Raw genomic sequence first — 57,671 nt, forward strand, 5'->3', positions numbered from 1 at the left:
AGCTAATGTGAAGTTCGTTTCCAACTTTCACATGATCATGCCAAAAGGTTGAACCACCTTTTGATTGTTCACTACGACGAATCGCAATGCTGTAACTATTTGTTACGAGCGGATCCGTCGTTAGTGAATAAGAACGCTCAATAACCTCTTTATCTTTCTGAATGATCGTTGTTATGTGTGAACCCCCACTAAATTTCGGTAGGGAGTTCTCTTCAGTAGGAATCAAAGTGAATTTTTTAATAAATGGCGTTTCTTCTACAATTTCAGAAACCTCCACCTTAATTGCTTCCGTACTCATGTGTGCCTCCTTCCTAGCAATTACAAAGCCGCATTCATTCTCTTCAAGTAATTCGTTATCAATTCTTTATATGTTGAAAAGCCCTTATACTCTGCCATGTATTCAGGTAGATCAAGCAGTACCTTTTCAAATCGTTCTGACCATTCTTTGTTTTTCACTAACTCTTTCATTGAAATTAAGTCCGTATGAATGCTAAATAGAATTCCATTGCTTAGTGGCAATCTAGTAAGACGTTGATCTTCTACTCGCAAATGAACCATGTCTCCTACATTTTCAGGAGTGAGTTCAAATTTCTTCTTTCCCCATTCATCAAACGTTTCAGGAAAGGTTTCTAGTATGGGATCTAATGTAATCGTCCAATTGTATCTCGTAAATGGTCTCCCTACTTCCATTCGCAGCAGAAAGTTCCGAACTTTCGCAGCCAACCCACTCTCAGCAAAGTGGGGAACCGGTGAGTGAAATTCTAAGTAGGACATTCCCAAATCAAAGGCAATAGACCAGTTTGCAGGGAAACAGAGCTGTCCAGCATCCATGTAAAGATCTCCGTCTCGTTGTCCCAAATAAATTAAATCCTCCTGCACATGTCTCCCTATAAAGTCTAAAGGCTCACATGCCAGACTTTTATCATCTCCTAAAATAAATGTTTCCTTCTCTTCTAATAAATGATTAAAAAACGTTATATGATCTCCTCTTTTTTTGAAGCTGAAATAGTTCGGGTATACAGAAACGAGTTCATTCATTAGCAACTCTAGAATTTCCCACTGCGCTTCCATCGAATGCTGAAAGGATTGAAAAGCTAGACTTGGCCTCTCAAGTAAGAGCTTTCTCTTTTTTGAAATTTCTTCATGATAATCAGGGGTAATTTCAATAACCTTTCCCGCTGTTAATGCTCTTGCATTATTTGAATATCGATAAGAATCTTCTTGAAATGGAAAAGGAAACCTTTCAATTAATGGTACTTGTGGAATCGTAGCTTCGATAGACCGTGCCGTTGATTCAGACATTTGTTTTTCCTCCCTACTTTTTAGTCAATTGATTGTTAAATAACTAGATAACCTAAATATGCATCTATTCGACTGGAGTAATGGTTCGAAACATTCAAAGTACTTTGACACTGTTCACACATGATTTCATTTATCTGCTCATACATGTGATTTAGCTTTGAGCACTTGATACAATAGACGTTTTTTTCCTTTTCACCATATCCGATCCCATATAGATCTTCGTTCGTGAAACCTTGATTCAAGGCTGCCCTTTTTAGCTTATTAACCATTTTCCAGCTACCAAAGATGAAGAGCTTTGTTCCGATCTTCTGATTAGCCAAAAGAATATTTATTTCATTTTTCCAAAACATCGTTATATACGTATTTGACTCTATTTCTTTCAACCTGTTTGTTACTAGATGTGATAAGATGGGTTGTTTATTTGTAAATAACTGAAATGGAATGTTTTGTTCAATCGTTGCCTCCAGTAATTCAATTGAATCACTCATGTATTGTTCTTCTACAAATAGCAGAATTTTTTGACAGGGAGATAGCATATGAGTTACATCAATTGGATCTTTCACCTTATACATTTATAAACCACCCTTTCGTTTTTCTCTAAATCTATCTTAGACAGAAAACGACCAATTGTCCGCTCTTGTATTCTAAATAGTGGGATAACTTTATTTTTATCGTTATAAGATCTTCCATGTTGCGAAGAATATAAACCTTTTCATTGACATTGAACCTCACTATGCAACATAGTTGTTACGAATCGGTCGACTGATTTTATCAAGCGCGTTTTAGTTACGCTAGCAATCTCCGTTTCACCTTCTTCATTTAGAGAAACCTGTACATTCTGAACGAATACACCCTTTTCAATATGTGTTGCCCCTAATACAGAAAGAATTGGTTTAAGAGAATATTCTAACATTAATAGATGTGATCGGGTCCCCCCTATAGCAAGAGGAAGGATTCCCTTATCCTTCAACCCGTTTTCCGGTAATAAGTCAAGAAAAGTCTTTAATACACCACTAAAGGATGCCTTATAAATAGGCGTACCTATAACAATAGCTTCGGCTTCTTCAATAAGCATATTCGCTTCTTTTATTGCGGGAGCATCCCATTTCGCATGTAATAGTTCCTCGGAGGGTAACTCGCATACTTGTACGACAGACACCTCCATTTCAGCTTTTTCTAGTAACTGCTTCGTATACTTTAACAAACTATTCAATCTCGAAAACGAGGTTGGACTTCCAGAAATAATAACGATTTTATTCACTTTCATCTCTCCCCTTCTATTTGCTAGATTTAGCATGACAAAATGGAAATCCATTGCCCATTTCATTTTCACAGCATTTGAGAAAGATGTATTAATATTAGACATATTTTCTACGTACTTTTATTTGATTTAGATCTTCTATCAAATAAATTTTTTACTAGAATGAGATAAATCCTCACAGAAAAACACTGCCTTATCCCAATATTTGTTATTTCTTAATTTATTAATGTTTTTATTCATGCAAAAATAAAGGTGTAACAAAATAATCTATGAGGTGATGTACATGAGTGAACAAACTTTTGCAAAAGTGGATTACACCTATTTAAGCCAAGAACCAGGAATTCAATTGATTAAAGCTGGGACGTACGCCCAAAAAGAATTAAATGAAGTATTAGGGATTCCCGGATTAAAAAGTCAAATCATTGATGTGCCAATTTGCTCAAAGGAAAACGCCCTTTCTATGGGTTACTTTTCTATGCAACCTTCTGAGGACTTTCTCTTTACCTATACATACCTTGAGGTTAAGGTAGTCCTAAACGGTCAAATCATTGTATCAGATGATAAGGGAGTCAAATATGTTGCGGAAGCAGGAGATGTCTTAATTTTCACACCAGATACGGATGTGACGTTCCATAAAGAGAGCAATGGAAATGCAATTTATACTGGCCACCGTCTGCCAGAGCCAGATTTCATGTGATGTTTTAAGGTAACCATAATGATTTAGTGACTCCGCTTAATGTATTCGAGGTTGTCCAAAAGGCCATACCTTTATGGACAACCTCGATGTTTTTTTTAGAATAACCCAAAAAGATCTTTCAAGTTTGAAAGATCTTTTCTTTTTCAGGCAAGCCATTTTATTCGTTGCTCACTGAGAGTAACTCTTTTCGACTAAGGAATTGAATAGTAATGCTTGTAGGCAAGACTACATAATTTTTCATAAACAACCAAACGGTTCCGTGACTCCGGTTATGATTCGGAACGATCATAGTTCCAGATATGTTCGTTTCGTTCAAGTTTACACTTACTTTATATGTGCCCGGCAAAGGCAGAAATACATCTTGATCCATATTTACATTGAGCTTTAGTTTATTTTGTTTTTTCTGGTAGGCAGATATATTAGCTACGACCTTATAGTACTCACCTAAAAAAGATGGAATACAATTGACCTCACCTTTCATCAATAATTGTCGAATGTATGTTGAGCTTATTTTATGATTATTTTCTTCCATTTTATTTACTGTTGTAATTTCAAACTCTCCTTTGCTATCAAGAACAAGTTGTTGCATATCCCCTTTTCCCCGATATCCATAGGAAAAATCAAACCCGGCTACCGCATGTTTACAGTTTGTTCCTTTTACGTAATCATCGACGAAGTCAGAATGAGATAATCTCGCAAACTCCTTATCAAAATGAATTATATATAATTTTGATACGCCAATGTGCTCGAATATTTGTTGTTTCTTAGGCATAGGCGTCAAATATTTCGTAATGACGTTAGAAGATTGAATAACTGTGCTAGGATGCGGATAAAAAGTCATAACGGCAAATTCTAATCCTGCCTTTACGGCAAGATGTTTCGTCGTTTCTAGGATTTTTTGATGCCCTATATGCACTCCATCAAAGAAACCTAGTGCTAATGCACAACCCTTTCCTTCGGTAAAAGCTGGTTTGTCTGGATATTTGATATGTACAATTTCCAAGACAACAACACCTCTCTTTTTTTTCAAAAAATAGAGAATAAATGCCGCTAGGAGTTTCCTTATTAAACTCCTAACGAACCATTTACCTCCTTGCGAGAAGCCCATTTTAGTAATTGAAATTATTCAAACCATGGAACTTCAATCAATGTACGTCCGATCCATTCTCTTAATATCTCATTCGTTGGCCCCATTAACGCACCAGCCCGACCATCTCGCAAATACTTCTCCACTTGACCTGTTAAATAGCCTCTTCCACCAGAAACTTGCAATGCTTGGTTCGTAACTTGAATGACCATATCAGCCGAATGAGTTTTTAATTCCCATAATGGGTAAAGACAATCTGATAGATCCTTTCCATTTGCTTTACAGTTGTCTAACGCTTCAGCCACTCGAATTAACATGTTTCTTGCACTATCTATCGAGATCTGAGCTTTTGCTAATTCGTGGCGAATAACTTGATAGCCAGTAACCGAAGAACCTGTGTCTGCATGTACTTTCTTTTTCGCACCGTCAATCGCTGCATTTAACGCGCCTTGTGCAACACCGATCCAACAAGCCGATGTCCCTAGTAAAAACAATGGATCTACGACGTTATCATTATAGTAATTCATTCCCCCCTCATCCCCAACTAGGTTCTCGCTAGGGACAAATACATTCTCAAATTTCATCGGACCGCTAGAATTTCCTCGTAGTCCCATGGCCGAAAACGGATAATGTGTTACTCCTTCTGTTCCATTTTCAACAAGTAAAAACATTAGTTTATCTTCTTTCGTACTCTCTGGATAATTAGTACATACAATATACCAATCTGCTTCACCTGCACTTGTTACAAACGATTTATCTGCATTTAGAAGATAGCCATTTCCATAACGCGGTGCACTACTCACTAAATTCCAAAAATGCCCCCCTGTAGCTGGTTCACTAAATGCAAGCCCCCCCACATCTCCTCTTAACACGCCAGGGACCAATCGATTTTTCTGTTCTTCACTTCCTGCAGAAAAAAGCACATGAACTGCAGCTGTATGCATCACCCAGCACATCGTTGATGATGCACAATATTGGGCAAAACTTTCTGCCAAAACGGCAAATCCTTTAAAGCCTCTTTCTAGTCCTCCATATTCGATAGGTAACGTAACAGCACCAAATCCGGCTTCTGCCATTGCTTTAAGACTCTCACGTGGATAGATGCTGTTTTGGTCTGAATTCGAGGAGCCTGCTAGCAAGACTGATTTTCCTAATTCGTGAGCTTGTTCTTTTAATTCTTGAAATCCATCTGGACAAGTCCACCAGCTCGGGATCTTCATAATTCCTTCATCGACGACTAATTGATTGGACATATTCTCCACTTCCTTTATATAATTTTTTAACTTAAAGAGATATATTGTTTTGTCAATGCACTTACTTTCGTAGAAGGGGTTAACATATGAATAGCTTCTTGAAAGGTGGTTGTACGATAAGTCTCTTTTACAGCTCCACCTTCCTTTAATTGTTGCCTTTTTTGTAGTAACTCATCTTTTATGTCTAAAGATACATCTGATTCTATTAACGACTTAAGTACATATTTCTCTGCCATCTCACAGCTAGTAATGTTAATGTTGGCACCTTTCACTCTGCCTGAACTGGAATAGACATAGGCTGAGATGATTCTATTTTTTGCGCTAGTCATCGTTTCAGGTAAAAAAACAGGATTCACACAAAGGGGCATCTCTTCGACTAGCAATCGAGTAATTCCTCTGTCATTCACCGCTTGGAGAATTTGTTCAGGTTCGTCTTCTACAACAACCTCTTTATGAGGCGGCCAAATGTCTAACCAATAGTGGTTCATTTGTTTTTGTCCTACATGAAAAACAAACATGTCAGGATAGATTCTTATTTGTCCTACCCCATTTTCTAGCTGTGGTCGAAAAAAATCATAAAACCGAGTGATCGTCGATAAAAGAAAAGCACTAGCTCCGATGGCTCCACCAGGCTGTCGAACAATGATTCCAATTCTATCAAATTGATTAAAATGTGGAACAATATCCTCCAATTGGGCTACTTGATGTTTTAGTTTAATTTTGAAATCACTAGACTTTAAATCTTTCGTCGTATGCATGGTCAACCGCTCCATTTCCTTATTTGCAAGATTCCTTCATACCTCTTGCACCTTGAAGATTCTTAAACAGAATCCCATTTCTTACAGATCGATCATCACTCCACCCCTTCCTTTACAATCTAAACTTCTTATTTACATCATTACAAAGTTTTTCATATGAAACAAACAAAATTAACCAAATATTGGGAAAGTACGGATAAGTTTGTCACTAATTCTCACCTAACAACTTTTCTACGAAAAAAGAAAGTTCGTCTTTTAGACGAACCCCCTCTTACATTACAGATTGACTCACTTCCTCTAATTCCTTCTGTGCAGATGGCGCTGATGCAGTTAAATTTAATAAAAGAATACCAGCAATAATGAGCAAAATACCAGCTAATCCAGTTACATTCAATTTTTCCTTATATAACAATACTCCAATAAGTGTTACTCCCGCTGTCCCAACACCCGCCCAGGTAGCATAAGCAATATTTAAAGGAATGGTCTTAAACGACAAAGCTAGAAAATACAATGCACCCCCAAAACCGATTACACCCCCAACCGCAGGAAGGAGCTTCGTAAAACCTTGAGATGCTTTAAGCATAGTCGTGCCGATTATCTCTGATAGAATACCGATTGCTAAATAAATGTAAGCCATTTGTCACTACCCTTCACTTTTGTTTTCATTTTTCTATTAATCACACACGAGTAAACCATCCAAGCTCTTCAGAGATTTCACAAGCTGATTTTGTTGTTAATTTGATGATCTCGTTTAAACGTGTTCCTACAAACCTACCTTCTGGACCGGCAACACTGATCGAACCAACAACTTCATCCTCCCAAGAAAAAATCGGTGCAGCAATACTGACGGTTCCCTCTGTCGTCTCCCCATATGAGATCGCAAATCCTTGTTCTTTGATGATGGTTAGTTGCTCTTTTAATTCCTCCACATTAGGGATATACCCTTTTGTAACTAACTCTTCAATTATTTGATTTTGGGACACTGGTTTTAGGAAAGCCAATATTACTTTTTTCGAAGCAGCAACACATAAAGGTCTTCTCATCCCAATAGGCTCAACAATTTTTAACAAATGTGGTGAATCAATGCAATCAATAAAAATCCCATCACAGCCCTCTTGAACCGTTAAGTACACACTTTCCTTTGTATCAGATGACAATTGTTCCATAATCGGCAATGCAGTGTTACGGACAGAAAGATTATCTCTAATTGATAATCCTAGCTCCATTAACGAAAGGCCTAACTTATACCTTTTATTTTGGTTGTCCCTATAAACGAAACCATATTCTGATAAGCAGCTAAGGATTCTGTGAACCGTTTGTATAGGGATATTTAATTCCCTGCTAATTTCAGTAACGCTCCATTCTACTTTTTCTTCAGAAGGCTTGATCTTGTTTAAAATAACGATAGATTTACGAATGACCTCAGACATTGGCAACGCCCTCCTAATGAATCATTAGATTGTTCATTCCTTGCATTAACACAAAAAAGTAGAAAGGTTGATTTTCCGTTAGAATCGGTGTTTATTTAGACTAGAATGGTAGCTCTGATTTAACATGGATTCCCACCTTTCATATTCAAAAATATATTTTAATATTCCCATAATTAAATCCCAAGAAAAACACGTATGTTTTATATAATGAGAAAACTAGCTATTTATAGCGTAGATAATCTACTTAAAGAACAGAAACCCTATTGCATAAATTGTCTTGGTATAGCAAACCCCCGTAACCTGATGATTACGGGGGTTATCATTGATCTTTTTTCACTTCTAGGAAGATTTCTTAGAGGTTCTTTCTAACAGAGTAACCTTGTCCTCTGTGCTCCTCTGGATATGGCGACCCTGGAAACTTTGCAACATCGATACCAATTTTCTCTACCTCTTCAGGAATTCGCAATGCATTCATTTTCTTTAAAACATAGGCAACCGCATTACCTGGAAAAAAACCAATGGCGACCATAACTAATGCTCCGAGCAATTGCCCCAAAAATGTAATGTTAGGACCAACTACATTTGGGAATCCAGAAGCAAAGGTCCCCACTGCAACAACTGAATAAACCCCCTATCACTCCATGTACGGCAATCGCTCCCTAGTCAAACGGCATCACTTTTGCTTTTGCCTAAATTATTTAAACGATTTGCAAGACCAAATGCTTCCGTTCCAGTAGTTGGTTGGCCCCCCATTCTTGATCCGAAGTCTGATCCCATATCATAAGCCGCGCTCCCATGTTCAGTAATATCTAGACCTTCAATTTCAATTTCCTTCGGTACACGAATCGTTCCAAAAACTTTTGCCAAACCAACCGCTAAGACTGTTGCAACACCAACCCATACAAGGATGGCAGCAACACCAACCAATTGAATTCCTAACTGAGTAAAACCGCCACCGTTAAGGAACCCAACATCATATGAGAAAATACCAATTGCTATAGTTCCCCAAATCCCGCAAACTCCGTGGACAGCTACTGCACCAACCGGGTCATCAATTTTCAGTTTTCGATCAATAAATTGAACAGCTTCAATTAAAATTACACCTGCTATTGCACCTACAATAACTGCACTAAGTAATGACATAGAATCTGCACCTGCGGTAATACCAACGAGTCCACCTAAAGCTCCATTTAACGTTAGCGATGCATCGACACGTTTATATTTCATTTGCGAATATCCAGCTGCACCAATGACACCTGCCGAAGCAGCTAAAAGTGTGTTTGTAATTACGATTGGAACTAATTCTGGATCTGCCGCTAGAACACTTCCCCCATTAAATCCAAACCATCCCCACCAAAGAATAAAAACACCTAGAGCACCAAGTGGAATGCTGTGTGCTGGAATCGTGTTCACTTTTCCATTTGTATATTTTCCAACACGTCCCCCTAGAAAAGCAGCGACAACAGCCGCCCCTACGGCACCTGTTAAATGTAGAACAGATGATCCGGCGAAATCAATGAATCCCAACTGACTAAGCCAACCACCACCCCATGTCCAATGTCCAACAACTGGATAGATGAACACAACCATGGCTGCAGTAATAATTAAATAACTTGATAATCGAATCCTCTCAGCTACAGCACCTGAAATAATCGTGGCACATGTCGCTGCAAACACAGCTTGGAATACAAAGAATGACATATCGATATCATTTCCAGCAAGAAAAAATCCGTCTGTCCCGATTAAACCATTTGCTGAAGTTCCAAACATAATTGCATAACCGGCCACAAAATATAAAATCGTTCCTAATGAAATGGTAAGAAAGTTTTTCATTAAAATACTAAGTGCGTTTTTTGATCGTGTGAATCCTATTTCGAGCATCGCAAAACCACCATGCATGAGGAAAACAATAATTGTCGCAATAATAATCCACATACTATCTAACGTAATCGTTGCCACAGGCTCTTCTGCGCTGACAACCGTTGTCATCATCAAAAAAGTGAAAAGCAATAATAAAATTTTTCTTTTCATATAAGCATCTCCTTTTTTGTCTTAATTTATTTAAGTTATACGATTGCAGACAAACCACTTTCCCCAGTACGAATGCGAATCGCTTGTTCTATCGTTGATATAAAAATTTTACCGTCTCCTGCTTCTCCTGTCGTACAGCATTTCTTTATTATTTCAACAAGTGCCTCTACTTTTTCCTCATCTATCACGAGTTCTACTTTCACTTTAGGCAATAACGTAATTTCAAACGTATTCCCTCTAAAAATTCCTTGTTTGCCTTTTTGAACCCCACACCCTCCAACTTCAGAAACCGTTAACCCTTTTATACCGAATGTTTCAATTTCTTCTCTAAGGCGTTGAAAATATTCCGGTCTTATGATAGCCTCGATCTTTTTCATGTTTATCCCTCTTTTCAATTAAGATAGTAATATCCTCCCATAGGAAACTTTCAAAAAAATACTAGATACTATTGCGGTGCGGGAAAATATGAAACGGTATGTAACAAATTCTTCCCGTATATTTTCACACCGCAACCAAAATTGACAGAAAAAGAAAACAATATGATTGTTCCCCCTCCTTTTTTCTACACCACTTACTTAACTAGATTTCATGTTCGCAAAGCGGTTCAATCGTAAAAACGAGATATCGTGAGTTGTTTGTCCGTTTATAGATAAATCACATAAAATGCTCCCTATCACACTTGCAAACTTAAACCCGTGACCTGAAAATCCCCCAGCTACGATGACATGATCATGCTCTGGATGAAAATCAATAATAAAATCATGATCAGGAGTATTTGAAAACATACTGACTGCTCCTTTTACCAATTCTCCTGGGGCATGTGGCATATAATGTTCTAAAAACGTTCGGATATCTCCCTCATCATCGGCATAATACCCAAAATCTCGGTTAACACGGTCTGGATCACAATCATATCCTTGATCCATTCTTCCTAGTTTTAGACCTCCTCCATCAAAGTCTGGAAATCCGTAATAATGACCAATAGAGTCCGTATCAAAAACAAAGCAAGGAAAATCTTCCCCGTACAATCGTTCACCAGAAGGCTTAAACCAACCAATTGTCTTCCTCACAGGGGTAATGGGTAATTCCATAGGTTGTAATAATTTAGGAATCCATGCACCTGCAGTAGTGATTAGTTTTCCTGCTGAAAAGATACCGTTTGGCGTTGTGACATGAACTTCCTTATCTCTAACATCAATTGCAAGAACGGCTTGGTTTTCAAATACATCAGCACCAAACTTCATGGCTTCTTCTTTGTACGTTTGAATGCATGCTTCAGATAATAAAAACCCTGATTCAGGATCGTAACTTCCAATATAATGACTTGGCACTTGAATACCTGGCCAGCGCTCCATCATCTTTTCAGCATCCATCCTCTCATATGGCAAGCTATATTGGATCGAACTATCGATTGCTTCTTTTACAAAACGAGATTCAGAATGCCCAACCGTTAAAGCACCTGTCTTTTTATATAATTCTTTACCTGTTTCCTTTTCTAGTTCGCGCCACAAATTCAAAGATTCTTTTACTAACGGAACATACTTGCCACCATTTCCATATCCTATACGGAGCATTCTCGTGTGACCGTGGTGACTTCCATATTTGTTAGGGATAGCAAATTGGTCAATCATCAACACTTTCTTTCCTTTTTTAGATAAATAGTAGGAAGCAGCAGACCCCATAGAGCCACCTCCTACCACAATAACATCGTAAAATTTACTCAAAACGATTCATCCCCTTAGATTCGTTTAGAAACTTTAATTTTCTTTTAAATATTTCTCAATTTCCCACGAACTAATTTTTTCAAGGTACTCAGCCCATTCTTCTTTTTTCCTCTTAATATACGTATTCATAAAATCTTGACCTAAAGATTCTATTAACACTTCATTTTGCTCTAATTCTGTAATCGCCTCTTGTAACGTAGATGGTAATTTGCCAATTTCATTACCTAACACACTTTCTAATTCTGAATTTTCAGTTATTAATAGATCTGGATCAACCTTGTTTTTCATACCATCTAAGCCCGCTGCTAAAATCGCTGCAGAGGCAAGATACGGATTCGCATGATTGTCCATGGCACGAAATTCAATTCTACCAGCTCCTGGGCAACGAATGAGTTGAGTCCGATTGTTTCCACCATACGAGATAAGATTCGGTGCCCATGTAGCTCCTGAACTTGTCGACATCGCTGTTAAGCGTTTATAGGAATTCACAGTAGGACAAACAATCGCTGTTAGGGCCTTTGCATGTTTTAAAATCCCCCCGATAAAGTGATAGCCTACTTCTGATAGATCATTCCCCTTCGGATCGGCCGTATTCTCAAATAAATTCTGGCTTCCGTTCCATAAACTTAAATGCATATGGCACCCATTCCCTGTTAAATGAGAAAATGGCTTTGGCATAAATGTTGCGACTAAGTTTCTATCTTCCGCCATACTTTTCACCATATACTTAAAAAACATTAATCGATCAGCAGACGTTAACACGTCAGCAAATTGAAAATTCACTTCAAACTGCCCATTTGCATCTTCATGATCGGCTTGAGAAACGTCCCACTTTAACTCTTCCATATAATGAATTAACGTACTAAGAAAATCGTAGTTTCTCATTAACGCTACTTGGTTGTAACAAGGCTTATTAGCTACATCAAACGGATCAGCAGGACTATAGTTTCCCTGTTCGTCTTCCTTTAGAAGCGAAAATTCAGGCTCAACCCCCGTTTTCATTTCATAACCGAGTTTTTTCGCTTTTTCCATCACATTTAATAGAATCGTTCGTGTGCAATAAGACCAAGGAGTTCCATCCTCTGTTAACGTCCCAGCAAACCAAGCTAAGTCTTTTTGCCAAGGCAGAATCGTCATCGATCGTAAATCTGGAATACATAAAATATCTGGATCGGTTGGCCCGTGCCCCAAATCACCGACAGCAAAGCCAGCAAAGCCGGCTCCACTCTCGAGAACAGTAGAAAGTCGTTTGGAAGGGACTAATTTCGCTCTAGACGATCCATTTATATCTGAAAAAGAAGCGAGTAAGAATTGCACATTTTCTGTTTCCATTTTCTGCTTAATTTCCTCTAACATTATCGAATTGCTCGTAACAACACCGTTCATTTCCTTCACCTTCCTAACGATTTCTTTTTTTACTTTGTCACTAATTCCTTTGACTCAGTTGAATGATCATATTTCGCCCAGTAAGGTTTGCGGCTACCCATCCCAACGATCGGAACTCCTGTGATCATAGATGTATTCATTGTCAAAGAGCGTAAATCTGTTGGATCTAGATCTCCAACCTTGCTTTTCCCACATGAACGAGCGAAAATTTGCATTTCCATCGTGATGGAATTGATGTAGTTTTCCGCACGATCGGCCGCTTCTTCTGGATCTAAACGCTTCATTAATTCAGGATCTTGTGTAGCAATTCCAACTGGACATTTCCCTGTATGACAGTGGTGACAAGCAGAGGGAATCGTTCCAAGCTCTTTGTAATCTTCCACATAAAGAGACTTATTACAGTTAAGGGCAACTAGCATGGCGGTTCCAATATAAACGACATCCGCTCCTAGTGCGATGGCTTTTGCTGCATCAGCTCCGTTTGCAATCCCTCCTCCAATGATTAACTTCACTTCGTCTTTCATACCAATTTCATGCAACGCTTCTGCCGCTTCAACGACAGCAGCCACTGTTGGAATTCCTGTATGATCTAATTGGATTTCTGGAGAAGCAGCTGTGCCCCCTTCCATTCCGTCAATAACAATCGCATCAGCTCCTGCTTTTGCAGCTAGTTTCACATCATCATAGACTCTTCCTGCCCCTACTTTAATGAAGATAGGTACTTCGTAATTTGTCGCTATCCGGACTTGGTCAATTTTCACACCTAGGTCATCTGGACCCATCCAGTCAGGATGGCGACAAGGACTTCTTTGGTCAACTCCAAGAGGGAGATCACGCATATTCGCTACTTCTTCGGACACCTTTTGTCCAAGTAATGTACCACCTGTACCTGGTTTCGCTCCTTGGCTTACAACAATTTCAACGGCGTCTGCCCGCTTTAAATCATAAGGATTTAATCCGTAACGACTTGGAAGCAATTGATAGACTAACTTTTCAGAGGCTTCTCGTTCAACCGGATGCATCCCCCCGTCACCAGTACAAGTACTGATGCCAGCGCGTGTTGCTGCGATACCTAACGCCTTTTTGGCATTGGAGTTAATCGCTCCAAAACTCATCCCAGCTACCATTATCGGTGTATCAAGTACAAGTGGACGTTTTACCTTGCCTTCCCCAATTACGACTCTTGTGTCACATTTTTCTCGGTATCCTTCTAATGCAACACGTGAAAGACCAGCTGGGGTGAAGACCAAATCATCAAAAGAGGGTAAATCAAGACGCTTTGTTGCTTGACCTCGGATTCGGTAGCGACCAAGTTCTGCTTTTTCTTGTATTTCTTCTATCTTTTCCGAACTCCACACTTTGCTTTTTCTTATAATATTGTTTTCCATACGCCAAACTCCTTTTTATTAAAGTTATGAAGCATTCCGTTACAAACGATTTTCTTAAATGTCGGAGGAGCCTCCATCCCGTAGTTTTCAAGTAGCGTTTTAATTTCCATATATTCTTCATCAGAAAGCTCAACAATTTCCGTACCATTTCCTAATTCTGCGATCTCACCTGCGACGTAGATCTCGCCAGCGTACATGGAATCCCCTAGTGCTTTTCCTGCATTTCCACAGATAATCATTTTTCCTTTTTGCATCATAAAACCTGTCATGTAACCAACATTTCCACCTACAATTAGCGTTCCACCTTTTAGACCAATTCCTGCTCTAGCACCGACACTTCCTTTGACAACGACTGTACCGCCACGCATCGATGCTGCTGTGGAGGATGCTGCATTCCCTTCTACAATAATCTCACCATGCATAAGATTTTCTCCGATTGCCCAACCAGCATTGCCTTCAACCTTCGCTGTTACATAATCACAGAGACTTACAGCATAATAGCCAACATCGCCTTTATACACCAAGTTGATCGGGTCTGTGATCCCTACACCAAGATTATGACGAGCTTGTGGATTTTCTATAATAACTTCCTTTACACCCTGTTTTGCCGCTATAGCAATTTGCTCATTAATTTCTTGTAACGGTGTAACTTCGCAATCAATAACAACAGCTTCTTTTACAGATTCCATATCATAACCTCCTCTGAGCCAGGCTCAAACACACTTAAATTTTTCCCAAATCCATTTGTAATGGCCATACTTTCCGAAGCGAAGGCAACAAAGTCATCTGTTTCGGCAATGACCATTGGCTTCATACCAAATGGCTCTTTCGCTAAACCAACTTGATTTGGAGTAATCGCAATGTAACTGAACGACCCATCCAGGTCCTCTAATGACTTCTCCATGGCTTCTTTCAAATTTAAACCAGATTTGATTTTATCTACTAAGTAAACAGCAATCACTTCAGAATCATTTCCAGTTATGAATGTATATCCTTGTTTCTCATATTTGCTGCGTAGTTTTATATAATTTGTAATATGTCCGTTATGGATAATCGTTAAATCTTTCCCTGTGTGACAGGACAATGGTTGAGAATGAGAAATATCTACCTTGCTTTCTGTCGCCATTCTTGTATGCCCAATCGCTACTTGACCGTCATAATCTGAAATTTTAAACTGTGCTTCAAGGTTTTCAGCTCCTCCTAAAAATTTCAGTACTTCCAATTGATCACCGTAACTTGCCACAGATACATCGTGATCAATATTATTTATTGCTAGAATCAGTTCAGCTTCGTCCTCTACATCTTTTACGATGGCTCTTACATAACTTCCATGGTCAGAAGCCTGTTCAATCGTCACATACTCAGTTAATAGATTGATAATCTTCTCACCATTTCCTGGTTTGTCGTAGTTCACATCAATGTATAACGTGTTATCTGCTTTTGGATGTAAGAGAGCGACACCAGTTGAATCTGGGCCTCTTCTACATAGACTTTCAAGCATCTTAACTACTATTTCACCAGTCTTTTTCTCATGTACTGAATTTTTGTAAATGAGTCCTCCAATTCCACACATATTCATCCACCTCATCCAAATTTTTTATGATTCTTCTAAGTTTAGTCTAGCACTGACTATTCCCACTTTTCAGTTATTTACCTCATCATGTGAGAAAAAGTTATCTTTATTTGTTAGATTTTCTCTTGTTTTTTCCGTTTTCTTGATATTCCCATGTTCATAGCTACTAATTATATTGTTCGAGCCAACCGAGTTCCTCTGAGACATCACAGGACGCTCTCGTTGTTAATTTAATAAATTCATGCAATCTAGTACCAACAAATCGATGCTCAGGGCCAGCTACACTGATCGAACCGACGACTTCATTTTCCCACGAGAAAATGGGAGCAGCTACACTCACCGTTCCTTCTGTAGTTTCCCCATGAGATATAGCAAACCCTTGGCTCTGAATAATTTCTAATTCTTTTAGTAAATCTTCTTTACTAGAAACGAGCCCCAATTTATCTAATTTATTAATTACCTTCTGCCGTTTTTTCGTCTGAAAAAAAGCAAGAATCACCTTTTTGGATGCAGCAACACATAGTGGTCTTCGCATTCCAATAGGTTCTGTAATTTTTAATAACTGTGGTGAATCAATGCAGTCAATAAAAATTCCATCATGTCCTTCTGGAACCGTTAAGTACACACTTTCTTTTGTTTGAGATGCTAATTTCTCCATAATGGGTAAAGCTGTATTCCGGACAGAGAGATTATCTCTAATGGATAAACCTAATTCCATGATGGATAATCCCAATTTATATTTTTTGGTCTCACGATCTCGAACCACAAATCCTACATCAGTTAAGCAACCTAATAGCCGGTAAACGGTTTGTAAAGGCATATTTAGCTTTCGGCTAATTTCTGTAACACTCCATTCCTCTTTGTCTTCAGTAGGCTTAATAGCCGTTAAAATAGAAATGGTCTTTCTAATCACCTCAGCCAAAATGACCCCTCCCATATCAAATACTATGAATTTTCAGTTATCAATTTTTGGTCTATGGCCAAAAGGGTATTTAAGAAGACATTGGCAACTTTTTCAATATCCTCTATCGTACTAAACTCTTCCGGACAATGACTTTTCCCATCAACACTCGGAACAAAGATCATGCCGCTATTTGTAATAGAGGCCATATGAGTTGCATCATGCCCGGCCATACTCCCTAGCAAAAGAGATTCATATCCTAACTCTTTAGTAACTTTCTCCGTTTGTTCGATCAGAAGCTGAGACATCGGTGCTGGGGCTTGATCAAGTAGAACAGAGCGCTGAAGGCCGATCTTACGCTTCAGTTGAATTTCATTAACTTCATCTTCCCACAGAGAAAGCACTTCTTTGATTTCCTCTTTTGTTTTCCCTCGAATTTCTAGAGTGAAAGAAACTTCTGCCGGTATGATATTGGCTGAGTTAGGAGAAACGTTCATTTTTCCTATCGTTCCAACGACTTCGTTTTCGGGATAACGAGAACAAACTCTTTCTAATGCCAAAACCATTTCAGACGCTGCTGTTAAAGAATCTTTTCGATCTTCCATCAACGTTGTTCCCGCATGATTTGCTTCTCCTAATACGGTCACTTCTTCACGATAGATTCCTGTAATAGCTGTCACTACCCCGACCGGAATGTGCTTATTCAATAACCGTTTCCCTTGTTCAATATGTACTTCTAAGTAAGCTCCAATCTCATTTGGACTTCGCACGGCACTCTCGAACGCGTCCGGGTCTCCTCCTGCACGTGTTAGAGCCTCTGTTAGCACATTTCCATTTGAATCTATTACTTGTTCAATATCTTTTTTTTTCAACCTTCCTGTTATCGCACGACTTCCAAAAGTAGAAAGCCCAAAAGGGTTCGGCTCTTCGGCACTAAACGAAACAAGTTCAAACGGATGGTACGTAGTAATCTTGTTCTCTTCTAAGACTTTCATCACTTCTAGAGCTATTAACACACCAAGAGCCCCGTCATACTGCCCTCCATTTGGGACGGTATCAATATGAGATCCGAACGTAATGGCAGGTAATTGGCTAGCTTTCCCTTCTCTTCTAGCCCAAATATTTGCTGCCTCATCTACTTTTACTTGAAGATTCATGTTGATTAAAGATTCTTTTAACCATTCCCTTGCAGCTAACTCCGCTTTCGTAAAAGTCGTTCGGTCCAAACCTCCTTTTTCGTTCTTCCCGAATGTTGCTAGTTCTTTTATCGTTTTGTGTAACCTCTCTGTATTAATGCGGTAATTGGTCAAATTCATTTAAATGCACGGCTCCTTTCTAACAATGAATGATGATAGTTAGAATCCTCTCACATTTGTTTCCTATTACAAATAAATAATAACCATATTTTGAGAGAAATGAAGTTTTTATGTGATGTAATGTGACAGTGAACTACCACTTTCTAACTTGAAAGATAACTTCAACTTGATTAAAGCAAAAGTAAAAGGCTAACCATTCCCTACCTAATTCTCATCACCGATTTGCTTACTGATTACACAAAAACCCTTTCACAAATAGCTCAACTACTTGGCCTTACTGCACCAGAAATGACTGCACTGATTGGTGGTATGCGTGTTCTAGGTACAAACCACGCTGGTACTGAACACGGCGTATTCACGGATCGTGTAGGCACACTGTCTAACGACTTCTTTGTGAACTTGCTTGACATGGGTGTAGAATGGAAACCTGTGGATGGCGACGTATTTGAAGGTCGCGACCGTAAGTCAGGTGAAGTCGTACGTACAGCAACGAGAGTGGATCTTGTATTCGGATCGAATTCTGTATTACGTGCCATCGCAGAAGTTTATGCTCAAGACGATAACAAAGGGAAATTTGTCAATGACTTTATCGCTGCTTGGGTGAAGGTCATGAACGCAGATCGGTTTGATCTCAAGCTTAAGAAAGCTGAACTAACGAGCAATTAAGTGTAAGGAAAAACCGCCGTCAGTTTAGTGACGGCGGTTTTCTTATGGTAGATTAATAGTAGTCGCACGCTATCTTTCTAGCCAACTTGACTATTATTCTGTCGGAAGTGGAAAATTTCACTGTCGGAACTGGTCCATTTACTGTCCAAACTCCTTATCTTTCTGTCGAAACGACATTTATGAGTGTTGGCACAGTGCTGTTCACCAATTCGAGTCGCCCGCGGAAAGCGAAGTGTATTAATAGACGACTTCCATCATTTGTATTTGTTATTAGTTAATCGAATCATATTCCACGATAATTTCGGCAAAATACCAACTACCTTACCACTTTCCATATATGATTCTCCCTTATTATGTGGTTTTACTTCTTCCTTCCCTAATGTATTGGTTGCCTTTGGATCATCATTCTGTAATACTACATGTTCTTTTACTTCATACCCTTCAAATGAACGAGCATCAATATCCACTTGTAATGTATTTTCCATATGACGGTTTGTCGCAAAAATAACAACTTCATCTTTTTCTTCATTATATACGACAGATGAATCTAAATAAGGGACATCAGTAAAGTCAGTGCTGTCATATTTAGGTGAGTGAATTAATGGCTTAAGTGCCACCCCTCTACCATAAACAGAAGTGTAATAAAAAGGATAGAAAATCGTTTGCTTCCATGCTCCTCCACCATTCTCTGTCATGATTGGAGCAATGACATTAACTAATTGCGCCATTGCTGCAATCTTTATACGATCTGAATGGCGAATCATTGTATTTAACATACTCCCGACAAGAAGAGCATCCTCAAATGTATATACGTCTTCTAATTGAGGCGGTGCAATTGACCACGGTTCTATTTTTTTATCTTGCTCATTGGAATGAAACCAGACATTCCACTCATCAAAACTTAAATTAATGGTTTTCTTACTCCGCTTTTTTGCTTTTATATAATCACAAGTCGAAATAACCGTTTGAATAAAACTTTCCATTTCCATTGGGCTAGCTAGAAAATTGGCTGTATCATTATTTCGATTACCATAATATTTATGCAAAGATATATAATCGCTATATTCATAGGTATGATCTAATGTTATTGCCTCCCACTCTGGGAAGGTAGGCATCCCCGATCCAGAACTTCCACAACTTACCAATTCTATTGTGGGGTCTACTAAACGCATTGCTTTTGCTGTTTCTGCTGCTAGCCGACCATATTCAACGGCCGTCTTTTGCCCAATTTGCCATGGCCCATCCATTTCATTTCCAAGACACCATGTTTTTATATTATGGGGTTTCTCATATCCATGTTGTTTTCGTAGTTCACTCCATGCTGTACCACCAGCATGATTCGTATATTCCACTAGATTTCTAGCAGCATCTATACCTCTAGTTCCTAGGTTAACTGCCATCATTACTTCTGCATTTGCTTTCTTTGCCCAATCTATAAATTCATTGGTCCCAACTTGGTTCGTTTCAATTACACGCCAAGCCAATTCAAGTCTATGTGGGCGTTCCTCTTTTGGGCCAATACCATCTTCCCAATTATAAGCAGACACCATGTTTCCACCAGGATATCTAACAATTGATACTTGTAACTCTTTCACTAAATCAATGACATCTTGTCTGAATCCTTGTTCATCAGCACTTGGATGCCCTGGTTCATAAATCCCACCATAAACAGCACGTCCGAGATGTTCAATAAATGAACCGTAGATGCGCTTATCAATTTTGGAAATTACAAAATCTTTATCGATCACCATTTTTGCCTTCGATAATACTCTGCTCATTTTCCCTCAATCCTTTCTCCAGTACTTGCCACTTCTATTGCTAAGTGAAAAAAATGCGCTGAAAACGGATAACTATTCAGCACATTTTTGTGTTGGTAAGGTCGCTATAATTTTACAGAAACATTCACAAATGTCTCTAGTAAATATTTGTTGATAATCAGTGTTTTCCCTTTTGTCTATGGGATTAATTTCTAAATAAATAAACATAACCCCTCCAATTATTAAAGTTCCTCTATGAAACTATTATAACATCAAAAAACTTAGTTTGTACATCGTACTAACTAAGTTATTGATGTTACCGTCTCTCTTAACGTAAAATACAAAGCCCCCTTGCTCCCCTGTCTGTGGAGACCATAAAAAAATGCCTGCCACTTTGTTTAAGCAATCAAAATGACAAGCACACACCTTTTTTTATTTAGTTAACACGCTTTTTTTACCCAAACGGATACACTCTTGGAGTCTCTTGGTTTGATATCCATTTTACAGTCGTAAACTCTTCAACCGCCCACTCTCCACCGTGTCTCCCTATTCCTGAATTCTTCTCTCCACCGAAAGGAACCATTGGTTCATTATTCACTGATTGATCATTAATATGAATCATTCCCGTTTTAATTTGTTTTGCAACATTAAGCGCTCTATCTGGTGATGATGAGAAAACAGCACCACTTAACCCATATTGAGAATCATTGGCCACTTTAATTGCCTCTTTTTCATCTTTAACAGGAATAATAAGAGCGATAGGACCAAAGATCTCGCTTTGGGCGATTTCCATCGTATTCGATACATCTGATAAGACAAATGGTTCCACAACTTTTCCAACGATCTTCCCTTCAAGAGCAACTGTCGCTCCTTCTTCTATACCTTTATTTAGTAAAGCTTTAATCGTATCAACTTGCTTGTTATTAATTAACGGGCCTATCACCGTATCTGCATCAGACGGATCACTCGCCTTTAATTTAGATGCTTTTTCTACGAATCTGTCTACAAAGTCTTGATACACACTTTCCACAACGATAATTCGGTTTATCGCCATACAAATCTGGCCTTGGTGTAGGAATTTTCCGAAAATAGAAGCTGTGGTTGCTTGTTCAAGATCCGCATCATCAAGAACGATGCATGCATTATTGCCTCCTAATTCAAGAGAAACTTTCTTTAGATTATATCCGGCAATTTCGCCTACTTTTCTTCCTATTTCAGTTGATCCTGTAAATGAAATGATTTCTGGAATCGGATGGTCAATAAACGAATTTCCTATATCTTTACTAGAAGCCACGATGACACTTACTAAACCTTTAGGAACCCCAGCTTCCTCAAATACCTTTGCAAGAAACAGTCCCCCTGTAATAGGAGTATCTAAAGATGGCTTGATCACTACTCCATTTCCTGTTGCGATAGCTGGTGCTAACGAGCGAATCGTCAGGGACAACGGAAAGTTCCACGGAGTAATAATACTAACAACCCCTAAAGGCTCCTTTAATACTACATTTGTTTTTCCAGGAACCACCGAAGGAAAGGTGCGAGTTTCCATTTGAAAAGGAAAGCTAGCTGCTTCATTCACTAACGTAATCGAGGCAGATACTTCACTATTTGCTTTGATTCTTGTTGCTCCTCCTTCTTTTATTAATAAGTCTACGATCTGTTCTCTTCTTTCTTCCATTAATTGTGCCGCTTTTTTAAGAATCTTTTCTTTCTCATATGGATTTGTTTTCGACCATTCTTTTTGTACACGAGCCGCTTCTATGTATGCAGCATGAACATCTTGTTTAGTCGCCATTTTTATTTGCACGAGTTCCTCATCCGTATATGGATTTAAAACAGAAAGGATACTAGTACTTGAACCCTCACTCCATTCACCTGCAATAGGACAACGAGACCATTCAGAGTAATTCACTTAGATACTCACCCCTTTTTAATAGTTGCTGCACCCTTTTCGCTAAATAAGCGTAAGTGCAGCATTGGTTCTAAACTGTCATTTTACTGAAATGTAATTACAGGTTTTATCGCGGTGCCATTTTTAGCATCTTCAGTCGCCTGATTTATTTCTTCTAATTTATAGAAGGAAATTAACTTATCAAATGGTAATTTTCCTTGTTTATATAACTCAATCATTTGTGGAATGAAAACTTGAGGTTGCGAGCTTCCTTCCACAACACCTGTTATCGTACGTTCTTGTCTGATCGTTTTAATATCTAGACTGACTTCGGTTCCAATAGGAGGAACTCCGATTACAGCACATGTTCCTAAAGATGCTAAGCAATCCACAGCCTGGCGTAGAACCTCAGGTCTTCCACTCGTCTCTAAAGAATAATTCGCCCCAAGATTAGTAATTTTTTGAATCTCTACTAAACTATCACTCACAGAAGAATTGTAAGTATAAGTAGCCCCTAGCTCTTGTGCTAGTTTTAGGCGACTATCGTGAATATCAACAGCAATAATAGTCGTACAGCCAACGACTTTCCCAGCCATGATCGCACTTAATCCAACTGATCCACAACCAAATACAACCATGCTCGAACCCGGCTCAGGCTTCAATTTATTGATCACGGCTCCACAACCCGTTTGGATGCCACAGCCAAGGGGCCCTAGTAACTCAATTGGAACATCTTTTGAAACCTTTACGATGTTTCTTTCAGAGGCTATCGCATAATGAGAGAAACTGGACTGACCAAAGAAACTTGAGATGTCCTTATCTCCGATTGACAAACGTTTTGTACCATCGCTCATGTTGCCACCAAAATTCAGGTGAAAAAAGTTTACACATGCATAGGACTGTCCGTTCTGACAATTCTTACACGTTCCACATGAGCTAAAAGTAAGTACAACATGATCCCCAGGTTGAACGCTAGTGACACCTTGACCAACTTTCTCAACAATACCAGATCCTTCATGCCCTAAAACGATAGGGAATGTAACCGGAAATTGTGCATCCCTTACAACCAAATCGGTATGGCATATCCCTGTACCTGCTATTTTCACAAGCACTTCACCACATTTCGGATCACCTATTTGAATGTCTGTAAGGTGAAACGGTTCTCCCTTTGCTAATGTAACAGCCGCTTTTGTTAACATCCTACCACTTCCTTTCTAGAGAGACTGAAATTGGACTAAGGCTTTAATACCCTCTCCCGCATTTCATCCACCAATTTATTTAAATGAGATTGATCACTTTCACCGTTTAAGACTCCCTTTGTTTGTTCTAAAACGTCTTTTAAGAATTGTACAAACATATCATTGTCCTGCTGGAACAACTCGTTCCACAATTCATGCAACTGCACTTTATACATGGTGACATCTTCATGGTTCGCTTCGCGTTTCTCAATTTCATCAATTAACTCGAATACTTCTGTACTCCACATTTCAAAATCAAACATATGGGCCTCCTTTAATCGCTTTCAATTGTTTTTATTCAAAAGAGTTTATAAGCTTTTGATGATGTTGCTCGGCTTCATCCGTCCAAATCCCTTCTTCTTTAAAATATTTGATAGCCCCATCATGATAAGGAGCAGAAGGAACCGGATTGAACATATCCTCTGGCGTTAGACCTTCAAACCAACCAAATATTTTCGTTAATTCCGCGTGTTGTTCCCATAACGTTTTGGTGATGTCATAAACGGCTTCTTCAGATACATGTGTAGAGCTAACTAGTGTCACACCAAACCGATAAATAACCGTATCTTCCTTAATAATTCCTCCGTTAACCACGACCGGTTCAAGAGAAGGAACAAATTCTTGCATTTGTTTTACCAGTTCATCTTTCTTTTGATCTAACTCACCAGGAGTGACATCTGCATAATTTAAAGCTTTTATTCCAATTGCATTATCCATTTCTAGAAATGCCCCTTGTGATGGGTTTCCTGTAAAGACAGCGTCTACTCTTCCCTCTCTCAATGCATCCATTCCGGCATTGTTATCAGCAATTGTAACTAACGTAACGTCATCACTTGTTAAACCAACAGAGGCGAGTTGAGCTTCCAATAAGTATTGAATAATCCATTCTCCGTTGTACCCTGCTGCGATTCGTTTCCCTTTTAAATCACTTAATTTCTCTATACCTGAATCTTTCCTTACTGTGTAACCACTCATATTAAGCCTCCCTACCGAAGCAATTGACCTTACATTCTGATACGCTTCATTAAACATCCCCTCTCCATTAACAGCCCAATAAACATTTGGTTCTTCCGATACGCCAAAATTCACTTGGTTCTCATTTAGTAAAGGTAGCCACTGAGTTGCCCCTACATAAGGACGGACTGTCATATTTACCGAGGAACCATCGCTTACTACACTTGCAATCGCTGACCCAACACTATTAAAAAACAAACCAGAAGGATTCGTGGCAACACTTAGATTAGAGTTATCTGTTTCACCAGTAGTTGAATTGCTTCCTCCACATGCTGTTAAGGCGATTGCACCGACACCAAGTAATAGAGCCATTGTTAACTTTCTTGAAAGAGACCTGGCTATTTTATTCATGATCAACCTACCTACCTTCTTAATTTATTTGCGCTTTATTATTAACAACCAGAGCCTTTTGGTTCGCTTTTCTTTTTACGTACTCTAGTATGAATACGACAGATGCGATAATACACCCAGCTAGATTTAACCCTAATCCTAATTCAGGCAGTAGTATAAAAGACGCTGATAAAATTAATAACACTCGCTTTGGCCAAGTTAAATGATCAAATAAATATCCAGCGACAGCTACTGACAAAATACAGACAGCAAGAGTGGTTAATACTATCGCAGAAAGTACACTCGCTGTATTCACTTCTTGAGACGTACTTAATAAAATACTAGAGTTGTAGACAAATACAAACGGAATGATATACCCCATAATCCCTAACTTCGTTGCTTCAAATCCAATCTTATGTGGACTCTCTTTTGCAATAGGCGCTGCAGCAAAACATGCTAACGCAATAGGTGGGGTAATGTTAGACATCGTTGCAAAGAAGAACACAAAGAAATGAGCTGCAATCGGTGCTACACCTAATTCTACTAATGCTGGTACAACCAACACGGCTACGATTGCATAAGCCGCAACAGCTGGCATCCCCATCCCCAAGACGATACAAACAATCGCACTAGCAACTAACAAGGCAAATAAACCGTATTGCCCGAAGTTGGTTATGACTTGAACAAGATTGAATCCAAGTCCGGTGATGGCAATAACCCCTACAATCAATCCCGCTGCTGCTAAAATGACACCAATTTCTAACATTGTTTTTCCTGTATCTTTAAAAATACCTATGATCCTACGGAAGATATCCCGCCGTATTTGTTTTTGCAAACTTAAAACAATAACCGCTATTCCAGATGCATAGACTCCTGCTGTTGCTGGTGAGCGCCCTTGCACAAATAGGACGTATACTAAAAACACAAAGATAGGTACAATCAACCACGCCTTTTTTAACACTGTCGCTCGATCTGGCAAGTCTTCCCGTGGAATTTTTTTAATATTGTTCTGACCAGCTTTTAAATCTACTTGAATGAATAAAGAAACATAATACATTAGGGCAGGTACAATGGCTGCTAGTATGATGACTTGATAAGATACCCCTAAGTTCTCAGCCATCATAAAAGCGACAATTCCCATAATAGGAGGAGTAAGCGTGCCCCCGGTTGAAGCCACCGATTCAATCGCCGCTGATTGAGAACTGCTATAACCACTTCGCTTCATGAGAGGGATGGTCATGCTGCCTGTTAACAACACATTGGCAACTGGATTTCCTGTAATACTCCCTACCGAAGCAGACCCAACAACAGAAGCTTTGGCAGGACCTCCCCTAAAACGCCCGAATAGAGAAACGGCGATGTCATTAAAGATATCTCCACCTTTTAAATTAAGTAACGTTTGACCAAAAAGAATAAACGCAAAAGCCATCGTGGCCGCTAAATATAAAAGGTCTAACAAACTATTAGCATCTAGATATAAATAGTTTAGTAATTGATCATACGATGTCCCTTGTCCCTTAAATGCTCCTGGCATATACGGGGCCACAAATCCATAACTTAAAAATGCTGCGACAATGACGACTAAGGACAAGCCAAACATTCTTCTTAATGCTTCTAGAATTAATAAGATGACGACTCCACTTAAAAGGATGCGAGACGGAGTAATGACCGAAAATTGATAAAGAATGGTAGGATAAAAAATAGCGATATACATTCCACCGTAAAGTCCCATACCAGACATACACCAGTCATACCATGGAATGACCGTTCTAGAAGATCGCTTCGTTGCAGGTATACCAAGAAAAACAGCTGCAAGAACTAACCCCATAAACCATCCTGCATATTGTTGTTTCATGATCGATATGCCAAAGAAGTCAAAAAAGGACAAAATGAATAAAACACCGGATAGGGGGATCAGGATTAATAACATACTCCAGAGGGATGCCTGCCACCCTTTTAACTCCCTAAACTTTGACACCAACTCGTTGCTTTTCTCCACATATGACACTCCTTTATTAACAAATATATGGACTTATATAAGAGAAGAATTTAGGGTGATAGACTAAGAAGGGATCTAAGTTAGAATTTCACTAGCCTTTAGCGGTCTAGCCCTTATCCCCCTGTTACTCTTAGAGACTATAACGTTCACCTTATTTTTTTACACCTAACAAAACTTCCTCATTATTACGAACTCACTAAGTTACATTCCATATGTCATTACATTTTGCTCTTCCTTAATCAACCTTCCTAATATTCTTCTAGCCACCAGTGATGATTATGAAAATGTACTGGGGATCGGAAGCGAATCCCCAATACAGTTCGCTTGATTAAATAATTGGTAGTTGACCAACTCTCTTAGCTCCTAGAAGCTCTAAATCTTTCATCATGATCTTAATCGTATTTTCAAGACGTGTGCATTGAAGTTCTAAAATGTTACGACGTTTCTTGGCATCGCCACAATATTTTTTCATAATCTCTTTCCCTACGGCAATATGCCTCGGTTCATCAGCAACCACACTCTTTTCAATATCTTTAAGTAGTTCAGTTGGTAATAAGCTATATGTGATGCTTTCATCCGGTTTAAGTGTTCCAAAGCCAAATAGATAGACCAAAATAGGCTCACCAGTCAGTTGCAGGTTCACGGCGATTTCTGCAGGATCATCGTAGTCATTAGTCAGTTGGAATTGTTTAATAACTTCTGGACTAACGTCGTAATCTTGTAGTCTCGGACTTCCACCATAATGCTTACACCAGCGCCCCCATGTACGTTGGTGCTGTACTTCATCAATAATTTGTTGAGCTAAACGAATACGAATCCCTATATCTTCAGGATTTTTTTCTAACATCACAATTTGTTTTGAAGGTGGATGCACCCCATTATAAAATTCTCGCCACGCTAACCTAGCACAAAATTCAACCAAATTATCTTTACGGGTTTGTTCATCAAGCTCAAATGTTTCCCAATGTTCCTTATGAAAAAAGATTTCTGCAAACATTTCTGACTTTCCAATTATTTTCTCCACAAATTCTTTTGGTGTCCAAGCCATTAATTCCTGATCAGATAGCTTTTGTAACTTTGGTAATTCAACAGCAACAGTCATTTCCAAAACACCCTTTCTTGTAATAGTCTAAACTTTCTTCCTTTTTGGATAAAAGTTGGCAAAAAATCATTATACGTGATCAAAAGAACCAAGGTTAGCAAACGCTTTCATTTTTGATCGAAACCGCTCGCTAACACATTTAAATAGTAGGTTTGCACTATTTCTACTATTTAAATCTTTTCTATATTCTGACACTTTTTTTCGTTGAAGACAATAGATTTTAGACTCCGAAAAATGTATAGGGTATACACTTTTTCTATACTAGTAAATACATTTGAAGACTAGTTGTATCGTGGCATTTCTTTTACCATCTCAACAAATTTTTCTGTACCTAAATGAGAAAAGCGGTGTTCCTTTAATACAATGTGAATAGGTCTGGTAATCTTCACATTGTTTATTTTCACTTCTATTATCCTCCCTGTCTCTAATTCCTTTTCTACAGCCATTCGTGAGACAAAAGATATGCCTAGACCATATTCCACTGCCGTCTTAATCGCTTGAGTTGTTTCAAGCTCGATATAACTTGAAATTTTCTCAAGTAAATTGTGTTTTTTTAACTCTTTTTCTACTCGGACTCTAAATTCCGAATTGGCAATTCTTCTAACAATTTGTTCATTTACTACCTCAGGAAAATCAATCATTTCTCTTTGTCGCCAAGGATGCTCTGGTCCTACAATTAAAATAAGCTCATCTTCCATTAACACCTCTGTCTGAAACCCCTTATGGTCAAATTCGCCTTCTACAATTGCAATTTGAAAGAGATCTTGTGATAGGCAATCGATTATTTTCTTTGTATCACCTATTTTTAAAGATAACTGTGCTTCAGGATACTTCTTTTTAAATTCACCGAGTAATTTAGGCATAATGTACTCACCCACTCGCAAAGAAGCGCCAACAGGCAACGTAAATTGATTTTCCTCATTCATTCGTTTCATTGTTTCAATCGATGAATTAAATTGATTAATAATAGACTTTGCAATAGGATACAACTTTCGTCCTGCTTCAGTAACCGTCAACTTATTTTCCTTTCTTTCAAATAAGGGCAAACCATAAAAGTCTTCTATTGCACGAATTTGTCGTGTCACACTTGGTTGTGAAACAAAACTAGTTTGCGCGGCTTTACTAATACTCTTTTCATCTACGACTAAACAAAACATTCTTAAACTTTCAATGTTAATCGTTCTCCAACTCCCTTTCATGTAGTACATATGAATTATCATATAAACAGAGAATAATTCGGAATGTATAGCAGAAATTCCTTCTTGAATTACAATCATTAGTTTGGGAAACAAACTTAGGAAAGACTTACTGGGATTAGCTCACTAAAGATAACGGAAGGATGTTTTGTTTTGTGAAGATAATAGAGGTAAGGATTTATATTTTATGGAAGGAATTAGGATGGTTCTCGGGCTTCATCTAAAAAAATACGAATAGAACCATCCTTATTTAATAGATTTACTACAACAAGTTCTTCCCCCTCCCCTAAATTTGATAATCCAATGTGGCGACTATCAACTCTTCTGTATGATAGTCAAATCCTTTTTCCTTTACTACTTGTTCAATCGTCGGGTATTTGATTTCGTCTTTATACTTTTTGGTCCACCCTGCTTTCTTGACGGTATCCCGGATAGCCCCTTTCATATTGGCAAAGACAAAGGTTACACCGTATTCTTTTCGATAGGAAACGATCAATTCTTCTAATGTGCCAACTGACACCGTGTCCATATCATTCACTCCTGCCATATCAACGATGATCCACTTTGCTATCGGTTTTCTTTTAAGAAAAGCTTTTATTTTCTCTTCAAAAAAAGCAATATTTGCAAAATGTAGCGATGAATCAACACGAATTAACAATACGTTTTCTATTGTTCTGGCTTTAGGATATCTATTCGTGTCACGAAAAGCATTTTCTTTTTTAACATAGCCTAATTCAACAATATTAGGCCGTGCACTCCGCTTCACAAATAAAATCAATGTAAAAGCAGCTCCAATAATAATTCCCCACTGAATGCCAACAAATAATGTGACGAAAAACGTCGTGACCCAGATCCACCCTTCAAACGGTTTTACTCGAAAAAGATGTCTCATTTCTTTCAAGTCAATTAATTTGTAAACGGCGACCATTATAATGGCAGCTAGAATGGCATTGGGTAAGTAGTAAAAAAAGGAGGTAAAGAAAAATAAAGTAACCATTACTAACATCGCTGTGATCATAGAAGCCACTTGTGTTACACCGCCAGCTTGATAATTGACTGCGGTTCTAGAAAAACTTCCATTAACCGGAAATGAATGAAAACAAGCCCCAACAATATTAGCAAGGCCTAAAGCTCTTAACTCCCGATTCGGATTAATTCTATACTTTTCTTTGTTTGCAATAGCCTTAGCAATTGCTAATGACTCCATGAAAGCAATAAGTGAGATCGTTAGGGCCATTGGGAATAATAGCTGCATGACCTCGATTGAAAGAGGTGGCAATTCGATGGTCGGAAATCCTTGTGGGACGTCTCCAACGATTTGTACTCCAGATTGATGTAGTCCAAATACATACACCATTGCAATTGATAGTATGACAATAAGTAAGGCACCTGGGATTTTGGGATTTATTTTTTTTAGGAAAGCAAGTCCTAACATACTACCAATCCCTATTCCTACGGTTAGGAGGTGAACATCTGATAGATGTTGAAAGATCTCCCTAAACAATACATGAATTTGCAAATAATTCCCTGCCTCAATTCCTAGTAAATGTTTCAACTGACTTAGACCAATCACAATAGCTGCTGCAGAAGTATATCCATTCATAACCGAATGGGGAATAAATTTTACGATAAAACCAGCTTTAGACATTCCTAGTATAAATTGAATCACCCCAACCATGATGGCTAGTATCAATACATAGGAAATATACTCTTTTGAGCCTGGTTCGGCAACCACCGAAACACTCGAAAACACAAGCAATGAAGTGATGGCAACAGGACCAACAGATAAATGTCTGGATGAAGCTAACAAAGCATAAATGATTAATGGAATCGTAGAAGCATATAATCCCATAACTGGAGGCAGTCCTGCGAGCATCGCATATGCCATCCCTTGAGGGACGAGCATAACAAAAATGGTCAAACCTGCTATCAAATCACGTTTAAAGGAATGCTGATTATATGAAAGACCTAATATAGAATATTTTTCGGGACTCATAATCCTATTCCTTTCTTTGTTTTATTCTATAACTTAGACCATGTTCGTGAACAAAAGACACCGTCTTCCTCAAAGGAGGGAGACGGCATTTTACTTTTCACTTACATTTCTTTTGCACTCAAATTTGGTACCCCAACAAACTTTCTAACCTTTAGTTCATACAGCAATGTAGCCACAATTAGAACAAAGCCGATAATATCAAACAGAATGCCCACATTAATCAAAAGAACCGCCCCTAAAAACAGCATCGACCGTGAAATTAATAAGACTGGTTGCTTTAAATACCCTTCTAAAGCAACAGCTAATGCATAAATTCCAATCAACGCTGTAACCGATGCCAGTAAGATCGTTACGACAGTGCCTTGGAAAATAAGTGCTGGACCATAGACAAACATAAACGGAACAATAAAGGCAACGGCTGCTAATCTACAAGCTGTGATTGATGTCGACATTGGATTTGTTTTTGCAATTCCACTTGCCGCATATGCTGCAATTGCAACTGGAGGCGTAATACCTGATAGAACGCCATAATAGAAAATAAACATATGAGCCGCCATACTAGGAACGCCTAACTGTGTGATAGCTGGTGCTGCTAATACCGCCAAAATAATATAGGATGCTACCGGTGGCAAGCCCATACCCATGATAATCGATGCCACCATAGTTAAAAGAAGCAATACAAATAAATGGCCTCCAGAAAGTTCAATTAATATTCCAGAAAACCTTAATCCCATTCCCGTCATGTTAATAACACCGATGACAATACCTGCGCAAGCGCAAGCTGATGCTACAACTAGCGATAGCTTCATGCCCTGCACAATTGCTTCTTTCATATCATAGAAGCTCATTCTTGTTTCTTTCCGTAATAAGCAGACAAGAGGTACAGAAACGATACCCCAAAATGCTGCTTCAGGAGGTGGCAGTTGAGGTCCGATTAATAAAAACACTAACACTAACAGCGGAAGGATTAAGTGTCCTTTCGTAACTATCATTTCTTTTAAGTTTGGAACCTTATAGTGATCTTCACTATTTTCTCCCATGCGAGCAGCTCGTAAATCTACCATAATAAAGATGGCAATGAAATATAACAAGGCGGGGATTAAGGCCGCTAAAGCAACTTGAATATATTCTACTTGTAAAAAATCAGCCATTAAAAAGGCAACTGCTCCCATGACAGGCGGTAACAGCATTCCCCCTGTTGACGCGACTGATTCAACTGCCCCTGCATATTTAGCTTTATACCCACCGCGCTTCATTAAAGGAATAGTTAAGATTCCAGTTGTCGCTACATTTCCAACTTGACTCCCACTAATGGAACCAAATAGGGCACTTGAGACGATGGAAACTTTAGCGGCTCCCCCTCTGAAACGCCCTACTAAAGAAAAGGCTAAATCGATAAAAAACTTCCCTGCTCCTGACTTCTCTAAAAATGACCCGAACAAGACGAATAACACTACATATGTCGCCGAAACACCTAGCGGGATGCCAAATACTCCTTCATTTGATAGACCAACTTGAGTGATGATTCGCTGCAAGCTATACCCAGAATGAGCAAATAGCAAAGGTAACTTCTCACCTACGAAAGCGTATACAAGAAATAGTGTAGCTAATACTGGCAAAGCCCATCCTATAATCCTTCTTGCTGCTTCTAACGTTAAAAGAATACTTAATATCCCAACGACTAACATCGTTATTGTAGGAGAGCTAAATGCCATGGATAAATCAATAAAATGCATATAAATATAACCCGCGATAAAGATTGAAGCACCTGCCAACAGTATATCGGTAACCCAAGCTATTTTCCCTCTCGTTGATATATTACCTTCATTATTTTGCTTTTTCATAAAAGGGTAGATTAAAAAGATGAGTGCTAGGGCAAAGCCTAGATGAACACCCCTCTGCTGCATAGAAGGAAATATTTGAATTCCACCAGCGTACAGGTGAAAGAATGCCAAGAAAAACGCGAGAATTACTACTGCCCTTGTAATTATTTTCTGTAACATAATCGACTACACTCCTCACTTTCATTGTCAGAAGTTCATATAGAGGTACGGATAGAGAATTCCTGCTCTTGGCACCTATTTTCGCTGTATGTGTTCATGAAGTTTATTGTTGAACCTCTATGCCATGATCTTCAAAGTATTTTAATGCACCTGGGTGATATGGAATGGTCACACCTTCTGTGACGGATTCCGGTACAATATCAAATGTAGGATGAATGTCTTTCAAACCGTCAGTGTTGTTCATAATCGTTTCTAAAAATTTATAAACCATTTCATCATCTGTCTGTTCGTGAGTTATATAAATGGAGTAAAACGCCCCAATCGTTATATCTTCATCTTGTCCTGGGTACGTACCTGCTGGTATATCTACCGATGAATAATATGGATGTTCAGACTCAAAGGTTTCCATGATGGAAGGATCAACAGGAATAATTCGTACATTTTCTGTTTGAGTAATTTCTCTAACAGTCGGTGCCGGAATAGCTCCCATTAAATAACCTGCATCGACACTCCCGTTAGCTACTGCTTCTTGAATTTCTGTAAAGCTGCTAAGCGGCAGTGGTTGATAATCGTCTTTGCTCACACCATGAGCTTCCATTAAATCTTCTAGTAATTCTGTCGGAGGTGTACCAATTGCAGCAACACCGACTCGTTTTCCTGCTAAATCTTCAAATGACTGAATAGGAGAATTCTCACGTACTACTAAATGAAGCGCATTGTAACTCAAATACCCGATTCCTCTTAAATAATCATGTTCGCCTGGAACTGGTTCTAAAACTCCATTAAATGCTTGGTCAGCACCTAATGCTCCAATACCACCAAATGCCGGCATACCTTGTTGATGACGTTCAGACATATACTGGACAATTTCCGATGTCCCATTTGTTGCCTCAGTGGCAAAAGAAGCTCCTGGCAGCACTTTTTCGTTATTTATTATATTAGCCAAACCTGCACTTATAATATAGTTAATCCCACCTGAACCTGGTGTGTACACAGGCACAATCCCTGAGAAACTACCTTCTGTTTCCTCTCCGTTGGTAGCTGGTTGGCTTGAATCTCCACCTCCGCAGGCAACTAACATAACTGAAATAAATATGAGAGAAAATATTCCAACTGAAGCACGTTTCATTCAATCATCTCCTTCATTGATTAATAGAATTAATCCCTATCCTACGTTAATAACTTGTAAATCCTCTGGAACAATCACTTCCCCGGTAAACTCAGCAGAAGCCTCTTGAAGTGCAATTCGACCATCAGCTTCAGGTAAAAAATGAGTAAGAACTACTTTTTTTACGTTGGCTTTCTTTGCAATAACCCCTGCCTGAGTGGGACTGCAATGTTCTTTCTGAAGCTGCTCCCAAATTTTCTCTAAAGCTTCACTTTTTTTACCAGTCGTCAGTCCTGCGTTTTGAACGAGTATATCTGCTCCTTCTGCAAGGTGCACGATTGCTTCATTCGGTGACGTATCACTTGAGATCACAATTGCTTTCCCGTCGATATCGAACCGAAAAGCGAATGTTGGAACATTATGAATCATACGAGCCGTAGTTATTTTGTAAGGCAACGGATTTTCTATTAATTCACCAGGTTCCTCAAACTCGATAACTTCGACATCACGGATCCCTGCTCCTGAACGGCCAAGGGAACAACGGTAATCAATATCATATGAATACATGTTCAAAATACTTTCATGGAAATCCTTTGTTCCTCTAGGACCAATAATTGTCAGCTCTGACCTGCCCTGCCCCCAGCCACCTAGTAAAAACTGAGCGTAACCCATCGTGTGATCGGAATGTAAATGTGTAAATATTAAATACTTTATGGACTCGGGTTTAATTCCAGCTTTCATTAATTGAGCTGTTGTCCCTTCACCACAGTCAATTAAAATCGTTTGATCTCCAACTACAAGTGCTTGAGCTGGCTGCGAGCGATTTAGATTCGGGCGTGGACTTCCTGTTCCAAGCATCACAACTGAAATATCTGACATGTGCTATCAACTCCATTTTCTAATATTCATTACATAACAAAATCTCCTATTATCTTTTGTTCACTTTGGATAGAAGTGCACAAATAAAAACGCTTACATTTCGGCATTCATATTAATCACCCTTTAATTCATTTTGGATAAAAGTGTTCGTGAATTCATAATACATGATCCTTCCAAAAAAATAAATATAAATTTTAGAATTTTTTAAAAATAATACCTTATTCATTTTCCTCTCTGCCAAACAAAGACGAAAATATAGAAACAGCTGCTCCAATAGAAGCATTGGATTGCAATGAACTTTCCTGAACGATTTTTACTTGTTTATTTAAAGTAATGTGCTTTAATGTTACTTCCTGTACTTTATCAAAGTACCCATTGTAACGTTGAATCAAGGGACCAGATAGAACAGCAACCTCTGTTTCAAGTAGATTAATAATATTGGATAGTCCGACACCATAATAGTATGCAGAACGCATAACAGCATCTTCTGTTATTTCACGATCTCGATCTAACTGCTCAATTAGAGCAATCGTATTCTCTCTATACCAATTTATGTCTCTATCCTCTGAAAGATAGCTACTACCCAAATCTTTTAAAATAGCATAAAGGGATGTATATGCTTGCAAGCAGCCTCTTTTTCCACATTCACAAAGTTCACCATTTATATCTATAACCATATGGCCATATAACCCGACATTACCATTATGTGCTCGTACCACTTCTCCGTTTGAAATGATTCCACACCCTATTCCCCAACTATTAATGGAGCAAAGAATATTTTTGTAGGCTGAATTTTCACCTTTATACTCGCCTAATGCAGCGAGTGTCGCACCATTTTCAAGTGTCACTTTTACCGGAAAATATTTTTTCAATTCTCTGACAATCGGTACATTTTTCCACCCAGGAGCAGCAAATGGCTCTGGTTCTAAAATAACCCCACGTACTCTATCAAGTGGCCCAATCGCCCCAACCCCAATACCTAGTAACTCATCATTAGTAAAGTGATGTGTTTTCATGAAGTTATGGATAATCGTAATTGTCTCATCAATAATAACTCTTGGAGTATGTTCTTTCGTCATTGAGATCGTAACCTCATCGATAAAGTCAAAATGGAGATTATGTAAAGATACTCTCGTAAACATCCTGTTTATATGTAATGAAATAATAAAGCCTAACCGAGCATTAATGCTATACAAAATCGGTGGACGTCCTCCATTTGAGTCCCCGTAGCCAGATTCCACAATTAACCCATCTTTTTCTAAACGCTCAATAATACGAAACAAAGTTGTTTGTTTCAAATTCGTCTTTTCTAAAAGATCTGTTTTAGTAATCGGACCATAATCATGAATTAATAAATAGACAGTTTTAAGTATTTGATGTTTCGGAAGCTCATCTTCTATAAACGATTTCAACATGCACATACACCAACTTTAGCAAAGTAAATTTGTTTTATATTTTATCATTTTCAAATTTCTGATGTCTAGATAATATATTCAGAGTGTTAGAAGCAAAGAGACAGATCGAGATATGTGAAAAAGTCGAAAACTTTAACCCCTGCTACTATATATTGATATTGATACTTAGGAAAGATACTACTTGCTGTAGTCGAACTCCCTCTTTCTAAAAGAAATTGCACTTTTTCACCAGTCTCGAACCGTCCCCATGTTCACAAAGACGATTAAAAAGGGAAGTTTTTAAGTAACATTATTAGTTGCTGGTCAAGGTAATAAACGAAGACCGTATCAACCTAAGCTTATGAAAGCAAGCTGAATTAATAAGCAAAATAGAACAAGAAATACCGCCGTCAGTATTTTAACGGCGGCTTTCCCTATGGCAGGTAATATTAGTCTCTAAATCGTGAGAGTGTCCATTCGAACTTAGAATCAGATTCAAAATTCACTACGTGAGCTATAACTAAGACGTCTACCGTAGTTTATTTAGTTTCCTACATTAATTCAAGTAGTTTTGGTAGCTTCTACTGTCACATCTTCAATTACTTGTTGATTATCTATGCGGTTTTGTATCCAATCTTTAACTAAAATAAAGGCTACAATCCCCAACATAATAAGATTAATTATTAAAGATTGGCCAAAAACATCTATTGGCCAGAACATCGCTAAAGAGCATGCAATAATAATGATACGGTTCCAAACACTTAACTTTCTCACAAAAAATCCTACTATTCCGTACGAAATAATAATACAAGCAATTACCGCAAAAATGATTTTTATAATCATATTAGTAATTGAAGTTTCCAAACCTATAGGAATTAACATGACTGGTGCAAATATAAAAGCAAATGGAACAAGGTAGCCAACAATTCCTAATTTCATTGCTTCTATTCCTATTTTATTAGGAGATGCCTTCGCTATAGGTGCTGCTGCAAAACAACAAACTGCTATTGGTGGTGTAAATGTAGCCAAGCTTGCGAAATAATAAACGAACAAATGTGCCGCAAGTGCTGGGTAGCCAAATTCCACAACAGACGGCGCTACTAATGTTGCCACTAATGTATAGGCTGCCATTGAAGGCATTCCCATCCCAAGTATTATAGACATAACAGCCGCAGCAAACAATAGATAAAAAACTCCATATTGCCCTACTTGGACAAGCAAATACGCGAGATTAAAGCCTAATCCAGTTATACTCATTATCCCTACAACAATACCAGCTCCACCTAGAATAACACCAATCTCCATTAACATTTTCCCCGTACCCACAAATACTTCTAGCAGTCGACTAAGAATATCTTTCCATACTTCCCTTTGAAAAAGAAGGAAAACTAAGGCAATAGCAGCTGAATACACACCTGCTAAAGGTGGAGTATAGCCTAAAATAAACAAGCTATAAATTAAAAAAACAAAAGCAGGAAGAACCATCCAAAAAGTTGTAAAGATCTTTTTCCAAGGAATCATTTCGCTTTTTTTCATTTTCCCCATGCCGTTTCGTGCAGCAATTAAATCTACTTGCATAAATAGACACAAGTAATATAAAACTGCCGGGACTAAAGCTGCTAAAGCCACGGTCGTATAGGGAAGAGACAAGAATTCTGCCATGATAAAAGCAGAAACACCCATAACTGGAGGTAAGAGACCTCCTCCACTTGAGGCAACTGCCTCAATTCCACCAGCTTGTGATCCCTTTAATCCATGCTTCTTCATTAAGGGAATCGTTACGCTACCTGAAAGCATAACATTAGAGACTGGGTTTCCCGTTACAGTTCCAATTAGACTTGATCCAGCGATCGAAGCTTTAGCAGGCCCCCCGCGAAATCGACCAAATGAATTAATAGCAAAATCATTTATAATGTCTCCACCTTTAAAAACAAGCAGTGCCTGACCAAATAAGATAAAGGCAAGAGCAGTTGTTGCAGCAATTCCTAATAAACCCACAAACCCGTTATAATCTAAATATAAATAGTTAAACAATTGGGTTGCACCTATTTGTCTTCCTTCTAATGCTCCAGGCATGTAAGGTGCTGCAAAAGCGTACACAATAAAGAAGCCAACAATTGTAAATAAAATTAGACCTACAACCCTACGTAAAGCTTCCATTAATAACAATATAGCAACAATGCTTAGAAACACTCTCTCAAAAGGCAAGTTTGTTGTACTAGTAATTAATTGCGGATAATACAACATCATATAAAATCCTGCCAAAAGACCTAGTATGGATAAAATCCAATCATACCAAGGAACTTTTGATGAAACATTTTTCTTAACAGCCGGCATAACTAAAAATGCACTAAAGAGTACTAAGCCTAAAAAAAATCCAATATATTGCTCTTGGTACACCACGAAACCTAGCTTCTGATGGATGCCAAGAATGTACATAATTCCCATAACAGCAATCATAAAAAGAGCCGCTTTCCAAATAATTGCCGTAACTCCTTGTAAAGGTCGCCTCTTTATAAACTCTTCCTGTACTTCCATATTAATAACCTCCATCTCGAATCATAGGTTAATAGTGTCCTGATTTTAGGATACATATTTCCCCTCTCCTCTAACTATTAAGGTAAGGAGAGGGAGTTATTTTAATTTAGTAACTCTTGTTGCTTTTCTTCTAACTCATCTGTCCATACACCTTTATCTTTGTAAAATTGGACAGCTCCATCATGATAGGGCATTGCTGGATCTGGATCTAAGTAAGTATCAGGATGCCACTCTTCCAACCACGAAAATACTGGATGTAATTCTTCATAATAATCCCATTGTGCCTCTAAAATTTTATAAACGTGATCTGCACCTAAGGCCGCACTAGTTACAAGGCTAATTGGATATGCTGTCACTGAATATTCTTCTTCCCCAGCTATACCACCAGACTTAGGCACAACCTGAAAACCGGGTACCTCTTCCTGGAATCTTTGCATTATGTCTGCAGGGAAACTATCTAATTCTTCAGGTGGTACGTCTGCCACATGTAATATTTTGAGGCCAATAGCCGAATCAGCTTCCATCGTACCTGCATTAGTAAGGGCCCCACCAAATGTTGCATCGACACGTCCGTCTCTTAAGGCTTCAGTTCCTTGTTGGGCACCGGAAACAGGTACAGGTACCACATCGTCCCATGTTAAGCCTGCAGCCTCGAGCTGGATTGTGACAAACAACTCAAGGTGTTTATGAGCACCATAATCAGCGGCTACCCTCTTTCCTTTTAAATCTGCAGTCGTTTCGATGCCTGCATCTTCGCGGACCACTAAAACAGCTCCATCAATCATACTACCTCTTAAGATTGTACGAAGATTTTCGTGTGGTTCACTGTAATTTTCTTCACCGTTGTAGGCCCATTTTAAAACTGGACTTGTAGCTAAAGCTAAATCAACATTGCTTTCTTGCAACATTGGTAAATATGCATCAGGTCCTGAATGATTCGTAACTGTCACGTGTATATCCGTTTTATCATTTATAAGTCCTGCAATTCCTGCAGATGAAGCATTGTATGCAGACCCTGATGGATTCGTTGCGAAATCTAACCTAACGTTTTCCTTCTTTTCTAATGCCGCTTCAGAGGAAGTATTTTCTTCTTGCCCCTCAGAACCGGAAGCGCTTTCACTTTTTTCAACTCCACATGCTGTGATGAATAAACTACCGACTACTAGAAACATTAACAATAACAACCCTTTTACTCTTCTCATTCATTATCCTCCTCTAAATTCATTCTAAAAAATCAAAAGGGTACTTTGACAGAGCTACACCACCCTACATCTAGTGGCGCAGCTCATTGAGCTTCTATGAATCGGTTGCCAGTTGTTCAGCCATGGGAATTAATCCCCCACCTATCAACATATTAAGTAGGAACGGATCGATCGGTTTTGCCTGGTATTCTTGATTCGTTGTTATATTTTTAACACAACCTGTTTCAATATCTACTGCAAGAATATCTCCGTCCATCACACTTTCCGTAATTCCTGGACATTCTAAAAGCGGGAGCCCAATTTCAAAACAGTTTCGATAAAATAGACGTGAAGCATACTCCACTACGACAGCACCTACCCCAGTTGCTTTTATGGCTTTTGGAGCAACTGCCCGACCAGAAGATTGGCCAAAATGTTTACCTGCAACTAAAATATCACCTTGTTGAACCTTGGAGGCAAACTCGGGGTTGTGATCTTCAAGCACGTATTTAGCCATTTCTTCATTTGGTAGAAATACGCGATCCCCACGTACAATCTGGTCAGTTGGAATATTGTCACCAAATTTCCAACTGCGCCCCTCCGATTTTAAACTTATAGTCATTTTACCGTTACCTCCTCAACAAGAAACTGACGTGGATCTGCAACTTTGCCTTTGAGAGCCGAAGCCGCAACCGTATAGGCAGAACCCAAGTACATTTTAGCATCAGGACTCCCGTTACGACCTGGGAAGTTACGAGCATGAGTCGAGATCATCGCTTCTGTAGCTGACATTGCGCCCATATTTATTGCCTGATTTGAACCAGCACTTGGCGGGAACCATGTACAGCCGGCTTCATGTAAAACACTTACTAAGCCCTCATGACATGCTTGAGTAAATACTTCTCGACTGGATGGCACAATGTTAAATTTGACCCCTGGTGCTATCTTTTTCCCCCTTAAAATTTGAGCAGCTTGGCGAATGTCTTCAATGCGACCGCCACCGTGACCTCCTAATTCAGCCCAGTGAACCGGCTCTCCGCAAAAATGCTCTACAGATTTTACATTTCCTACAGTCGGTGACGCAGCAATTTGAGGTGCCAAGTTACTTACATCAAATTCTAAAACGGATTCGTATTCTGTATCAGGATCAGAGTTAACTACATCAAACGGTTTGTTTGTCATTTGCTTAACGAAAGCCACTGTTTTTTCATCTGGTTCTATATACGCACACTTTCCACCAAGATCAATTGTAATCAACGGGAATAACCAACGATCCCACATCTCCAAATCTTTTATATATGGCCCTGTAAACTCTATAGCCTTGTATACAGCCCCTCCTTCTCCAATCTCGCCATTAAGCCACAAAGCAACATCTCTTGGTGTCACCCCAGATTGTTTGTGCTCACCGTGTAATTTGACTTGGATGGTCTCCGGAACTTTGAACCAAGTTTTACCATATGGCATCATCATAGCTGCATGGGAATTATTCCCTACACCTGTTGCGAAGCATCCTAATGCACCATGAACCGATGTATGGCTGTCTGAACCTACAACAATTGTTCCGGGCCTTACAAAACCGTTCCTCACACCGACATGATGGATGTTACCGCTTCCACAATCAAAAAGGTTAATCCCATGCCTCTTTGCAAACTCGCGATTTGCTTCTAACAATCGTGCACGCTCTTCATTTGGTGGAGAAAAGTGATGATCAAATACCATTACTACTCGTTCTGGATACTGCATAGATTTCTGTACTTCTTTTTCAAAAACACGCGATGTAATATATCCACTAAGGTCATGTAATAGTAACGTATCTACATTCGCAACAACTACATCACCAGGCACAACTTCTGTCCTTCCACTTGCACGAGCTAAGATTTTTTCTACGAGATTCATCCAGCCACCTCTTCCCCAACTGTAAGTTCTCTTGGATCGGTAATTTCGCCTCGTATAGCTGTAGCTGCAGCAACTTCAGGGCTCGCGAGGTAAATTTCCGAATGATAACTTCCCATTCTCCCTTGGAAATTACGATTAGCTGTTGATAGAGTTACTTCTCCATCTGCCATACTAGCACCATCACCTGCACAACCTCCGCAACCTGGATTCGTAAACAAAGCCCCACTCTCTAGCAATGTTTGAAAGATTCCATCTTCTACAATTCGATTCATAATATTTTTAGAAGCCGGTGTGACTATTAATCGCACACCAGGAGCAACTTTTTTACCTTTAAGGACATTAGCAGCTATTGCCAAATCCTCGTATTTGGCATTCGCGCAAGAGCCAATGAATACTTGGTCTACTTTTATTCCTTTTACTTCATCTATTGGCTTAACATTATCAACAGTATGAGGGGCAGCTACTTGAGGGACCAATTTGGAACCATCAACTTCAATTGTCTTTACGTATTCTGCATCAGGATCAGGATGAATTTCATTATAGTCCTCGGGATATACTCCTCTTTCTCTTAAGTAATCGCGAACTACTTCATCCGGGCGGACATAAGCAAACTTCGCGCCTAGTTCCATTGCTAGATTACATAATGTCATTCTCTCTGAAATAGAAAGTCCATTAACATAGCTTCCATGAAATTCTACCGAATAGTAAGTTGCCCCATCCGCTGTTAAATCTCCCAGTAATTTTAACATTAAGTCCTTAGCAGATGTACCCGGTGCTAGCGGACCTTCAATGTTAACCTTTATGGATTCAGGTACTTTCATCCATAAATAACCCGTCACCCATGTTGCTGTTACTTCGCTAAATCCAACTCCTGTTCCTGCCGCACCAAGTGCTCCATAAATGGTGGAATGTGAATCAGTACCAATAATAACCATACCAGGGCGCACGTGCCCATCCTCCATTAATACAACATGGGCAATTCCAGCATTGACATCATAGAACTTCTCCACTTTCTTTTCTTTAGCAAATTCACGACACAATTTATGATCAGCAGCAATTTTTGCAGATTGAGCAGGTGAGATATGGTCCATTACCATCGCAATTCGATCAACATCATACAATTTATCTACGCCCATTTTTTCAATTGTTCTGATGCAACGCCAACTTGCCACATGACTCATAATGAGCTTCGGATAGACATTAACAACTTCACCTGCAGTAGTTACTGGTACACCCGCTGCTTCAGCTAATACTTTTTCTGCAAACGTTTTTCCCATATCTTTACCTCCCCTCTGACAGTACTGTTTCCTCAACAAATGGAATCAGACCACCAGCATTTAAGATTTTCCGTAAGCTTTCAGGATATGGTGTAAACTGAAACGACTGTTCACCGACATTGACAATACCGTTTTCCGTATCAACAAAAGCACTAGCCCCATCTTCAATTGCTTCAACAGCCTCAGGACACTCAACTGCTAGTAAACCTGTATTAATACTATTTCTAAAGAAGACACGCGCAAATGATTTAGCAATGACCACCTTTATACCGGCTCCAATTAAACAGGTAGCTGCCTGTTCTCTTGCACTTCCACATCCGAAGTTCCTTCCCCCTACAACCACTTGAGAGTTTTGTAATTGTTTTTGGATTTCTAGGCCTAGTGGTTCAAAGGCATGTTCAGCAAGCTCCTTTGGATCTATACTTATTAGGTAGCGACCTGGAATAATGATATCTGTATTAACACTGTCCCCAAACTTTATACATTTTCCACCAACCATGAATCATCCTCCTAATTTAATAGTATCTTTTTTGTTTTTATCCTATAGCGATCAAGGATCAAGGATCATCAAGGAGAAGTCTCCTCCAAGAACCAGTCAGTCGGAATCACGTGGCCTAGATTTTGTTTCTCAGCCTGTTCTAAAATTAGTGCCCCAACAGCTGCAAATTGAAGTCCCATTCCCGTATTATTAGCAAAAACGGTAATTTGGTCAGGGTTATCACGACCAGAGATATTGCCAAGTAATAGATCTCCTAATCCTCCAATATCTTCGTATGTCATTCTTCCTCTATCTACTGGACCAAGGATATCGTATTGTTTGTCGTGATGAATCTGCTCTTTTGAAAACACCACAAGTCGATCCGCTCGATCATACGTTCTATCATCTAATTCCCTACGAGTGGCAGTTCCATCTGGATTTGTAATACACGTAACATGTGTGCCAGGTTCTAACCAGTCACCATCAAAGCATGGGTCATTTGCAGCTGTTGCACATGTAACGATCTGGCAACCTTCCACCGCTTTTTTCGGATGGTCAACTGCAACAATTCGTTTTCCAGTTTCTTCACTCATTTTCTTAGCGAAATTTTCTCTATTTTCCATTGTTGGGCTAAAGACTCTAACTTCTTCAAGGTTTGGACGTACCATCAGTAAAAACAGCAAATGAGATTCAGCTTGCCATCCAGATCCAAATAACCCTGCCACTTTTGCATCTGGGTTAGACATTTCTCTAATCCCAAGCGCCGAGGTCGCACCTACCCGCATCTTTTGAATATAACTGTCGTGCATGATAGCTATTGGTTCTAATTTCGTTAAAGAATATAAAGTCACAAGTCCGCAATATTTGTCTCCGGATGCAATTGGTAGTAAACGGCGCCTTTGAACACCACCAGTTAACGTTTCAGACCCAACCATATCCGATGTGATTCTTAGAGCCCACACCCCTGTTGAAACCGTTCCTCCTTCCTGTGACTTAAAACGATACTGGAACCCTGGATAACGTTCATCCTCCACAGGAAAGTAAGTATGTGTTCTAGGTCGATTTTCTCCTAGACCTTGAGTATAATCCTTGTATGCTTTCTCTAAGTGGTTGATACAATCTTCTGGCTTTAACACCTTCATTACGTCTTCATTACTTAAAATTCTCATTTGATACACTCCTTTTGTAACTTTTTATATATTTGAAATATTAAGAAATTTGATCAGTTATTAATTCTGTTAAACACCTTGCTTCTATTTCACTGACATGAAAGGTATCAGCTATTACAGCATGTTGACCATCAGGGAACGTCAATTGTATTCTTAAGCCAACAACCTCCCCTGCTTCCACAGCTTTTGATCTCTCTTCTAGAGTGCGATAGTCCCCATGAGTTTCAAGGTCAATCCCATGTAAAATATCTGCTTCACATAAAATCGTTTCTTCATCGAAGCTTCGATTTGCTACCATGTTAACGTGCTCTGCGGTTACTCCAGGAACCAGCGCTTCTTTTGCTGATTCATAAGCCATCATCAATTTGAATGTCCAATCCGGTGAGTCGTGTACAATCACTCTAGCTGCAATGGTCCAATAACCTCGATACTCGGAAATAACTTCAACCGTATCAGCTTCCTCAGTACTTGTATGACAGAACACAAAAATATCTTCAACACCAGACATTCGAGCCACCAACTCAGCTTTCCCAGCCCTTTCAGAGTTTGATAGGGTATGATCCATTCCGGCCTCTACTGCTGTCGCGCTTATTTTTGCACTTTCCTGCAATAGTTTAAGCTCATTAGCCGATGGTTTTTTTCGATTCTGTCGAATTTCCGGGCCAATATCCCGGACTTTCCATTCTTTTAACTCATTTTCCAGCTCACTTACTAGGTATTCCGGCCACCATTCAATTTCTGCTAGCCCCGCTACCCCTGGTGGAGCCTCTCTCAAATATTCTCCTATTAATCTTGCTAAATTAGGACCACTTCTTAAATCTTTTAAAATTGTCGTTGCTTTCATCCAAGGGTGTACTCGTGGCGAAAGCTTCATAAGGAAAGTTGGCTCACCAGTTGCAGGAACAGCTAACACTCCCTCATTCCAATAGATACACATGTTTGTCAAATACGTAATATCCCCCGAATGATAAACATCTCCATAAATAAAAGCTACTGAAATGCCTTCCTGCCTTAAATACCTTTGTAATGCTTCAATTCGTTCCTGATACTCCTCTTCTGGCACTTCTTTTGGATCAAGTAAAACTAAGCCTCTCTTCACTCTCTCATCTCCTTTTATAGACAATTTATATGAATACGCTTTCAAATTAATTAGAATTTACTAGACAGAAGCTGTAAAAAGAGCTCTTTCTGTCGTTAATAGAGGTTCATATCCATCTTTTGTTACAACGACTGGATCTCCTAGCACGTGATACCCAGCTAAAGGTGTATAAGTATTAGGATGAACAATAATTACGGCATTTTCTTCTAACACCATATCATTTCCTTCAATGATTGCCGGTGCTTCATCAGGATGGAGACCATGCGCATGACCCCTAACTCGAGTATATTGACTAGTACAATACTCTCCAAAACCATATTTTCTGAACACATCGTTTTCTGCAACAGCTACTTCGTGGGCAGTGACTCCGGCCTTCACAACAGATAGGCCTGCTTCTAATGCCTCTTTGAACAATTTGAAAGATTGGTTTTGTCCTTCATTTGGTTCACCCAGTACAGCTGAACGACAAATTTGTGCATAATAACCATCTAACTGTGGTGTTAATTCCGTCCTTACCATGTCCCCCTCTTGGAGTTGTCGATTTCCAGGTGGGGTCATTCCCATAACCTCTTTACCACCGGAAGCAATTAACATAAAGTTATCTTGAGCTCCTAGCCTCTTAAGTTCAGCCTCGACATTTGCAACAATTTCAAATTCTGTAGCCCCAGGTTTCAGAGCTGCAACGAAGGCCTCCCAACCTGCAGAGCAAACTACACCTGCTCTTCGAATCTGTTCTAATTCCCAATTACTCTTAACCAAACGTACTTGATCCATTAACTTCGTAGCGGATACAATTGTTGTTGTTGGTAAAGATTCCTGAATTTTATTTAACAAAAGTTTAGGCATTAACTCAAGATGAGCAATCCCAAGCTTTTTTGGAGCCCCTCCATCTTTTAGTCGGTTAATCAGTTCATGACAATCAGGAAAAGACAATAGGAAGGAATCTTCCACTCGCCCTTGCTCTTCTGTTGCGTGTAGATCCTCCCTTAAAGTTGAAAAAAAAGCTGATCGGCCCTCGATAGGTAGATACGCAAGGGCAAAACTACTTCTAATTAGCCCTCCCGTTATATATCTAACATTTTCACGTCTCCAGCCTGGTGCATAAGCCAACAAACCATCCATCTCTTGTTCTAACATCGCTCTGCGAATTCGGGAAAATCTCCATTCCTTTTCTTCAATCATTTAATAACCTCCTTTAGTTAATTAACCCATGTTATCGGTAAAGATTAATTTGATATGAGTAGCGATCAGGGCGATAATAAGTTACTGCAATATCCATTGGCTCTCCACCTTCTAAGTATGCCTGTCGGGTAACCTTGAAAAGAGGACTTTTTGGCTCGATTTCTAACCATTTTGCATAATAGTTAGGAGCAGCAACAGCATCAATCTGTTGTTTTGCCCAATCCAATCTTTTGTTAAGCTTTTTTTCAATAAGCTCGTAGATTGAACTACCTCCTATATCATTAGGTTGCAGACCGGGTACCCATTTTTCAGGGAGAATGATTGTTTGGACTGCAATTGGTAGTGTCCCTGTATACCTCACTCGTCTAATTCTTAAGATGGGATCACCTACGTTAATGTCAAGCCGATTAGCTAGAGGACTCAGTGCTTTGTGGGTACGCCAAGATAAAATGCGTGAATTTAATCCCGTATATCCAAGTTCTTTTAATTCTTCCGTAAGTGTAGTAAGTCTTGATAACTGACGATCAATAATTGGTTCAGCGACAAAAGTACCTACCCCCTGGCGCCTAATTAATCTTCCTTCATTAACCAGTTCATCTAAAGCTCGCCTTGCAGTCATCCGACTTACGTTGAAAGACTCACATATCTTTTCTTCGGTAGGAATCTTATCACCTGTTTTTAATTCACCACTTACCATTTGACCTTTGAGATGTTCTTTAATTTGGTAATAAAGTGGAACAGGTGGGGATGTATTAATTTCTTTTTGAACCACATTAATCACTCCTCCTGTACTTCGACTATATTTGTATAGTTGTATATATGACTTCATACAAAGAAATAGTACCCATTAAAAATCCTCTGTGGAAGTCATTATAGTTTGGTCACAGAGGTTGATTAGTCGTCTATACAATTGAATTAACTAAAGTTTAATATATTATTGGATAGTTGTCTATACATTTTTTAGAATTTTATAAAATAATTAGAATAATCTGTTAACATATAACTATCAACATATTACATATCTACCGTTTGAAGATATATAGAAAGAAGGAATAGAATGAGCGAAGAGCAAAATGTAGTCCCTTCCACATCTAAACAATCTAGTATCAACAAGCGACTAATTATGTTTACAATTTGCGTGAGTACAGCCTTAGTAACTTCCAATAACGGATCGCTTAATTTAGCCATTCCTATTTTAGCACGTGAATTTCAAACATCCATTGCAACAGCCAGTTGGATTATTACAAGCTTTATGGTTTCTATGACATTATGTCTCTTACATGCTGGAAAAATATCTGATTTATTTGGTAGAAAAACGACCTATATTACAGGACTGTTCATTTTTATTGTTTCTTCATGCTTAGGTGGTTTTAGTTCTAACATTGAGGGAATGATTATTTCTAGGATTTTTCAAGGAATAGGTGGAGCTGTGATAATGGCTAATTCTATCCCGACTGTTACAGATATAACCTCCAAAGAAAGACGCGGCGCCAATTTAGGAATTATAGCTATGTCCTTAGCCATTGGGTCTGCGTGTGGACCAATCATAGGAGGAGTTGTATTATCATTCAACTGGAACTGGCTGTTTTGGTTTAATGTACCAATTTGCTTTTTTATTTTAATTATTTCACTAGTGGCTTTTCCAAAGACTAATACATTAATCACGAAAACTAAGTTTGATATTAAAGGTACTGTTTACCTACTGATCTTTCTATTTTCCCTTCTCTTTCTTTTAACCTACGTGTTACCAAATTCTTGGGATTGGTATTTAATAGGTGGCCTCATAAGCCTTTCTGTACTAGCATTGTTTTTATTTATTTTCACTGAAAATAAAATTAAGAATCCTATTATTCGATTAGAACTTTTTAAAGACAAATCTTATACAATTGCGAATTTAGCTACCTTCTGTAATAACCTTGGCCAGACAGTTGCTATGTTTACGATGATTATCTTTTTTCAAAATTTTAGAGGCCTTTCTCCCTTTGAAGCAGCCTTGCTAATTCTTCCTATCCCTGTACTGTTAGTTATGTCAGGACCTATTAGTGGTAGGTTAGCAGATAACATTGGTTCAAAGCTTCTCTCCAATGCTGGATTATGTATAATGGCAGTAGGACTACTGATGTTAACTTTTATACAGGAGAACACGTTTAATATTTATATATTAATTGCTCTTGGTATTATAGGGTTAGGGTCTGGAATTTTTCAAGCTCCGAATACCAAGACTATTATGACTATTACTTCTTCTGAAAATCGTGGTGTTGTGGCAGCTACTCGATCTATATTAAATGCTCTTGGTAGGTTAGTAGCCGTCTCCACAACTAGTGGGCTTTTAGGATCACTTATTCCTAATAATAACTCACCCTTCCCTTCTGAATTACGGTATATTTTTTTAGGAACAGTAGTCATTTGTTTAATACCTGTCGTTTTATCATGGTTGCTTAAAGCAGAGAATTAGCTTTACGATAATTGAATAAAGGGGACTGCACGGATTAAAAGGTTATGTGTGAAACTAGCGAGTATTGAAAAGTATATACTATTGTTTTCGAACAAACATACTAGCCTTTTTGTTCAACTTGATTGTTATTCTGTCCAAAGTGGGAGGTTTGCTGTCCAAACTCCTTTTCTTCCTAATAAAAAATAAATACTTCAACCCCCTCAAGACGTGCTATGCTTGAGGGTTAACATGGTTCCGTATTGTCAATTACTCGTATTCTCTCCAAAAAAACGTGTTATCTTTCTCTTCTACTACAGATAAAATCTGAGCCTCCGCTCCGTATTTTACTCGTATGGTTTTTCTTGCATCAACAGGTGTTCTGGCGGTAACGGATTTAGTTTGTTTTTCTCCCTTTACTTCCATTTCCACAAGAAAGCATTTCGATCCGCACCTCATGGTTACCCCTCCTTTAATCGTCTCTTCGTACAGCTGTAATCATTGGCATCATCATGTTATCGACAATTTGCTCTCCATAAGCACGGTCAAAAGGTTTTCCTATAAATATACCTCGGTACATAATTAAGGCAGGCCCAATGTCCGTTAAAAGATCCCATTTTGTCTTAGACAATTTATTATGATCCTTTATAAAAGGTTTTACAATCGATTCGATCGCCTGTTTCGCGCGCCAATAGAAATCCTTTTGAAGCTCTTTTTCTAATTGCTTATTAGAAGAAGCTGCCGCATGAATGGCGGTCATTGCACTTTGATACTTATTGTTGTCAAATTGAAAAATGGAGGTCAGCACATCTATTAATTGATCACGTAACCCTTGATGGGTATCCACTCTTTCCCATAGCTTCTCAAAAGGGCAAATAAAAGCAGCTGCATCAATGACCAGTTCGTTTTTGGAAGACCACCGCCTGTAAATCGTCGCCTTCCCTACTTTTGCCTTCGCTGCTACCGCATCAATCGTTAACGCGTCAAAGCTACACTCAGCTAATAAATCGAGCGTTGCTGTTAGAATCACTTCATTTCGGGACTTATCAAGAGGTCGCCCTCGTTTGCTTTCTTCTTGTTCTTTCTTTTGCATTGACATAGTGGTTCACACCACCTTTCAATAAGGTGGTTTTCCCTTTTTCAGTGGCCTCTTTTAAAGGCGCATCTTTTTTGGTAGGGTGATTTCTCTTTTCATAATTTAATCGTTCTTCTAAGTTCCATCCTCACTATGAAAGAAATACAAACAAAAATAACATCATTAGCCTTAAAAGTAGCCATGATGTTATATTATTGATCTAGTTTACTCAATTCCCTAGCATTATGAATGATTCGAACAATTTCTATATTCTCATTATTTATCTGGTAAATAATTCTATAATTAGAATAAATCTTTTCCCCTATCGTTTCATTCTTCATTTCCGGAGCAACCCTACCAGACAAAGGGAAAACTGCTACAGATTCAATTGTTTCAATAATTCTTTGAGCAAACATTCTTGCATATTCATTGGAATCTTGAGCTATATAGGTACATTTTTCTTCTAGATCTTTTACAGCAGGTAATGACCACTTTATTTTAACCAATTCCCCAATTTCTCCTTTACTTCATTATGAGAAACGAAATTTCCCTTTTGCAATTCATCTAGACCTTTTTCGATTTTCGATCTGACATATAGTTCTTTCATTATCTCCTCTAAAGTTACATTATCTGGTAAACCTTTAATCAGCTTCATTACTTCTTCTTTAGTACTCATAAACTTCACTCCTCCTCTATCCTACATTTAAATAAATTTATTATAAACCAAAACAATTCTATATTCATACTACAAAAAGCATAACCTTGGATGTGCTTTTTCTCCCATTAGCAAACCAGTGGGCACTAAAAACATCCATTGAAAACGATTGATCGAATTCAATGGATGTTTTTAATGTTGAGATTTTATTTGAAGAGTTGAAATCTAAAAGCTTCAAGTTCACGATAGCTTATTTGGCTTTTAAATCACATATTAAGTGAAACACAAGACTTTTATCTTACGTACTTCCAACTACAATTCTGTTCGTAAATTCCACAATTCTGGAAAAAACCGTTGGTCAAGAACTTGTTTCAGATAATTGACTCCTGAAGATCCACCTGTACCTACTTTAAAACCAATGATTCTTTCCACCGTTTTCATGTGACGGAAACGCCATTGCTGTAAGCTGTCTTCAATGTCAACAAGTTTCTCCGCAAGCTGATATAAATCCCAATATTGATCTGTATTTTGGTATACGGTCGTCCACGCTTTTTGAACGCTTGCATCTTGTTGGTACGGTTTTGTCACGTCACGATTCAGAACGTCTTCTGAAATGTCAAAGCTACCTTTGTGCAGCGCTTTGATGGAAATATCATACAAGCTCGGGGCTTGATACGCTTCCTTTAGTTCCTCTGATAGCTTCGCATCTTTTTCATAGATTTTTAAAATATAATCTGTTTTATTACCAAGAGCAAATTCGATTAAGCGATATTGATATGATTGGAATCCTGATGAACTTCCTAATTTATCTCTAAATTCAAGGTATTCAGCAGGAGTTAAGGTAGACAATACATCCCAGGCCTTGATGATTTGAGATTGAATTTGCGAAACACGAGCAAGTTTTTTGAAACTGACTTGTAATTGGTCTTCTATAATCGCTTGCTTAGCCGCATTGATTTCATGAAGAATGAGTTTCATCCATAGTTCACTTACTTGATGAATGATGATGAACAGCATTTCATCATGATGATCTGACAACCTTTTTTGGCTTGCAAGTAAGGAATCCAGCTGCAAATATTCTCCGTACGTCATTTTTTCCATAAAGTTCGTTTCTATGTTTTTCTCGTTATCCGTCGGTTTGGTCATGGTTTCATCTCCATTCGAATGAACTACTTTACCGGTTTTATTGCCGCTCGAACCGGACTCCCATCTGCCTCGTCAATAGGAAGTGGAAGTGCCGTTAACTCATATTTTCCTGGGACAACATGGCCAAGCACTACATTTTCAAGAATATAGATTCCGTAATCATGAAGACGGTGATGTCGTGGCAGATCCTTGCTGTCGATTTGATCAACAGAAGGCAAGTCAACACCAATTAATTGAATCTGTTTACTGTTCAAATAATCAATCGCTTCTAAAGTAAGGAGCGGAATTTGCTTAGGAAATATTGTTCGATCTTTATTCGCTTGAGTCCTTAAGAGCAACCGCTCTGCACCTTCTAGTTGATACTGCTGTAACACATCAACATCAATCAATGGTAGATTTGACACATCGATCACAAGACAAGGACCAATAAAGACATTAATATCTAAATCGGTCACGCGCGTCCCATCTTCCAAAAAGTGAAAAGGGGCATCGATATGGGTACCTGTATGCGTGCTCGTTGTTATTTTCCCAATATTTACTGAGCCTGTTTCACTCTTACGATAAACTACTTCGTAAGAAAAAGGGGTATCACCAGGCCAATGAGCCGTATCTGCTCGTAATGGCTGAGAGATATCGATCCACTTCCCTCTCATATCCGTCACCTCTTTACGCAATAATGTCACGCGTATTATTGAACTTTTTATATTCTTCTGTTTTCATAATGTTCTTCAACGTATCTACCGTTTTCCAAATGTCATAGAATGAATTATACAATGCAACAGGACCAAGTCTTATAAAGTTCGGTGCCCTGAAATCAGGAATAATTTGGTGACTCTTTAATGCCTTACAGATACTTGCTGCATGTACGTGCTCAAGCAAAATATGTGCTCCTCTTTTGTCTTTTTCAAGAGGACTGGCAATGGAAAAATCATATTGTTTTAAATTCAAATCGATTAACTCAATAAAATAATCCGTTAGCTCGAGCGATTTCTTTCGAATATTCTCGATACCAACTTCATTAAAAAGCTCTAACGAACCTAGCAATGGTGCCATACTTAGGACGTGCGGTGTACCAATCTCATAGGCACCAGCGTTGACATCCGCTTCCAAATCATGACTCATATCAAATTGAACATCTTTTCTAGAACTAAACCATCCCGCTAACCCTGGTTCTTGTCCAAAGTGCTTCTGGTTCACGTATAAACCAGCTACCGCCCCCGGTCCCCCGTTGATATGTTTATAATTGCACCAAACGGCAAAATCTACGTCCCACGCATCCAAGGAGTGAGGAATCGCTCCTATCGAGTGACACAAATCAAAGCCAATTAAAATGCCGCGTTTATGAGCTCCCTTCGTTACTTTTTCCATATTTAAGATTTGACCACTTCGGTACAAGACACTTGGCAGGAAAATAAGGGCAATGTCATCAGACATTTGGTCAATGATATCTTTCTCATCTAATAAACCCGCATTACTCTTCACCCGAACAAGAGCTTCTGCTGGTTCATATCCCTTCATTTGAATTTGACTTTTCAGTGCATAAATATCAGAAGGGAAAGTAGCATCATCAGCCAAAATTTTGTAACGCGTCTTTGTAGGTTTATAAAAAGTTGCCACAAGTTGGTGAATATTAATCGTTGTTGAACCTGTTACAATAACCTCACTAGGAGAAGCTCCAACTAACGGTGCCATCTTTTCTCCTAGTTGCTCAGACATATAAAACCATGGATGATCTCCTTTCATCCACCCATCAATTCCGAATTCTTTCCACGCGTTAAACACATTCATTAGCGTATGTTCAGCCCTCTTTGAGAGCAGACCTAGAGAATTTCCATCTAAGTAAATTTTATCCCCGATATAAAATTCGTCTCTGTACTTGGCTAGGTGATCTTCTTGATCCTTTTTTTTAGCATAATCCACTGTATTCACGTTCGTTTCCATTGATGACGTTCACCCCTTTTAAAAAGTCTGAATTATATAATTAAATTATATTTTTCGAGTGACGTTGTGTCAATGACATAATGTCAACGAATACTCCTTCTTTTCTAAGAATGCTTTCTTTTTAAGATAGAGTGTGATATTTTAAATCTTAAAGTCTCGCTTATCAGATAAGTAGGTGATGAAACTGACGACAAAACGACAAAAGCAAGCGATGGAAACGAAGAGAAAATTGCTAAAAGCGGCTGAGGAAGTTTTCTTCGAGCAAGGCTTTCAAAAATCAACGATTCAACAAATTATTAAAGTAGCTGAAACCGGATACGGGACCGCTTACGTCTATTTTAAAAATAAGGATGACTTTCTCATTGAAATTATGCAGGAGACAATGGAGGAATTCTATCAAGTTGCCACTCTTCCGTTTAAACCTTCAACCCAACTAGAAGCTGAGCAACTCATTGCCAATCAAGTAAAGCTTTTTTTATCATTAGCCTTAAAAAACAAAGAGTTAATGAAAATTATGAAAGAAGCAATTGGCGTCTCTGAGATCGTTCAAGACAAATGGCAAACCATTCGAGACCGTTTTATATCAAGTATTACAACCGACATCTCTTTTGCTCAATCACAATCCTTAGCGAACAAAGAACTCGTTCCTTCGATTGTTGCCAAGTCATGGTTTTATACGAACGAAATGTTTATGTGGGAATTAATTGAGAGTGACAATCCTAACCTTGATGAACTCGTTTTGCATATGACGATTCTGTATACTCGAGGATTATACACATCTGTTTAGCAGTTCTGTTAGAATACAGCAAAGGGGGTGCCTCAAAAGTCTGTTTTTGACCTTTTGAGACACCCCTGCTTCTTTGTCTTCCCTTTCTTGTTAGCTCGTTTTCAACACTAGCTGTTTCCCCTTTTGATGATTTCTTTCTTTTATTTGATTTTTAAAGTAACTAATGATGATCGAGTAAATGGCAATACTCATAACCGAATACATTCCGTTCAGTAATCCTAAATAATAGAAACCCGATAACACAACAACAAAGTCAAACAGGAAATTCACTTTCCCTGGGTCCCAATCGAACTTTTTCTGCAAATATAATGCTAGGATATTTGCTCCTCCCAATGAAGAACCGTTTAAAAACAACGTTGACAAACCAAACCCAATCAAAACACTTCCTAGCACCCCTCCAAAGAAAGGTGTAAGTGTCATCTCAGGTAACAAATAACTAAAGTACGTCATCGTTGATAGCATGGATACAGATAAAATGGTGGATAACGTAAAGTTCCATCCCATCCTTAGTACAGAAAAAACATAAAAAGGGATGTTAATGAGAAAGAACAACAAATAAAATGGCAACCCAAATATATAGGAAGAACTTAACGCTAATCCTGCTGTACCACCTGTAACGATTTGCAATTGTCCTAATATCGTGACACCAATGGCTGTTAACAAGCAACCGAATAGTAAAAAGATAAAATGCTTCATAGCTTCCTCCTTTTCAATCCATCTACTCTTTAGAAATAGTGTAAAAAAAATCGGGTTTCTTTCATATAACAAAGCGAACCCTTTCAATGGTTTATCTTTACACTTTTTATGAAGTTCTTTCCTTTTTCCTTCACAATGTAAAGAGGAATGATCTTGCCACCTTCTTCATTGCAAAAAGAACTGGTTATGTGGTTTCATTCCACATAACCAGTTCTTATTACCGTTTTAAAATAGGTTGTACAATCTTATCTTTAATAGGTGACCTTATAACAATCGATGAATTAATCTTTCCATAACCAGTAAACTCCTCAATTAAGCTACTTAAATGAGCCATATCACTAACAGCTGCTTTTAATAAATAGTTTACTTGACCCGTTAAACAATGGCACTCGACAATATCAGGATGTTCGATGACTAGGTTTTCAAACTTTTCAAATGATAGATTGACCTCACTTACTTGGATAAATAAAATGACATCTCGGCCTATCGCAGAAGGATTCACCTTTGCACTTATTTTATCTATAACCCCACGTTCGATCAGTCGATTATAACGTTCCGTCACACTTGGCCGACTCAGTGATAGCTCCTTTGATAAGTCACTAAAACTTTTTCTACCATCCTTTTGTAAGATCGTTAGGAGCTGAATATCTGTATGATCCATTCATCCACCTTCTTTTCTATTTCTTTAACATTAGATCCCCATTTTTTTGTCTAACTTATTGGGTTCAGCTCACCTATGAATATGAATATACCCTTTCCCCTCGAATGTACGTTTCGACTACGTTTATTTTATCAATATCCTCGTACCGTTCATGTAAAATATCCTTATCCAATATAATAAAGTCTGCATCATACCCTTTCTTTAATTGCCCTATTTTTGGAATACGGGTAATGGCTTGTGCTTTTCTTGTATATAAATCAATGCATTCTTCAATTGAAAGGCACTCCTTTACATTAAACTTATCACCAGTATAGGCTGTTCTTGTAACGGCTGCTTTTATTGCCAAAAATGGATTTGAAGTATCCTGCCATGACGTTGCAGGTGCATCTGAAGAAAAACTCATCACCGCTCCTAGTTCCAACATAGTTTTAAACGGATAAGAACGATCTGTTCTATTCTTTCCTAGATTAGCAATATAGCTATCATATTCTGCAAATACAAATAGCGGTTGTGTCACAAACCCGATTCCAGCATGAATAGCTCGAAGTAACGTCTCTCTTGTTGGAAAAGCTACGTGCTCAATGCGAATGGAAGGGGCATCCTTTATCCAAGGGTCCACATCCCAAAAGGTATCTACTATTTGTTCAATTGCCCGTTCCCCCATTGCGTGAATGACTAATTGGATACGATATTTCTTTGCTGTTCTAGCCGCATCAAGCAATTCTTTAACAGAGGTTGTAGACAATCCATAATTATCGTCTTCATCTACATAAGGAGAA

At 38.6% G+C, this 57,671-nt stretch carries 56 protein-coding genes (2 of these 56 cut by a window edge); 4 read left to right on the top strand and 52 right to left on the bottom strand.

Annotation, left to right across the window (positions count from 1 at the left end; translation table 11 throughout):
• The 4 genes from MF646_RS15375 to ssuE form a co-directional block, all read right to left on the bottom strand.
• A protein-coding gene (locus MF646_RS15375; protein ID WP_250097397.1) for a PDR/VanB family oxidoreductase crosses the window boundary here: on the bottom strand, positions 1-298 show its 5' end (the start). The gene continues 656 nt to the left of window position 1, outside the view; the window shows 298 of its 954 coding nt (coding positions 1-298); its start codon is at positions 296-298; its stop codon lies off the left edge, out of view.
• 20 nt (positions 299-318) lie between these two features.
• On the bottom strand, positions 319-1,302 hold the full coding sequence (locus tag MF646_RS15380; protein ID WP_250097398.1) for a heme-dependent oxidative N-demethylase family protein: 984 nt from the start codon (positions 1,300-1,302) through the stop codon (positions 319-321).
• A gap of 35 nt (positions 1,303-1,337) precedes the next feature.
• Positions 1,338-1,874, bottom strand: coding sequence for a dimethylamine monooxygenase subunit DmmA family protein (locus MF646_RS15385; protein ID WP_250097399.1), 537 nt, complete (start codon positions 1,872-1,874; stop codon positions 1,338-1,340).
• A 140-nt stretch (positions 1,875-2,014) separates the two neighbouring features.
• Positions 2,015-2,563 (bottom strand): NADPH-dependent FMN reductase, encoded by a 549-nt coding sequence (gene ssuE, locus MF646_RS15390; protein ID WP_250097400.1) that lies wholly within the window; start codon positions 2,561-2,563, stop codon positions 2,015-2,017.
• A gap of 265 nt (positions 2,564-2,828) precedes the next feature.
• On the opposite strand from ssuE, the gene MF646_RS15395 reads away from it, so the two are divergent.
• Positions 2,829-3,260, top strand: coding sequence for a cupin domain-containing protein (locus tag MF646_RS15395; RefSeq protein WP_338035505.1), 432 nt, complete (start codon positions 2,829-2,831; stop codon positions 3,258-3,260).
• Between the two features lie 157 nt (positions 3,261-3,417).
• On the opposite strand, the gene MF646_RS15400 is transcribed toward MF646_RS15395, so the two are convergent.
• The 15 genes from MF646_RS15400 to MF646_RS15470 all read right to left on the bottom strand — a co-directional run bounded on the left by MF646_RS15400 (position 3,418) and on the right by MF646_RS15470 (position 18,107).
• Positions 3,418-4,263 (bottom strand): FAD synthetase family protein, encoded by an 846-nt coding sequence (locus tag MF646_RS15400; protein WP_250097402.1) that lies wholly within the window; start codon positions 4,261-4,263, stop codon positions 3,418-3,420.
• 119 nt (positions 4,264-4,382) lie between these two features.
• Positions 4,383-5,600, bottom strand: coding sequence for an acyl-CoA dehydrogenase family protein (locus MF646_RS15405; RefSeq protein ID WP_250097403.1), 1,218 nt, complete (start codon positions 5,598-5,600; stop codon positions 4,383-4,385).
• Between the two features lie 26 nt (positions 5,601-5,626).
• On the bottom strand, positions 5,627-6,358 hold the full coding sequence (locus tag MF646_RS15410; protein WP_250097404.1) for a hypothetical protein: 732 nt from the start codon (positions 6,356-6,358) through the stop codon (positions 5,627-5,629).
• A gap of 271 nt (positions 6,359-6,629) precedes the next feature.
• Positions 6,630-6,995, bottom strand: a complete 366-nt coding sequence (locus MF646_RS15415) for a DMT family transporter (RefSeq protein WP_250097405.1) — start codon at positions 6,993-6,995, stop codon at positions 6,630-6,632.
• A gap of 40 nt (positions 6,996-7,035) precedes the next feature.
• Positions 7,036-7,788 (bottom strand): IclR family transcriptional regulator, encoded by a 753-nt coding sequence (locus MF646_RS15420; protein WP_250097406.1) that lies wholly within the window; start codon positions 7,786-7,788, stop codon positions 7,036-7,038.
• A gap of 352 nt (positions 7,789-8,140) precedes the next feature.
• Complete coding sequence (locus MF646_RS15425; protein ID WP_250097407.1) at positions 8,141-8,398, bottom strand: ammonium transporter; 258 nt, start codon at positions 8,396-8,398, stop codon at positions 8,141-8,143.
• Positions 8,399-8,451: 53 nt separating this feature from the next.
• Entirely contained in the window at positions 8,452-9,819 is a 1,368-nt protein-coding gene (locus MF646_RS15430) for an ammonium transporter (RefSeq protein ID WP_250097408.1), read from the bottom strand.
• A gap of 35 nt (positions 9,820-9,854) precedes the next feature.
• Complete coding sequence (locus MF646_RS15435) at positions 9,855-10,196, bottom strand: P-II family nitrogen regulator (protein WP_250097409.1); 342 nt, start codon at positions 10,194-10,196, stop codon at positions 9,855-9,857.
• Positions 10,197-10,394: 198 nt separating this feature from the next.
• Positions 10,395-11,543 (bottom strand): N-methyl-L-tryptophan oxidase, encoded by a 1,149-nt coding sequence (solA, locus tag MF646_RS15440; RefSeq protein WP_250097410.1) that lies wholly within the window; start codon positions 11,541-11,543, stop codon positions 10,395-10,397.
• Positions 11,544-11,576: 33 nt separating this feature from the next.
• Positions 11,577-12,929, bottom strand: coding sequence for a type III glutamate--ammonia ligase (gene glnT / locus MF646_RS15445; protein WP_250097411.1), 1,353 nt, complete (start codon positions 12,927-12,929; stop codon positions 11,577-11,579).
• 29 nt (positions 12,930-12,958) lie between these two features.
• On the bottom strand, positions 12,959-14,317 hold the full coding sequence (locus MF646_RS15450; protein WP_250097412.1) for an FMN-binding glutamate synthase family protein: 1,359 nt from the start codon (positions 14,315-14,317) through the stop codon (positions 12,959-12,961).
• Positions 14,299-15,006, bottom strand: a complete 708-nt coding sequence (locus tag MF646_RS15455) for a GltB/FmdC/FwdC-like GXGXG domain-containing protein (RefSeq protein WP_250097413.1) — start codon at positions 15,004-15,006, stop codon at positions 14,299-14,301. The genes MF646_RS15450 and MF646_RS15455 overlap by 19 nt, the downstream gene beginning before the upstream one ends.
• Complete coding sequence (locus MF646_RS15460) at positions 14,994-15,890, bottom strand: class II glutamine amidotransferase domain-containing protein (protein WP_250097414.1); 897 nt, start codon at positions 15,888-15,890, stop codon at positions 14,994-14,996. The genes MF646_RS15455 and MF646_RS15460 overlap by 13 nt, the downstream gene beginning before the upstream one ends.
• A gap of 166 nt (positions 15,891-16,056) precedes the next feature.
• The gene (locus MF646_RS15465; protein ID WP_250097459.1) at positions 16,057-16,803 is read right to left on the bottom strand and encodes an IclR family transcriptional regulator; all 747 of its coding nucleotides are present in this window, start codon (positions 16,801-16,803) and stop codon (positions 16,057-16,059) included.
• A gap of 32 nt (positions 16,804-16,835) precedes the next feature.
• Positions 16,836-18,107, bottom strand: a complete 1,272-nt coding sequence (locus MF646_RS15470; RefSeq protein WP_250097415.1) for a Zn-dependent hydrolase — start codon at positions 18,105-18,107, stop codon at positions 16,836-16,838.
• 195 nt (positions 18,108-18,302) lie between these two features.
• Between MF646_RS15470 and MF646_RS15475 the strand changes: the two genes are divergently transcribed.
• Positions 18,303-18,773: a peroxidase family protein gene (locus MF646_RS15475; protein WP_338035506.1), complete on the top strand. Its 471-nt coding sequence runs from the start codon at positions 18,303-18,305 to the stop codon at positions 18,771-18,773.
• Positions 18,774-19,027: 254 nt separating this feature from the next.
• Here MF646_RS15475 and arfA read toward each other — a convergent pair whose 3' ends face one another.
• The 23 genes from arfA to MF646_RS15590 all read right to left on the bottom strand — a co-directional run bounded on the left by arfA (position 19,028) and on the right by MF646_RS15590 (position 48,272).
• On the bottom strand, positions 19,028-20,551 hold the full coding sequence (arfA, locus tag MF646_RS15480; RefSeq protein WP_250097416.1) for an arabinosylfuranosidase ArfA: 1,524 nt from the start codon (positions 20,549-20,551) through the stop codon (positions 19,028-19,030).
• A 433-nt stretch (positions 20,552-20,984) separates the two neighbouring features.
• Positions 20,985-22,442: an aldehyde dehydrogenase family protein gene (locus MF646_RS15485; RefSeq protein WP_250097417.1), complete on the bottom strand. Its 1,458-nt coding sequence runs from the start codon at positions 22,440-22,442 to the stop codon at positions 20,985-20,987.
• Between the two features lie 83 nt (positions 22,443-22,525).
• Complete coding sequence (locus MF646_RS15490; RefSeq protein WP_250097418.1) at positions 22,526-23,620, bottom strand: NAD(P)-dependent alcohol dehydrogenase; 1,095 nt, start codon at positions 23,618-23,620, stop codon at positions 22,526-22,528.
• 35 nt (positions 23,621-23,655) lie between these two features.
• Positions 23,656-23,922 (bottom strand): hypothetical protein, encoded by a 267-nt coding sequence (locus tag MF646_RS15495; RefSeq protein ID WP_250097419.1) that lies wholly within the window; start codon positions 23,920-23,922, stop codon positions 23,656-23,658.
• Positions 23,923-23,953: 31 nt separating this feature from the next.
• On the bottom strand, positions 23,954-25,024 hold the full coding sequence (locus MF646_RS15500; protein WP_250097420.1) for a TAXI family TRAP transporter solute-binding subunit: 1,071 nt from the start codon (positions 25,022-25,024) through the stop codon (positions 23,954-23,956).
• Between the two features lie 19 nt (positions 25,025-25,043).
• The gene (locus tag MF646_RS15505) at positions 25,044-27,002 is read right to left on the bottom strand and encodes a TRAP transporter permease (RefSeq protein ID WP_250097421.1); all 1,959 of its coding nucleotides are present in this window, start codon (positions 27,000-27,002) and stop codon (positions 25,044-25,046) included.
• Between the two features lie 328 nt (positions 27,003-27,330).
• Entirely contained in the window at positions 27,331-28,104 is a 774-nt protein-coding gene (locus tag MF646_RS15510) for a hypothetical protein (protein ID WP_250097422.1), read from the bottom strand.
• Positions 28,105-28,385: 281 nt separating this feature from the next.
• The gene (locus MF646_RS15515; protein WP_250097423.1) at positions 28,386-29,312 is read right to left on the bottom strand and encodes a LysR family transcriptional regulator; all 927 of its coding nucleotides are present in this window, start codon (positions 29,310-29,312) and stop codon (positions 28,386-28,388) included.
• Positions 29,313-29,586: 274 nt separating this feature from the next.
• The gene (locus MF646_RS15520) at positions 29,587-31,296 is read right to left on the bottom strand and encodes a SulP family inorganic anion transporter (protein ID WP_250097424.1); all 1,710 of its coding nucleotides are present in this window, start codon (positions 31,294-31,296) and stop codon (positions 29,587-29,589) included.
• Positions 31,297-31,397: 101 nt separating this feature from the next.
• A complete protein-coding gene (locus MF646_RS15525; RefSeq protein WP_250097425.1) occupies positions 31,398-33,299 on the bottom strand; it encodes a TRAP transporter permease in 1,902 nt (633 codons plus the stop codon).
• A 103-nt stretch (positions 33,300-33,402) separates the two neighbouring features.
• On the bottom strand, positions 33,403-34,428 hold the full coding sequence (locus MF646_RS15530) for a TAXI family TRAP transporter solute-binding subunit (RefSeq protein WP_250097426.1): 1,026 nt from the start codon (positions 34,426-34,428) through the stop codon (positions 33,403-33,405).
• A gap of 36 nt (positions 34,429-34,464) precedes the next feature.
• Positions 34,465-35,286, bottom strand: a complete 822-nt coding sequence (locus MF646_RS15535) for an MBL fold metallo-hydrolase (RefSeq protein ID WP_250097427.1) — start codon at positions 35,284-35,286, stop codon at positions 34,465-34,467.
• A gap of 218 nt (positions 35,287-35,504) precedes the next feature.
• A complete protein-coding gene (locus tag MF646_RS15540; RefSeq protein ID WP_250097428.1) occupies positions 35,505-36,701 on the bottom strand; it encodes an ROK family transcriptional regulator in 1,197 nt (398 codons plus the stop codon).
• A 540-nt stretch (positions 36,702-37,241) separates the two neighbouring features.
• Positions 37,242-39,218: a TRAP transporter permease gene (locus tag MF646_RS15545; protein ID WP_250097429.1), complete on the bottom strand. Its 1,977-nt coding sequence runs from the start codon at positions 39,216-39,218 to the stop codon at positions 37,242-37,244.
• 101 nt (positions 39,219-39,319) lie between these two features.
• Entirely contained in the window at positions 39,320-40,420 is a 1,101-nt protein-coding gene (locus tag MF646_RS15550; protein ID WP_250097430.1) for a TAXI family TRAP transporter solute-binding subunit, read from the bottom strand.
• Positions 40,421-40,514: 94 nt separating this feature from the next.
• The gene (locus MF646_RS15555; RefSeq protein WP_250097431.1) at positions 40,515-41,021 is read right to left on the bottom strand and encodes a LeuD/DmdB family oxidoreductase small subunit; all 507 of its coding nucleotides are present in this window, start codon (positions 41,019-41,021) and stop codon (positions 40,515-40,517) included.
• Complete coding sequence (locus MF646_RS15560) at positions 41,018-42,295, bottom strand: 3-isopropylmalate dehydratase large subunit (RefSeq protein WP_250097432.1); 1,278 nt, start codon at positions 42,293-42,295, stop codon at positions 41,018-41,020. Before MF646_RS15560 ends, MF646_RS15555 begins: the two co-directional genes overlap by 4 nt.
• Entirely contained in the window at positions 42,292-43,572 is a 1,281-nt protein-coding gene (locus MF646_RS15565) for a 3-isopropylmalate dehydratase large subunit (protein ID WP_250097433.1), read from the bottom strand. The genes MF646_RS15560 and MF646_RS15565 overlap by 4 nt, the downstream gene beginning before the upstream one ends.
• A gap of 4 nt (positions 43,573-43,576) precedes the next feature.
• The gene (locus tag MF646_RS15570; protein ID WP_250097434.1) at positions 43,577-44,071 is read right to left on the bottom strand and encodes a LeuD/DmdB family oxidoreductase small subunit; all 495 of its coding nucleotides are present in this window, start codon (positions 44,069-44,071) and stop codon (positions 43,577-43,579) included.
• A gap of 68 nt (positions 44,072-44,139) precedes the next feature.
• Complete coding sequence (locus MF646_RS15575) at positions 44,140-45,219, bottom strand: ornithine cyclodeaminase family protein (RefSeq protein ID WP_250097435.1); 1,080 nt, start codon at positions 45,217-45,219, stop codon at positions 44,140-44,142.
• A 40-nt stretch (positions 45,220-45,259) separates the two neighbouring features.
• Positions 45,260-46,318: a M24 family metallopeptidase gene (locus MF646_RS15580; protein ID WP_250097436.1), complete on the bottom strand. Its 1,059-nt coding sequence runs from the start codon at positions 46,316-46,318 to the stop codon at positions 45,260-45,262.
• A 60-nt stretch (positions 46,319-46,378) separates the two neighbouring features.
• A complete protein-coding gene (locus MF646_RS15585; protein WP_250097437.1) occupies positions 46,379-47,500 on the bottom strand; it encodes a M24 family metallopeptidase in 1,122 nt (373 codons plus the stop codon).
• Positions 47,501-47,531: 31 nt separating this feature from the next.
• Positions 47,532-48,272, bottom strand: coding sequence for a GntR family transcriptional regulator (locus tag MF646_RS15590; RefSeq protein WP_250097438.1), 741 nt, complete (start codon positions 48,270-48,272; stop codon positions 47,532-47,534).
• Between the two features lie 285 nt (positions 48,273-48,557).
• Between MF646_RS15590 and MF646_RS15595 the strand changes: the two genes are divergently transcribed.
• Positions 48,558-49,955, top strand: a complete 1,398-nt coding sequence (locus MF646_RS15595; protein WP_250097439.1) for an MFS transporter — start codon at positions 48,558-48,560, stop codon at positions 49,953-49,955.
• Between the two features lie 246 nt (positions 49,956-50,201).
• Here MF646_RS15595 and MF646_RS15600 read toward each other — a convergent pair whose 3' ends face one another.
• From MF646_RS15600 to kynU, 7 genes are all read right to left on the bottom strand, one after another.
• Entirely contained in the window at positions 50,202-50,390 is a 189-nt protein-coding gene (locus MF646_RS15600; RefSeq protein WP_250097440.1) for a hypothetical protein, read from the bottom strand.
• Positions 50,391-50,403: 13 nt separating this feature from the next.
• Positions 50,404-51,030, bottom strand: a complete 627-nt coding sequence (locus MF646_RS15605; RefSeq protein WP_250097441.1) for a TetR/AcrR family transcriptional regulator — start codon at positions 51,028-51,030, stop codon at positions 50,404-50,406.
• A gap of 188 nt (positions 51,031-51,218) precedes the next feature.
• Entirely contained in the window at positions 51,219-51,512 is a 294-nt protein-coding gene (locus MF646_RS15610; protein WP_250097442.1) for a type II toxin-antitoxin system RelE/ParE family toxin, read from the bottom strand.
• Entirely contained in the window at positions 51,500-51,682 is a 183-nt protein-coding gene (locus MF646_RS15615) for a hypothetical protein (protein WP_250097443.1), read from the bottom strand. The genes MF646_RS15610 and MF646_RS15615 overlap by 13 nt, the downstream gene beginning before the upstream one ends.
• 291 nt (positions 51,683-51,973) lie before the next feature.
• Complete coding sequence (kynA, locus tag MF646_RS15620) at positions 51,974-52,807, bottom strand: tryptophan 2,3-dioxygenase (protein ID WP_250097444.1); 834 nt, start codon at positions 52,805-52,807, stop codon at positions 51,974-51,976.
• Positions 52,808-52,830: 23 nt separating this feature from the next.
• A complete protein-coding gene (gene kynB / locus MF646_RS15625; RefSeq protein WP_250097445.1) occupies positions 52,831-53,460 on the bottom strand; it encodes an arylformamidase in 630 nt (209 codons plus the stop codon).
• A 13-nt stretch (positions 53,461-53,473) separates the two neighbouring features.
• Entirely contained in the window at positions 53,474-54,748 is a 1,275-nt protein-coding gene (gene kynU / locus MF646_RS15630; RefSeq protein WP_250097446.1) for a kynureninase, read from the bottom strand.
• A gap of 178 nt (positions 54,749-54,926) precedes the next feature.
• On the opposite strand from kynU, the gene MF646_RS15635 reads away from it, so the two are divergent.
• Positions 54,927-55,535, top strand: coding sequence for a TetR/AcrR family transcriptional regulator (locus MF646_RS15635; RefSeq protein WP_250097447.1), 609 nt, complete (start codon positions 54,927-54,929; stop codon positions 55,533-55,535).
• Positions 55,536-55,625: 90 nt separating this feature from the next.
• Here the strand turns inward: MF646_RS15635 and MF646_RS15640 are convergent, their stop codons facing one another.
• The 3 genes from MF646_RS15640 to MF646_RS15650 all read right to left on the bottom strand — a co-directional run.
• Positions 55,626-56,231, bottom strand: a complete 606-nt coding sequence (locus MF646_RS15640; RefSeq protein ID WP_250097448.1) for a YitT family protein — start codon at positions 56,229-56,231, stop codon at positions 55,626-55,628.
• A 217-nt stretch (positions 56,232-56,448) separates the two neighbouring features.
• Positions 56,449-56,892, bottom strand: coding sequence for an Lrp/AsnC family transcriptional regulator (locus MF646_RS15645; RefSeq protein WP_250097449.1), 444 nt, complete (start codon positions 56,890-56,892; stop codon positions 56,449-56,451).
• A gap of 73 nt (positions 56,893-56,965) precedes the next feature.
• Positions 56,966-57,671: the 3' end of an amidohydrolase gene (locus tag MF646_RS15650; RefSeq protein WP_250097450.1), read on the bottom strand. The gene runs 896 nt beyond the window's last position; the window shows 706 of its 1,602 coding nt (coding positions 897-1,602); the start codon falls outside the window, past its right edge; it ends in the stop codon at positions 56,966-56,968.

Origin of the sequence: Halalkalibacter alkaliphilus (genome assembly GCF_023555415.1) — a bacterium.
Lineage (GTDB): Bacteria > Bacillota > Bacilli > Bacillales > Bacillaceae_D > Halalkalibacter > Halalkalibacter alkaliphilus.

Excerpts from the sequence above, each read along its gene's own strand:
- MF646_RS15380 (WP_250097398.1), bottom strand. The coding sequence starts at position 1,302 with ATGTCTGAATCAACGGCACGGTCTATCGAAGCTACGATTCCACAAGTA.
- MF646_RS15385 (WP_250097399.1), bottom strand. The coding sequence starts at position 1,874 with ATGTATAAGGTGAAAGATCCAATTGATGTAACTCATATGCTATCTCCC.
- MF646_RS15405 (WP_250097403.1), bottom strand. The coding sequence starts at position 5,600 with ATGTCCAATCAATTAGTCGTCGATGAAGGAATTATGAAGATCCCGAGC.
- MF646_RS15410 (WP_250097404.1), bottom strand. The coding sequence starts at position 6,358 with ATGCATACGACGAAAGATTTAAAGTCTAGTGATTTCAAAATTAAACTA.
- MF646_RS15415 (WP_250097405.1), bottom strand. The coding sequence starts at position 6,995 with ATGGCTTACATTTATTTAGCAATCGGTATTCTATCAGAGATAATCGGC.
- MF646_RS15420 (WP_250097406.1), bottom strand. The coding sequence starts at position 7,788 with ATGTCTGAGGTCATTCGTAAATCTATCGTTATTTTAAACAAGATCAAG.
- MF646_RS15430 (WP_250097408.1), bottom strand. The coding sequence starts at position 9,819 with ATGAAAAGAAAAATTTTATTATTGCTTTTCACTTTTTTGATGATGACA.
- MF646_RS15435 (WP_250097409.1), bottom strand. The coding sequence starts at position 10,196 with ATGAAAAAGATCGAGGCTATCATAAGACCGGAATATTTTCAACGCCTT.
- glnT (WP_250097411.1), bottom strand. The coding sequence starts at position 12,929 with ATGAACGGTGTTGTTACGAGCAATTCGATAATGTTAGAGGAAATTAAG.
- MF646_RS15450 (WP_250097412.1), bottom strand. The coding sequence starts at position 14,317 with ATGGAAAACAATATTATAAGAAAAAGCAAAGTGTGGAGTTCGGAAAAG.
- MF646_RS15455 (WP_250097413.1), bottom strand. The coding sequence starts at position 15,006 with ATGGAATCTGTAAAAGAAGCTGTTGTTATTGATTGCGAAGTTACACCG.
- MF646_RS15460 (WP_250097414.1), bottom strand. The coding sequence starts at position 15,890 with ATGTGTGGAATTGGAGGACTCATTTACAAAAATTCAGTACATGAGAAA.
- MF646_RS15470 (WP_250097415.1), bottom strand. The coding sequence starts at position 18,107 with ATGAATTTGACCAATTACCGCATTAATACAGAGAGGTTACACAAAACG.
- arfA (WP_250097416.1), bottom strand. The coding sequence starts at position 20,551 with ATGAGCAGAGTATTATCGAAGGCAAAAATGGTGATCGATAAAGATTTT.
- MF646_RS15490 (WP_250097418.1), bottom strand. The coding sequence starts at position 23,620 with ATGTTAACAAAAGCGGCTGTTACATTAGCAAAGGGAGAACCGTTTCAC.
- MF646_RS15495 (WP_250097419.1), bottom strand. The coding sequence starts at position 23,922 with ATGTTTGATTTTGAAATGTGGAGTACAGAAGTATTCGAGTTAATTGAT.
- MF646_RS15500 (WP_250097420.1), bottom strand. The coding sequence starts at position 25,024 with ATGAATAAAATAGCCAGGTCTCTTTCAAGAAAGTTAACAATGGCTCTA.
- MF646_RS15510 (WP_250097422.1), bottom strand. The coding sequence starts at position 28,104 with ATGACTGTTGCTGTTGAATTACCAAAGTTACAAAAGCTATCTGATCAG.
- MF646_RS15515 (WP_250097423.1), bottom strand. The coding sequence starts at position 29,312 with ATGTACTACATGAAAGGGAGTTGGAGAACGATTAACATTGAAAGTTTA.
- MF646_RS15520 (WP_250097424.1), bottom strand. The coding sequence starts at position 31,296 with ATGAGTCCCGAAAAATATTCTATATTAGGTCTTTCATATAATCAGCAT.
- MF646_RS15525 (WP_250097425.1), bottom strand. The coding sequence starts at position 33,299 with ATGTTACAGAAAATAATTACAAGGGCAGTAGTAATTCTCGCGTTTTTC.
- MF646_RS15530 (WP_250097426.1), bottom strand. The coding sequence starts at position 34,428 with ATGAAACGTGCTTCAGTTGGAATATTTTCTCTCATATTTATTTCAGTT.
- MF646_RS15535 (WP_250097427.1), bottom strand. The coding sequence starts at position 35,286 with ATGTCAGATATTTCAGTTGTGATGCTTGGAACAGGAAGTCCACGCCCG.
- MF646_RS15540 (WP_250097428.1), bottom strand. The coding sequence starts at position 36,701 with ATGTTGAAATCGTTTATAGAAGATGAGCTTCCGAAACATCAAATACTT.
- MF646_RS15545 (WP_250097429.1), bottom strand. The coding sequence starts at position 39,218 with ATGGAAGTACAGGAAGAGTTTATAAAGAGGCGACCTTTACAAGGAGTT.
- MF646_RS15550 (WP_250097430.1), bottom strand. The coding sequence starts at position 40,420 with ATGAGAAGAGTAAAAGGGTTGTTATTGTTAATGTTTCTAGTAGTCGGT.
- MF646_RS15555 (WP_250097431.1), bottom strand. The coding sequence starts at position 41,021 with ATGACTATAAGTTTAAAATCGGAGGGGCGCAGTTGGAAATTTGGTGAC.
- MF646_RS15560 (WP_250097432.1), bottom strand. The coding sequence starts at position 42,295 with ATGAATCTCGTAGAAAAAATCTTAGCTCGTGCAAGTGGAAGGACAGAA.
- MF646_RS15565 (WP_250097433.1), bottom strand. The coding sequence starts at position 43,572 with ATGGGAAAAACGTTTGCAGAAAAAGTATTAGCTGAAGCAGCGGGTGTA.
- MF646_RS15570 (WP_250097434.1), bottom strand. The coding sequence starts at position 44,071 with ATGGTTGGTGGAAAATGTATAAAGTTTGGGGACAGTGTTAATACAGAT.
- MF646_RS15575 (WP_250097435.1), bottom strand. The coding sequence starts at position 45,219 with ATGAGAATTTTAAGTAATGAAGACGTAATGAAGGTGTTAAAGCCAGAA.
- MF646_RS15585 (WP_250097437.1), bottom strand. The coding sequence starts at position 47,500 with ATGATTGAAGAAAAGGAATGGAGATTTTCCCGAATTCGCAGAGCGATG.
- MF646_RS15595 (WP_250097439.1), top strand. The coding sequence starts at position 48,558 with ATGAGCGAAGAGCAAAATGTAGTCCCTTCCACATCTAAACAATCTAGT.
- MF646_RS15600 (WP_250097440.1), bottom strand. The coding sequence starts at position 50,390 with ATGAGGTGCGGATCGAAATGCTTTCTTGTGGAAATGGAAGTAAAGGGA.
- MF646_RS15605 (WP_250097441.1), bottom strand. The coding sequence starts at position 51,030 with ATGTCAATGCAAAAGAAAGAACAAGAAGAAAGCAAACGAGGGCGACCT.
- MF646_RS15615 (WP_250097443.1), bottom strand. The coding sequence starts at position 51,682 with ATGAGTACTAAAGAAGAAGTAATGAAGCTGATTAAAGGTTTACCAGAT.
- kynA (WP_250097444.1), bottom strand. The coding sequence starts at position 52,807 with ATGACCAAACCGACGGATAACGAGAAAAACATAGAAACGAACTTTATG.
- kynB (WP_250097445.1), bottom strand. The coding sequence starts at position 53,460 with ATGAGAGGGAAGTGGATCGATATCTCTCAGCCATTACGAGCAGATACG.
- kynU (WP_250097446.1), bottom strand. The coding sequence starts at position 54,748 with ATGGAAACGAACGTGAATACAGTGGATTATGCTAAAAAAAAGGATCAA.
- MF646_RS15635 (WP_250097447.1), top strand. The coding sequence starts at position 54,927 with ATGAAACTGACGACAAAACGACAAAAGCAAGCGATGGAAACGAAGAGA.
- MF646_RS15640 (WP_250097448.1), bottom strand. The coding sequence starts at position 56,231 with ATGAAGCATTTTATCTTTTTACTATTCGGTTGCTTGTTAACAGCCATT.
- MF646_RS15645 (WP_250097449.1), bottom strand. The coding sequence starts at position 56,892 with ATGGATCATACAGATATTCAGCTCCTAACGATCTTACAAAAGGATGGT.